Raw genomic sequence first — 57671 nt, forward strand, 5'->3', positions numbered from 1 at the left:
CGCTTATTATATTTTGGATGTGGTAAACGGGTAAAAGGTAAATCGAAAGAAGCGTCAATTTCAGCTTCAGTCATAGTCTCATAAGGCGGGTTTATTACCAACTTTGAATCTCCAACATCCTGAAAAATTCGATCTGCAAATAATTTATTAGACTCCTGCTCAATAACTTTAAAATTAGAAGCAAACAGTTTTTTATCTTTCAAACAAACTTCATGTGAATGAATTGAAACATCATTCCAATTTTTATTTTTAGGAATTTCTTCTTTATTTTTCAACAAAAAAGCAGTTTGTTTTACAGTTGTTAAGCTTGAAAACGGTACACCTTTTTGCAATAGACTTACAATTTCACGCAAAGGTTGTTCTCCCATTCCATATACTAATAAATCTGCTTTAGAATCTTTTAAAATTGTTGGTTTTAAAGTATCGCTCCAATAATCGTAATGTGTAACTCTTCGCAAAGAGGCTTCAATTCCACCAATTAAAACAGGTATATTGGGAAATTTTTCTTTTAAAATATTACTATATACTGTAGTTGCATAATCGGGTCTAAAACCTTTGTCTCCATTTGGTGTGTAAGCATCGTTATCTCTTTTTCTTTTACTAGCAGTGTAATTACTAACCATTGGATCCATACAACCACCTGTAACTGCAAAAAACATTTTAGGAGCTCCAAGCTTTGTAAAGTCCTGTAAGTTATCATGTACACTTGGTTGTGGAACAATTGCAACTCGCAAACCATAACTTTCTAAAATTCTACCAACTACAGCATGTCCAAACGCTGGGTGATCTACATAGGCATCTCCGCTAAAAAGAATTACATCTAATTCCTCCCAACCCCTAAGTTTCACCTCTTTATTAGTAGTAGGTAACCAATCTGAAAGTTTATTCATTATCATATTTTGCAAAAATACACTAAATAAAACAATTCTAAATAAGACTTTTTAAAGAACCTCATTTAACCTATTAAAGTTAATAAATGTTAATGAGTGTTAATATATTAAACCTTTCAATTTCAGTTTAGTCAAAGAGGTATAAAACAAAATAAAACATTTAATATTATGAAAAAATTAATAGGATTAACAGCTATAGTTATATTATTTTCTTTAACTATTTCTGCACAAGGACAAAATCAAAGACAAGGTAAAAGAGCTGACTTTACTCCAGATCAAATGGCAACACTGCAAACCAAAAAAATGGCATTGCATTTAGATTTAAATGAAAACCAGCAAAAAGCTATTTATAATTTAAATAAAAAAAATGCTGAAGAACGTGAAGTGCTTAGAGCTGAATTTCAAAAAAACAAAGAACAAGGAACCCCTTTAACAAGTGATGAACGTTTTGCACGAGAAAATATAAGATTGGGAAGACAACTTGCTCATAAAAATGAACTAAAAAAGATTCTTACAGATGAGCAATTTGAAAAATGGGAAGCAACTAATAATTTCAATAAAAAAAGAGGAAATAAAAAAATAGGAGACAGACAAGGCATTAAAAAAGGAGATGCTTCAAGAAAGCAATACAAAAACAGAAGTTAGTTTAGTTAATAGTTTTTTAATGAAGTCGTAATTTTATTTGTATCCTAAAAAACAAAAGGGTATTCTAATAAAATAACTTCACAAAAAAACACGAAGGTTTAAACCTTCGTGTTTTTTTTATATTTTATAATTTTTATTTTAAAATCTATAATAAAGATTTTACATAACGTCTATGCATTCTTTTAAAAAGAATTAACTCTTTTCTAAGCATTCTTACAAAATCCTTACCGTTTATTTTTGTATTTTCTAATTTTAGGCAATTAGCATACAAACTATCAATAAAAAATTGAAGTGATTTAGCGTATTTTAATTTTATTATTGGATTTTGTTGAATTTCTGTTTCAGCAATTTTTGGAACTAACCCTAGAGAGTCCATAACCAAACTATTTGCAAATCTGTCTGATTCTTTTTTAGATAAATACATAGATTGTATATCCTTTTCATTTGTTATATACGCAGCTATATGACGCGATAAATGAAAAATTTCAATTGATTTTTGATAAATCAAAGACTGTTTTAAATTATATTCAGTAGAATCAAACATTTGTTAAAAAAAATTCAATCAAATTTACTCTGTATTTTAAATTTTTATATTTAATTTCTAAAGTTATTTTTAATATTAAATTAAAATTTTAATATTTTTATAGCTTTAAACTTTAAAAATGAAATTAGATACTATAAATTGGAAAATACTAACTTGTTTACAACAAAATGCAAGGCAATCAAATACAGAAATTGCACGTAAAGTTGGTGTAACTTCACCCGCTGTTGCTGAACGTATTCGAAAAATGGAAGATGCTGGAGTAATTGAAGGGTACCATGCAAAAGTTTCTCATTCTGAAACTGAACATCAATTAAAAGCTATTATTACCTTAAGAGCGTTTATGGGAAGATTAAAACCCTTTCTAGAAACCGTTAAAAATTTTGATGAAGTAGTTAATTGCTATAGAATTACTGGAAACGAAAATATTGTAATGGAGGTTGTATTAAAAAACCAAAAACATTTAGAAAAATTTATTGATAAATTAATTACATATGGTGAAACTCGCACACATATTGTACTCTCAAATGTTGTTGAAAACAATCCGATTATTAAAAGATTACCTGCTTAAAACTTTAAAATTCATTTAATTTCTGGGAACTGAAATTTTACTACCTAAAAAAAGTGCATTATAAAACAACCTGTTTGTACCATACCAAGCACCTCTAAAATTAGGATTATCAGCAAACATAATAACACGTCCTTTGCCCAAGGAGCTTACAATTAAGGATGCTGAGGGTTTTAATTTTTCTTCTAAATTTTTGTTTGAAATATAACCATCAATATGTGGGTTTTTAGTGTATTTAGCAATTGTTGAATATGCATTTTTACTTGGCGCTAAATAAACAGAATTATTTTTATAAACCGATAATTTATTTGAATGGTAACCAAAACCTAAAGGATGTGTTATGTCTAGTTCAACTTCAAAAATTGCACCCCCTAAACGTTCTCTTCCAATATTTTCAGAAGCATCTACATAAGGTAATCTTTCCACTAAAATTTCATTTTCATTTGTTTTAGGCAATTTTGTAAGATTCTCTTTTACTAATTTTTTATCTATTGCCCATTTACTTGCACCAGCAATGGTTATTAAGGTATTTCCATTAGAAATCCACTGCTTTAACTTACCTATTTGAAGTGAATCTAAATTATTATAATTTCCGGAGACCATTACTATTGTTGTATATTTTTCTAGAGAGGCTCTATTAAAATTATTCATTCTAATTTTAGTTATTGGCATATGAATTCTTGTATCAAGTAAATGCCAAACTTCTCCTGCTTCAGAAGAACTTACGCCTTCTCCAATAAACATTGCTACTTTTGGCTTTTCAATTGCCATTTGATTTCTACTTCCTAAATCAATACCTACATTACTAAAACCAGAATTTACTGTATATACAGGAACATTATATTTTTCTTTAGCATTTTTAACAATTTCAAAAACGGCATCACTCGATTTTTTTTGTTTACTAACAGGAATCATAATAGTTCCGTAATTAAACTTTTTTAAACCTTCAGTTGTCTTAATACTAAAAGGTTTAAAAGCTGAAGTAACTTTAATTCCTTGAGATTGCATAAAATATAAAGCTGCAGCCGCATTATAATCGTCCCAATCTAATAGGTAAGCATAAGAAGTTTTACTGATTTTTGGTGTAATTACCATATTTTCAGTACTGGTAATTTCTTCGCCCAATTTTACATTTTTTAACTCTTTTGAAGGCATATTATAAAAATTAGCTAAACTCCATGCTGAAGCATCATAAAAAACACTATCTCTATATTTATTATACGTTTCAAAAACAGTTTGTACCATTCTTTTTTGTGGTTGATTTACAGGAACAATAAATTTAGCGTCATTTTTAAATACTTTAATTTTATGAATCAACAACTTATCTATAAAATATTTCGTTCTGGTTTTATCAAAACTATCACCAAATTCATAAGCTACAGTACTATTTTTAGGTAATTTTAATTGTGTTGATTTAAAGAAATTTTGTTGATATTTTCTAAGATATTCTTTGTTTACAACCGCTGCTTTTATGGTTGAAAAACTAGAAATATATTGATTTCTAATTGTAAATGGAAAGGTTATTTTACCAAATTCAGTATCTTGTATATGACCTCTTGAACTTGCTTGCTCAAATAATAAAGCGAGTCCGCCTTGCAAATCTGGATACGAAGACCCGTATCCTGGATACGTACCATCAAATGCCTCTTTTGTAAAATAAAAAGAACCAACACTATCTAATGCCGAAGCAAAAAAAGTAGCAAAAAGGTTATTTAAATCTTCATAATTTTCCTTTGGCATGATAGGATTTTTTGATCCTATTGGCTTCATAGGCTCAAAAAAATAAGTGCTATTTGTACCCATTTCGTGAAAATCTGTCACAACATTTGGATACCATTTATGATACCAATTTAATTTTCCGCTACTTTCAGGATTAACTGCCAATAACCAATCTCTATTTAAATCGAACCAAAAATGATTGGTTCTTCCTCTTGGCCAAGCCTCATTATGTTCCGCATCCAAAGGATCAGACACTAAAGTGTTTGCTCTAAGTTGATTTACCCAATTTGTATGACGATCTCTACCATCAGGATTAATTGTTGGATCAATAAAAACTACTGCATTTTTCAAATAGTTTAATACTTCGGTATTATTTGAAGCTACTAAAGTATAAGCAACCAACATTGCAGCTTCTGAACTTGAAGGTTCATTGCCATGCACACCATAACCTAGATTTATAAAAATTGGAATTTCATTATAATTATTAGGTGATAAATTAGGGTTTGAAAATTTTAAATGCGATTCTTGAAGACTGCCTATATTTTGTAAATTTTCAGAAGAACTTATAGTAAGCATTATCAATTTTCTATGTTCATGTGTTTGACCATATATTTCAATTGAAGCTCTATCTGATAATTCAGCTAATTTATTAAAGTAGGCAACTATTAAATCGTAGCGCGTATGTTGTGCTCCTATTGGGTATCCTAAAAATGCTTCTGGTGAAGGTATTTCAGGGTTAAATGGTGCTTTGCTTTTTAAAAAATAATCTTGAGAAGCAACAGAAAATATTGTAAATACTATTAATATTACCGAAAAATACAGTTTTTTATAACCCATGAAAATTTGATTGAAGATTGAACTTTAAAATTAACAATTAAATATACTAATAAACATTAAAATTCTATTTATTTTATTGCTAAGTAATTATTGTAACACTAACCTTCCCTATCAATAATTGTTAGTGCCAATCTAATTTTAAAATACTCAATTTCGGCATTTAAATGCTCAAAATAAGGTTTTAAAGCTTGCGGGCTTTCTAATGTTGCTTTCGCCAGTCTCACTTTCTCTACTTCTTCTCTGCTTACAAAATCATAAATTTCAATGGCTTTTCCTTCTGTATATAACAATGCTAAATGTGAAAAAATAGTGGTAGATTTTAAATTACGTTTTTCAGCAATTTCATCAATCGTTAAACCTTCTTTATATAAATCAAAAGTTATTTTATGAGTATCTCTCTTTTTACGCGTTTTTATTTTCTCGTTTGAAAAAGCAATAATTTCAGCAATAAAATCTTCTCCATAAACTTCTAATTTACGCTGTCCTACCCCACTTATATCTAAAAGGTCAGCTTCACTCATTGGTCGTGCACGCTCCATTTCTTTTAAAGTTGCATCATTAAAAACCAAATATGCAGGTATATTTTCTGCCAATGCAATTTCCTGACGTAAATTTCGTAAACGTTCAAATAAACTATCCTTCTTCGGTTTTTTAGTTTTAGTAGTTTTTTCAACAACTGGCTGCTCTTTATACTCAATAGGTTTAGTTAAATTAACAACTTCATTTTCAAACAATACTTTTTTAGAAAAATCAGTTAAGTGCAATGCATTATTTTTATGAAATGCAATTTCGCAATATCCTTGATTAATTAACTGAATAATATATTGTTGCCAATCTCTCCAGGAAATCTCTTTTCCAACTCCGTGAGATTTTAATTTATCATAACCTTTATCTAAAATAGTTGCATTTTGTGCTCCACGCAAAACATCAATTACAGTTCCAATAGCTTCACTTTCTTTTAAACGAGTGATTACAGAGAGTGCTTTTTGAGCAATAATGGTTCCGTTAAAAAGTTGAGGAGGATTTTTGCAAACATCACAATTACCGCAGTTTTCAGCTAATAATTCACCAAAATAACTTAATAATATTTTTCTTCGGCAAGTAGTGGCTTCAGAAAATTGTTTTATGCGTTCTAATTTAGCAACCTGAACTTCCTCGTTACTAGCTCCATTCATGAATTTTCGAAGTTGAATAACATCCGAATAACTATGAAATAACAATGCGTTTGCTTTTAAACCATCTCTTCCACAACGACCAATTTCCTGATAATAGCCTTCAATATTTTTAGGCATATTATAATGAATTACCCAGCGTACATTAGATTTATCTATGCCCATTCCAAAGGCAATAGTTGCACATACAACTTGCGTTTTATCGTAAATAAAATCTTCTTGTGTTTTAGTACGTTCTGCAAAATTTAATCCAGCGTGATAAGCTGCTGCCTTTATACCTTGCTGTTTTAATTTATTAGCAATTTGTTCCGTTCCTTTTCTACTTAAGCAATAAATAATACCCGATTCCTTGGGTTGTTTTTCAATAAATTTAATGATTTGAGAAATCCGATCATTAGCAGGCCGAACTTCTAATTCAATATTTTTTCTGTCAAATGAAGCAATAAATTGTGTTGCCTTTGGTATATTTAATTGCTCTATGATATCTGCTCTTGTAGCTTTATCTGCAGTGGCAGTTAAAGCAATAATTGGTGTATTTGGTAAAGTGTTTTTTAAAAATCCTAATTGCTGATATGAAGGTCTGAAATCGTGTCCCCAGGATGAAATACAATGCGCTTCATCAATTGCGATACAGCTAATATATGTTTCATTTAAAATATTTTGTAAAAATGATAAACTTTCTGGTGCTACATATAACATTTTCAACTCTTTGCTATAAATTTTATCAAAAATTTCATCTTGCTCAAACTTTTCCTGACTGCTATTGTAAAAATCTGCCAAAATACCATTTGCTTTTAAGCCATCAACCTGATCTTTCATTAAAGCAATTAAAGGTGAAATAACCAACGTTAAACCATTAAACAACAAAGCAGGTAATTGAAAACAAATAGACTTTCCTCCACCTGTTGGCATTATAACTAAATTATCATTTTTAGTAAGTACTGATTCTACTATTTGCTCTTGTTGATCCCGAAAACTGTCGTATCCAAAATATGTTTTTAAAGTAGGAAGTAATTTATCTTTTGTTTCTTTTAACAGCATTAATTAATTTTTTCACAAAAATACATTTTATTAACAAATTAGTAGAAATTGAAATTATTTGTACAATTTTTAGCTTTATTTCAAAATACATATCAGATACGCTAATACATTTAACATATAATAATTTTAAAGCATTAATCTTAATCAACAAAGGAGTTTTAACATCATAGCAACCAAAAAAATAGTGAATTCCAAGTAAATCTTTCGTATTTTTGCAAACTTGAAGTTTAACTTAGAAAACTAATTAATAAAGACATGAGTAAAATAATGACAGTAGACGTTTTGTCTAGTATTAAAGGAGCACAACCATCAGAGGCTGTGAACAAACTATTTGATGTAATTAAAAATGCGCATCCAACTGATAATTCCTTAAATAATGTCAATTATAATTGTGTGTCAGTAAATAATTTAAGAGAAGATGTTGTTGTAGAGAGTTCGGCTATGGAAAAACAAATAATTTTAGAAAACTTTCCGAACAAAAAAAACGGTTATTTAGTAGTTGCTAAAGTTATAGAAGATTAAAAATGGAATCTCAAATAAAAAAAATACACCAACAATTGGTGTCGAAACAAATTACTTGTACAACTTTAGTGCAAGAAAAATTAGACTTACTTAAACAAAACAAATACAATTCAGTAAACTCATTATTAGATACTTTAGCTTTAAATTTAGCTTCTAAAGTAGATGCTAAAATTGCTAACAATGAAGAAATAGGATTGCTGGAAGGAATTCCTTTTGGAATTAAAGATGTTTATATGTTACAAGGAACTTATACAACTGCAAGTTCTAAATTATTAAAAAATTACAAATCCGCTTATACTGCAAGTGCAATTCAAAAATTGTTAGATGCAGGTGCAATTCCTATAGTAAAAGAAAATTGTGATAGTTTTGGTCACGGATCTTCCAGTGAAAACACCATTTTTGGAGCTGTAAAAAATGCCATAAACCCTGAACTTGTTGCTGGGGGTTCAAGTGGAGGTTCTGCCGTTAATGTTGCTAAAGAGTACACAGTTTTTTCAATTGGTGGAGATACTGGAGGTTCTATTCGTCAACCTGCTGGCTACAATCATATTTATGGTTTAAAACCTACTTATGGAAGAATTTCTAGATACGGTTTAATGGCATATGCCTCAAGTACGGATTGTGTTGGTCCTTTAGCTAAATCTGTTGAAGATATTCGTATTTTGTTGAATGTAATGAGTGGAAAAGATCCTAAAGATCAAACTTCTATTACTTCAACTGAAATTAGTGAAAAAGCTATTTTAAATAACAATATAAAAACAATTGGATATTTTAAAAACTTTATTGAAAGTGAAGCTATTGATCCAAAAATAAAAGCTGATTTTTTAACAAGTATTGAAAAGATAAAAGCAACAGGAATTAAGGTAAAAGCATTGGATTTCTTTAAATCTGATATTTTAGTTTCAACATATTATACATTGGCAATGGCCGAAACAGCTTCAAATTTATCGCGTTTAGATGGTACTAATTATGGAAACAGGATTGAAGCAGAAAATTTAATTGAAACATACGCTGTAACACGTTCTGAAAACTTTTCAGAAGAAACAAAACGTAGAATTGTTGGTGGTAATCAGGTTTTATCACAAGGTTTTTCTGATGAAATTTATTTAAAGGGATTGGCGTTAAGAGATCAGATTTCTGAAAATTTCAAAAAAGATTTTGAAGAAGTTGATATCATTTTATCACCAGTTACACCAAGCACTCCACCTAAAATTGGTGAAAGTTTAAAGGATCCACACGCTATGTATTTATCCGATGCATATACCGTTGGATTTAGTTTAGGGCAATTACCTACGTTAACAGTACCTCAAGGAACTGCAACGGGCTTGCAAATTACAGCTGCAAAAAACAATGATGAACTTGTATTGAAGTTTGCTAACTTCTTAAAAGAAACAATATAATGGAATTGGAACAATTAAATGCGGCCATAAAAGCCCACGATTTAGAATTGGTAATTGGATTGGAAACACACGTTCGATTAAATACCAAAACCAAGTTGTTTTGTTCTTGTCCAAATCAAGAAATTGAAACACCAAACACAAATATATGCTCAGTTTGTACTGGGCAAATGGGGGTTTTACCAGCTATAAATAAAGAAGCAATTACAAAAGCTATTTATTTTGGTAAAGCAGTAGATTCTTCATTTGAAAATGAAGTAATATCTTGGGATAGAAAACATTACGAATATCCAGACAACCCTAAAAATATTCAAATTACCCAGTTTCATAACCCAATAATTCCTGACGGACACGTTTCTTGTTACCGTAATGATGGTTCTCAATTTACAGTGAATTTAACGCAGGTTCATATTGAAGAAGATGCTGCTAAATTAATGCACGAGAAAAAGATTTCTTTGGTTGATTTTAACAAAGCTGGAGTGCCATTAATTGAGATTGTTACAGAACCTTGTATTCGTAATATTGAAGATGCTTCAACTTACGCACAATACATTCAACGTATTGTTCAAAATTTAGGAATTTCAGAAGCAAACCTTGAAAAAGGCGAATTTAAATCGGATGTTTCGGTGTCTTTACGTAAAAAAAGAAGCTACGATTTAAATCCACGTACCGAAATAAAAAACTTAAATTCGTTTAAGTTTATGGTTGATGCTTTAAAGGAAGAAATTGAAAAACAATTCAATTATTATGTTGAACATAAAGAGTTTAGACCAGACCAAACCACCGTTTTGTGGGATGCCGATTTAAAGCAAACCAAAACAATGCGTAAAAAAGAATTTGAAGCAGATTACCGTTTCATTTCTGAACCAGATTTACCTTTTGTTAGCATTAAAAACGAAATTAAAGCTATAAATGTAGATTCTAGCGCTTTACCTTTTGCTGTTGAAACTATTTTAATTAAAGGAGGTGTTTTACCACAAGATGCAAAATTTTTTACTGCAGATGCTGTCCGCTCTAAAGTATTTATGGATATAAATAAGGTGTTAAAAGATCCTTCATTTGTTGCAAAAACGTTAGTAAATAATATAAAACCTGAAGATTATGCAGCTATTAATAGCATTGAAAGTTTAATCGAAATTTTTCAATTATTTAAAGCTGAAAAAATCACAGCTGTTTTGGCTCAAAATGGAATTACTGAATATTTAAAAGACAGAACTTTTGATTATAAGCAGTATTTTGAAGAACATACCATTTCTGAAGAGCAAATTACAGCAGCTATTCAAACTGTTATTTCAGAAAATGAGGCGATTGCTAATGATATTAAATCTGGAAATCAAGGAAAAGCGGGTATTTTAGTTGGTAAAGTAATCGGAATTATTGGCAAAGGAGCTTCTGGAAAGGTAATTAGACAAGGAATTCTAGAAATACTTTCAGCTAAAAGTCAAAAGTTGAACGCTGGGAGTAGTGAGCAGTTAAAAGCAACTAGCGAACAGCAAAAAACGAAAGTTGAAGACGAAACGCTTCCACAAATTCCTATTATAATAAAAGACACTTATAGAACTCATAAAGCTTCAGAAATTTCAGAAAAAAACATTTCAGAAAAAATAACGTTGGCAGGTTGGGTTTCTAGTGTTAGAGATCACGGTGAATTAATTTTTATTGATTTACGTGATTCTAGTCAAGAAATATTTCAAGTACGTTTAAGTAGAGAGTCATTTCCTAATTTAGACGAATTGGTAAAATTAAAACCAGAAACTGTAATATCAGTTACTGGAGTAGTTGTACAGCGTAATGAAGACGATTATAACGCTGGTTTAAGAACTGGAAAAATAGAGTTAGAAACTTCAGAATTAGATATTTTAAACCTTTCTAAAACATTACCTTTTGAAATAAAAAGAGCTACTAAAACAAGTGAAACCATTCGTTTTCAATACAAGTTTTTAGACCATAGAAATGATGCGGTTAGAAGAGCCATTGTAAATCGCCACAAGGTAATTAAACTATTACGTGATATTTTAGATGAAGAAGAATTTTTAGAAATTGAAACTCCAATTTTAACTGCTGGAACCGATGAAGGAGCACGTGAGTTTATAGTTCCTACACGTAAACAACCAGGTTCTTTTTACACTTTACCACAAGCACCTCAGCAGTTTAAACAAATGCTAATGGTTAGTGGTTACGAAAAATATTTCCAAATTGCACGTTGTTTTAGAGACGAGGATTCCAGGGGAGATCGTCAACCGGAATTTACACAATTAGATATTGAAATGGCGTACGCTAGTATGCAGCAAATTATTGATTTAAACACAAAAATGTTTAATGAAATAGTGAAAAAAATATATGGTAAAAAGTGGATTTTACGTCCGTTTGAAATTCTTACTTACAAAGAAGCTATGGATAATTATGGTTGTGACCGACCAGATTTACGCTATGGCTTAAAAATGCAAGACATTACACACATTGTAAAAGACACACAATTTCAAGTATTTAGCAAACCTATTGAACAAGGAGGAATTGTAAAATGTATTAAGGTTTCTGCAAAAGAACAAGGAAATAATCGTATGTCTAAAGGTCAAATTGAAAACCTTACAGCAATTGCACAACAAAATGGTTTAGGCGGATTGGCATATATAATTGTTAATGAAAATGATTTACAATCGCCAATAATTAAATTTTTAGGTGCTGAAATTGCTGCTGGAATTATTAATGAAACAAATGCAGAAGTTGGTGATATTGTATTTTTCTCTGCTGCAGATTACGAAACTGCAAACAAAGCTTTAGATGCTGTTCGCCAAGAAATGGGTAAAATTTTAGGATTGATAAATCCAAAAGAATTATGTCCGGCTTGGGTGGTAGATTTCCCAATGTTTGAAAAAACCGATGAAGGCAGGTGGACATTTACACATAACCCGTTCTCTATGCCTGCAATTTACGATTTAGAAAAGCACATAAATGGAAAAGAAGACGAAATAGGAAGTATTATTGCACAACAATACGATCTTATTTTAAATGGTTACGAAATTGGTGGAGGATCTGTACGTGCTCATAAAGCTGAAATTTTAGAAGCAACTTATAGAAATATGGGGTATTCTAAAAACGAAATGATAAAAAGTGTTGGCGCTATGTACAAAGCGTTTCAATACGGAGCACCACCACACGGAGGAATTGCCTGGGGAATTGACCGTTTAATGATGATTTTAGAGAAAAAAGCATCTATTAGAGAAGTTATGGCTTTCCCTAAAACAGGCACCAGTGATGATTTACTTTTTGGAGCTCCATCTAAATTATCTGATAAAAAAGTTGAAGAACAAAATGTGAGGGTGATTAAATAATAATATTTAAAAGGGGACTAATTAGTTCCCTTTTAAATATTTCAATAATAAGTTATGCAACAATTTACATTATTATTTGCCAGCATTTTAGGAGGCTTCGCTGTAATATTCGGTGCTTTTGGAGCACACGCTTTAAAAAAGATATTAAATGAAGATCAATTAAAAAGCTTTGAAACTGGAGTTAAATACCAAATGTATCATGCAATTGTTTTACTATTAATCGGGTTTAATTTTAATTTAGAAACTACATCAGAAAAATACATGGTTTACAGTTTTATGTTAGGTATTATTTTATTTTCCTTTAGTATTTATGGACTTGTAATTTCTTCCGCCAAAAACAAAAAGTTACAGTTTTTAGGTCCAATTACACCTCTTGGTGGTTTGTTGTTGGTTTGTGGCTGGTGTTTACTTTGCTACTCTATTTTAAATATGTAGGTTTAAAGAAACTCATTAAACAAAAAGAATTTCACAGTTGTACCACCTTTGCAATGACATCACAAACAATTATTATTGCCATATTTTTTTCGTAGTTTTACTTTTAAACTAATTTATCTTTAATGAAAAACTCCACCTTAAAAGCAATTACTATTATATTGCTACTATTCCTTGTTTTTAGTTGTAAAAAAAACAATCCTTCTGAAGTTGCTTCAACAGAAACAAACTATGTTCAAGAAAATTACGATAAAACAGAAGTAAATATAACAATGCGAGATGGTGTTAAATTATTTACTTCCATTTACACACCAAAAGATAAAAGTAAAACCTACCCTATTTTATTACAACGTACACCTTATAGCGTAAGACCGTATGGTGAAAATAAATACAAAACCCGCATTGCTCCAAATAAGCATTTAATGAAAGAAGGAAATATAATTGTTTATCAAGATGTTCGTGGGCGCTGGATGAGTGAAGGCACTTATGATAATATGCGTGCTTACATTCCGAACAAAAAAGATAGCACTTTTGTTGATGAAAGTTCTGATACCTATGATACCACAGATTGGTTGGTAAAAAATGTTGATAATAATAATGGAAACGTTGGTACTTGGGGAATTTCATATCCTGGATTTTATAGTACGTATTCTACTATTGATGCGCATCCTGCATTAAAAGCAGCTTCCCCACAAGCGTGTATTGGAGATTTCTTTTTTGATGATTTCCACCATAACGGCGCTTATTTATTAAGCTATTTTAGAGCAACTTCATTATTTGGAACACCTAAAGACCAGCCAACAGATACTTCGTGGTATAAAATACCCGACTTAAATACAAAAGACCAATACCAGTTTTTTTTAGATGCTGGTCCGCTTAGTAATTTAGATCACTTTTTTGAATATGAAAAATTAGACAATCCTGCGTTAAAAAATAGTGATGCTACTGGTGATTTCTTTTGGAAAGAGTTAAAGGAACACCCAAATTACGATGCCGTTTGGCAAAGCAAGGGCATTATACAGCATTTAAAAAATGTTAAACCACATGTGGCAACTATGGTTGTTGGTGGTGAATTTGATGCTGAAGATTTATACGGACCTTTAGAAACTTATAAAACTATTGAAAAATACAATCCAGATAATTACAATACCTTGGTTTTTGGACCTTGGAGTCACGGACAATGGGCGAGCACAAAACCAATAAATAGTGTTGGAAATTATTATTTTGGTGATTCAATTTCAATAAAATTTCAAGAACAAATTGAAACAAAATTCTTCAATCATTTCTTAAAAGGTACAGGCGATAAAAATTCAGGCTTACCAGAAGCTTACGTGTACGATTCCGGTAAAAAAGAATGGGATTCATTCGAAAACTGGCCTCCAAAAAATTCAGAAAAACAAACTTTTTATTTAGCTGATAATCAAGAATTAACTTCTGAAAAAGGAAAAGAAATTGGTATTACTTTTATTAGTGATATTAAAAAACCTGTTCCTTATTCTGAAGATGTAAAAACCGTTTTCACTCCAAGAAAATATATGACCGATGACCAGCGTTTTGCTGCCAGAAGAAGTGATGTATTAGTTTTTGAAACTCAAATTTTAGAGGACGACTTTACTTTAGCTGGAGATATTTTGGCTAAATTACAAGTTGCAACTACTGGAACTGATGCCGACTGGATTGTTAAAATTATTGATGTTCATCCATCAGATACAGAAGAAAATAATGATGAAATGCAAAACCATTTAAAAATGAGTAACTATCACTTAATGGTACGTAGCGAGGTAATGCGCGGAAAATTTAGAAATAGCTTTACATTTCCAGAGCCTTTTGTCCCAAATAAAAAAACTGCTGTAAATATTAAATTACAAGATGTTCATCACACGTTTAAAAAAGGACATAAATTACAAATTCAAGTGCAGAGCACTTGGTTTCCTTTAATTGATTTAAATCCGCAAACGTATGTTGGCAATATTTTTAAAGCTAAAAAAGAAGACTTTAAAACACAAACACATACCGTTTTTACATCTTCAAATATTGAATTTACAGTATTGAAATAAAAAATATGACTATACGTTTTGTATAATAAAGACTATTTTAAGTCATGCTGAATTTATTTCATCATCTCGTAATATTTAAGAGTTAATAATTTATAAATAAACCGCTAAAACAAGTTCAGGTGATGAACTTTTTATAATTAAAAATTAAACCAATGAAGAAATCCTATTTATTTTTTAGCATAATTATAATTTCGGTAATTTCAATTTCATGCAAAGAAAAATCAACAGAAAAAACAGCGCTTCAAACTTCAAATAACGCAGCAGTATCTTTTAAGGTTGATACTATTGTTAACGGATTGGATGTGCCCTGGAGCATGGCTTTTTTACCTGATAGTTCAATGCTAATTACTGAACAAAAAGGGGATTTAGTTCATTTTAAAAATGGTATTAAAACCATGATTAAAAATGTTCCTGAGGTTTATTTTAATGGACAAGGTGGTTTATTAGATATTGAATTAGACCCTAAATATACAGAAAATGGTTGGTTGTATTTATCATACTCTTCAAATATTGAAAATGATAACAATGGAGGAAATACAACAATTATGAGAGCAAAATTAGAAGATTCCAGTTTGGTTGAAACTAAAGTTTTATACAAAGCCACACCAAACACAAAACGCAGTGCACATTTTGGTTCACGTATTGAATTTGATAGAGAAGGCTATTTGTATTTTTCAGTTGGTGATCGTTTTGATCGTGATGTTAATCCACAGGATATTACTAAAGATTGTGGCAAAATATATAGAATTAATAGTGATGGAACAATTCCAACAGACAACCCATTTTACAATACCGAAAATGCAAAAAAAGCAATTTATTCATATGGACATAGAAATCCACAAGGAATGGTATTACACCCTGAAACTGGGAAAATTTGGACGCATGAACACGGACCCCAAGGTGGTGATGAAATAAACATACTTAAAGCTGGAAAAAACTACGGTTGGCCAAAAGCTTCATATGGTATAAACTATAACGACACTAAATTTACAGATGACACTTCACTTCCCGGAATGGAAGATCCAATACATTATTGGGTTCCTTCAATTGCACCAAGCGGAATGATGTTTGTTACAAGTGATAAATATCCTGAATGGAAAGGAAATTTATTAGTTGGTTCCTTAAAATTTCAATATTTAAATAGATGTGTTTTAGAAAATGACAAGGTAATTAAAGAAGAAAAATTATTAGAAAACATTGGCAGAGTGCGTTATGTTCGCCAAGCACCTGACGGCTTTATTTATGTTGCTGTACAAAATATTGGAATTGTTCGTTTAACACCAAGTAAATAACACTCTTAAAGTAATATAATTATTATTACAAAAAATAAAAAAACATACATTAAAACAGCTGCTTTCCAAAATACATGTGCTTTTTTTAATTCCATAAAATAAAATGAAACTCCTAAAAATTTAAGAATAGACAAGCTTAAAATAATTATTGCTGTAAATGAAATACTCAAAGTTAAATTAGCTACTAAAGCGACACTTACTGTTAGTACAATTAGTACAATCCAAACCTTTAATAATATTTTTTTTTTCATTTTAAAAAATTAAATAAACTACTGGAAAAAGAAGTAACCAAATTAAATCGCACATATGCCAAAAGGCAGCACTTGACTCAAAATCTTCAACTGAATTTGAAGATTTTTGTTGTTTAAAACCAATATAAATATTAAACAAAATAACCAAGCCTACAATTACATGAATTACATGAAATAATGTTAACATCCAGTAAAATGAGAAAAAAGTATTGTAGCCAATTGTATAACCGCTTTCAATTTTAAAATAATACTCAACACTTTTTAAAACCAAAAATAAAATTCCTCCAAACATTGTCAATCGTAAAAAGTAAGTCGTTTTTTTGATATTATTTTTCTTAAAACTTTTAACAGAAATTGCCATAAAAAAGCCACTTGTTAATAAAAACACTGTATTAACCGCACCAAAAGTTGAGTTTAACAACAATCTGGAATTATGAAAAACTTCAGGTTCATATTTACTATAAAAAACCATTGCAATTAATGCCATCCCAAAAGTAAATAGTTCTAAAAAAATAATTATCCATAATAATATCCCTCCAGGCGGATAGTATAATTTATTTTTATTTACAGTTATGGTTTCCATTTAACTTTGATGTTTTATTTTTTCATACAGTTGAACCATTGATTTTAAAAGTTCCACTGGAGTTGTTAATATTTGATAGTGATTTTGCCCAAACATTTGGGGCAAATAGTATTTGGCTTGTGCTTCAATTGCTAAAGCATACGAATTTATATTTCGTTCATTCAACTCTCTCAGTGCCTGTTTCACATCATTTATTCCATATTTTCCTTCGTACTTATCGTAATCATTTGGTTTTCCATCTGAGAGTAAAATAACCCACTTATTTTTAGTATTTCTTTTGTCTAACATAGCACCAGAATGACGCAAAGCTGCTCCAATTCTTGTATAACCACTTGGCTCAATAGCACCAACTTTAAATTTTGCTTTATTCCAATCTTCATCAAAATCTTTAATTGTCATGTATGAAGAGTGGTTTCTGGTTTTAGAATGAAAACAATCAATAGAAAAATCAATATTAAATTCATTTAAAATTTCACCAAATAAAATTGAAACTTGTTTTTCAACATCAATCACTCTGTTCCCTGCTGCATAACCATCACTTGACAAACTAACATCTAACAGTAATAAAATAGATAAATCTTTCTCCTTTTTTCTTTTTGATATATATATATTTTCTGAAGGTGTATGTCCGGAATGTAAATCAACAAACAAATCTGTAATGGCATCAATGTCAAACTCTTCACCTTGAGATTGTCTGCGCTGTTGTTGAAATTTATTGTTGACTGTGGTTAACATTTTACGTAAACCAATCAGCGTTGACCGATGATCCTTTAATGTTTTTTTGTAATAATTAACATCGTTTTTTAATAGCGTTTTTGGGTATACTTTACAAAAATCTTCCTTATACTTTCGTTTGGAAAAATCCCATTCATCGTATTTTATATGATAACCTTTATTATCAATTTCTGCACTTTCTGAAACTGTTGTATTTTCAATAAAATCTGCTTGATAAACAGAGTGTGCAGTATCATCAACCCGAACCGTATATTTCATATTAACATCATCCAATGCGTTGGAATGATCATCTAATTCATCTTCTCCATCAAAATCTTTAAAATTCCCGCCAAATTCTTCTGCTGTTTCTACTTTTTCAAATTGATGTTGCAAAACTGCATCTTCTTGTTGTTTAATATCTACTTGAACGGAAATTATTTCTTCAACAGCATTGGATTTTAAAATTGTTTTGGGTTTATCTTCTTCTACTTTTTTTACATTCTCTGTAAAATTCTGTAATTTTTCTTCTGAAGATTCTTCGGGATTATTTCGCATCCATTTTCCGTAAATGAATGAAAAATCTTTAGGGATGTTATTTTTTTGCTTTTCTGAATAAAATTTAACTAATTTATTATGGTATTTTTTTGAAATAGGAAATTGCTCAAATAATAATTCCAAAACTTGAAATGAATTTTCTTCACTCTTTTGTTGAGACTCTAATAAATCGTGCTCTAAATTATCATTCCAATTTAAATTTAAATTCTTTTGAACCGATAAGTATAAAATTCTAAATAAATAAAATGAAATATTCTCTTCTTGTGAAGGAAACTCTACAAAATGGGTTGGAAGAAAATAGTTGTTATTTTTATAACCACCTTCTCTTTCCGCTTCATAAATTTCAATAGAACTCCCAGTAATTGCTCTTGATAATATAGTTAATCGTGGTTTAATATCTATTAACGAAACCGAATGTAAAATACCTTCTTGCTTTTTTTTATTTCTCTTTTTAAAGAAATATGCAAGTTTGGTAAATATGTATTCATCTGGTTCGAACATTATTAATAGTTGTTGGTTGTTGGGTTTTAGTTGATGGTTACTTGTTGTAAATTAATCACTTTAACTTCGCTCAGTGACCAGTTAAATTTTGACTTGATTAGATTGTGAGACATACTTCGACAAGCTCAGCATGACATCTTTAGGATGCTAATTTTTATATCATTAGATTACATAAATCTTTTAAAGCTTCAACTACATCTAAATCATCAGTTAAAGGTTCAACAATTGCAACTTCAACAGATAAACGTTTAGGCAATCCACTATGAATTAATTTAGCGGCATCAACTAATAAACGTGTTGAAACAGTTTCTGCCAAACCTAACTCAGTAAGATTTCTAATTTTGGTAGCAATATTTACTAGTTTTTTAGCAATCTCAAGTTGAATTCCTGTTTCATTTACCAAAATATCTGCTTCAATTATAGCATCAGGATAGGCAAAAGCAGCTGCAATAAATCGCTGACGTGTTGAAGGCTTTAACTCTTTAAATCCTTTTTGATAACCTGGATTAAAGGATGCAACCAGCATAAAATCATTATGTGCTTTTACAGTTTCACCTAACTTATCAATAAACAATTCTCGTCTATGATCTGTTAACGAGTGAATTGCCACAATAACATCAGGTCTTGCCTCAGCAATTTCATCTAAATAAATAATTGCTCCTTGTTTTAAAGCAGTTGTTAATGGCCCATCAGACCAAATAGTTTCTGCTCCTTTTATAATATATCTACCAACTAAATCAGTTGAAGAAGTCTCTTCATGACAAGAAATAGTAATTAATTTTTTATTCAATTTATAGGCCATATACTCAATAAATCTTGATTTTCCAGTTCCTGTTGGCCCTTTTAATAAAAAAGGAATTTTGTTTTTATAAGCGTGTTCAAAAACTTCAACTTCCTTCCCTACTTGATGATAATATGGTGCTATATTTTCCATAAATATTATTTTGTATATTAAAAAAACCAGCGCAATAAGCTATTTATAAACAGTATGGAATGTTAACAAAAATTTATTTGCGCTGGAAATCAATCTAAAAAACTAATACTAATTTTATTTATTAATATTTAAAGCTTCATCAGTTGGTTTACCATGCTTGTAAAAATCAATAATATAAAGTACAATACCTGTTGTAAACAATGTTGCACATAATATTAAAACAACAAAATGAATGCTAATTTCTTTTTGAACTGCCATAAACTCCATTCCAAACTTACGCTCTAAATATACTTGAGCAACACCTGCAACACCAAAGGCAACAGTCATTCCAATCATTCCAATATTTGCCAACCAAAAAGCTGCTCTTCCACGTGTACTTTCATATAATTTTCTACCTGTTAAATTTGGCAAACTGTAACTTATAATAGCCAAAACAATCATTGCATAAGCTCCCCAAAAAGCTAAATGTCCGTGCATTGCAGTTACTAAAGTACCGTGTGTATACAAATTTGTTTGAGGTAATGTATGCGCAAATCCTAATAATCCAGCTCCAACAAACGACACAATCGCAGAACCTAAAGTCCAATATAATGCTAATTTATTTGGGTGTTTTTTCTCACCCTTTCTATACATATTTACTGCAAATAATGCCATTGCTAAAAATGCTAAAGGTTCTAATGCTGAAAATATTCCGCCAACAATTAACCAAATTTTATTAACTCCTATATAGTAATAATGATGTCCTGTTCCTAAAACTCCAGACAAAAAAGTTAAACCTACAATTACATACAACCATTTTTCAATTACTTCTCTATCTACACCTGTAAGTTTTATTAATAAGAAAGATAAAATACCCCCCATAATTAATTCCCAAACACCTTCTACCCATAAATGAACAACCCACCAACGGAAAAATGAATCTGTTACCTGACTGTCAAACTGTAACATTCCTGGTAAATACAATAAAGCAGCAAATAATAACCCCATTGAAAGTACCAATGCTGTTGTAGTTCTTCTTTTCCCTTTGAATAAAGTAGTTAAAATAATTCCTAAAAAAAGCAAAACATTAACAACAACTAAATAATCCAAAGGTCTTGGAATTTCTAAAAACTTTCTACCTTCCCAGTAGTTAAAATGGTATCCAACTACTGCAATTACACCAACTAAAGCTAAACTGATTAGTTGGACATATGCCAATTTTACACTTACTAATTCTTTTTGTGCCTCTTCAGGAATAATGTAATAAGCGGCTCCCATAAAACCAGATAATAACCAAACAACTAATAGATTTGTATGCACAGCTCTAGCTGTATTAAAAGGTATTAAATCGTGTAAATTATCAAATCCTATACGGGCAAACCCCATTATAAAACCATAAGTTATTTGTAATACTAATAATAGCATTGAAAGGGCAAAAAACCAATATGCTACTTTTTGTGATTTATATTTCATAATTCTTAGTTTAGTTGTTAATTTTATCTTTTGCTAAAGGTGATACTATACGATCAAATCCATTTAAATCAATTTCTCCAATCCATTTAAAAAAAGCAATTACATCCATAGCTTCTTGCTCAGACATACCATAAGCCACCATTTTTCTGCCATTAGGTTGCCATGGTGCCTTTGACATTAAAATACCTTTGATTATTTCTTCGCCATTTTCATTGTATTTTAAATTTAATCTATCAACAACTTTTGTTAATTCTGGAGCATAATAAGCTCCTTCACCTAATATGGTATGACATCCCATACAATTATTAGACTCCCAAATTTCTTTACCTCTAACCACTTCTGCAGTAAGGTTTATATGGTTAGTTTGATCTGTACTTTCTGATAAAGAGTACACGGTGAGTCCTATAAAAATAAGAAACGTCACTAATGTTCCTCCTAAAAAGAAAGCTCTTGCTTGTTTTTTAGATAACATGTTTTACGAATTTAATTGGTTAATTTTCATTTATAAATATATTAAGACCTTTTTATCTTTTATATAAATACAAATTTATATAATTATGCATATATTAATATGATAAATGTCAGTATTTTATAATTTTATTTAGGAATTTATTTCTGTAGAAATATCTTTAATAGTTAGTTTTCTCCCTTTTGAAACAATTTCTTGGGAAAATTCCATAATATTTTTATCTCTAAATTTTCCAAGTATACTATTTTTAAAAGGTTCAACAATAAAATGTACAGGACAAGGATTTGTACCATCACATTCAGACAACCCCAAAAAACATTCATTAATTCTGTTTAAACCATCAATATTTTCAATAATATCAAGGACATTTTTCTTCTGATTTTTTTTTGTTAAATAAAAGCCTCCATTTGGGCCTTTTGTTGAAGAAATAATTTTTCCTTTTACCAATTGTTGAAATAATTTTGCTAAAAAAGGGCTTGGAACATCTATACTTTCTGCAATTACTTTAACACTAATTTTTCTATTCTCACTTGCATGTTCAGCTAAATAAAGAGTAGATAAAATTGCATACTTACTTGCGCGTGATAACATCATAAAACTAATTTTTCAATTTCATTTTGGTGAAATTAATAAAAAAAGAGTAAAAAGTATTATATTTTTTCAAATTTAACTGTAAAGTGTCTCATAATAGGTGCTTCATCAACAATATTGTAACCCGATTTAGCTTCATTTCTTGAATCGTAAATATTTTTTAGCGAAGCTGCTACATAATCCATGTGATTATTTGTATATGTTCGTCTGGGAATTGCCAAACGAACCAATTCTAGTTCAGGATACCTGTTCTCTCTAGTAACAGGATCTCTATCTGCCAAAACCGTACCTATTTCAACACCTCTAATTCCACCTACAACATACAGTTCTATTGCTAAAGCTTGAGCACGGTACTCTTCTCTTGGAATTGTTGGAACAAATTTATTAGCATCCAAAAATATGGCATGTCCACCAAATGGTTGTTGAACAGGCACACCAAAATCAACTAATTTTTGTCCTAAATAAGCAACCTGTTCTACCCTACTCTCTAAATAATTAAATTCAGTTGATTCGTTTAACCCAACAGCTAAAGCACCCATATCACGTCCATTCATTCCTCCATAAGTAATAAAACCTTCAAACATAATATTAAATACAGTTGCCTGTTTAAAAACTTCCTTATTATTTAGTGCAATAAAACCACCCATATTTACCAAACCATCTTTTTTAGCACTCATCGTCATTCCATCACCATATGAAAAAACTTCTTTCACAATTTCTTTAATCGTTTTATTTTCATAACCCTTTTCTCTTTTTTTTATGAAATAAGCATTTTCAGAAAAACGAGCAGCATCAAAATAAAGTGGAACACCATATTTTTTACAGAGTTCTGAAACTTCTTTTGTATTTTTTATTGAAACCGGCTGACCACCAGCACTATTACAAGTAATTGTTAAAATAACAAATGGAATTTTCTCTTTTGGATATTTTTTAAAAACTGTTTCCAGTTTATTTAAATCAATATTTCCTTTAAAAGGATGAATTACTGAAGTATCAAAAGCTTCATCAATTGTACAATCAACAGCAGTTGCTTTTCTAAACTCTATATGTCCTTTCGTGGTGTCAAAATGTGAATTTCCAGGTACAATATTCCCTTCTTTTACCATTGCAGAAAACAATACATTCTCTGCTGCTCTACCTTGGTGGGTTGGTAAAAAGTACTTGAATCCGGTAATTTTTTTAACTGTTTTTTTTAATTTTTTGAAGGATAAAGAACCTGCATAACTTTCATCACCAATCATCATTTCTGCCCATTGCTGGTCGCTCATAGCGCCTGTTCCTGAATCTGTTAACATATCTATAAATACATTATCAGAAGCTAAATTAAACAGGTTGTAATGTGCTTTTTTAATCCAATTTAATCGTTGTTCTTTTGTAGAACGTTTTAATTGTTCTACCATTTTAATTTTATATGGTTCTGCATATGGTAAATCCATAATAATATGATGTTTTAAATTTAAAATAAAGGTTGAAAGTAATAACTAATAAGTAGGACCTATTTAATAAAGCATTCTGGACGCTTTATATTTAAATAGATATTATTAAAGAAAAAAATGTTCATTAAAATAGTTATATCAACAAAATTACGAATTTTTCATTTTTAACAGTCAAAAATCCAAAATATTTGAAGATTTTTTAATGACAATAGTCATTAATTGTAATAAAAGTTACACTTAACTTTGTACCTACAATTTTAATTGAATTAATAAATGAATTATAGCATCGCTATATGACATTTATCATTATTTTTGCACAAGATTTATTTTTAATAATAAAACCATTGAAATGAACAAAATTCTTTCACTTATTTATTCTACCCGATTAATGGCAATTTTATTTTTAGTTTTTGCCATGGCTATGGGTGTTGCAACCTTTATAGAGAACGATTACGGTACCGAAACAGCAAAAGCTTTAGTTTATAATGCTTGGTGGTTTGAAGCAATCATGATTTTGTTTGCCATAAACTTTTTTGGTAATATTTTAAAATACAAATTATATAGAAAAGAAAAATTAGTTGTACTTGCTTTTCACCTAGCTTTCCTTTTAATAATAATTGGAGCAGGAATTACAAGGTATATTAGTTTTGAAGGTATAATGCCAATTAAAGAAGGTGCTGTTAGTAATAATTTTCTTTCAGAAAAAAATTACATTAGCATTATCATTAATGATGGTAACGAGCAAAAAACACCTGTACATCATCCAATTTTACTCTCTGCTTTAGGAAGTAATAACTATAGCTATAATACAGATTTTAAAGGAACCGATGTTTCAATTAAATTAACAGATTATATTCCAAATGCTTCAAATGTTTTTGAAGAAGTTGAATCAGGAGATAATTATTTACTAATAGTTGAATCAGGTGGTGGCGGAAGACACAACCATTACATAAAGCAAGGTTCATCTGAAGTGGTTCATGGTGTTTTAGTTGGATTTGATTCACCTGCTAATAATGTAATTGATTTTAAATCTGTTGATGGTAATTTAAAAATTAAATCTGCAGTTGAAGGTCAATTTTTTAGAATGGCAGATAATTTTGAAGGTACCATTGCAAAAGATTCTTTGCAAAACTTTTCACTTTTAGCAGTTCATTCAGTTGCAGGATTGCAATTTGTTGTTCCAAAAGGACCAATTAAAGGGGCATACAAAACGGTTTCCGGTGATAAAGATCAAAATTCTTTAGCTCAATTAGAGTTTGATGTAACCACAAATGGAGAAACAAAACATGTAAAACTTAGTGGTGGTAAATTTGCAATTCAACCACCAACACAATTTTCTGTTGGTAATTTAAATTTTAGAATGAGTTATGGTGCTATGCAAATGAAACTTCCATTTAGCATAAAATTAAATGATTTTCAACTTGATAAATATCCTGGTTCCGAAAGTGCAATGTCTTATGCAAGTGAAGTAACTGTTATTGACCCGAGTGAAACTTTTGATTTTAGAATTTTTATGAATCACATTCTAAATTATAAAGGTTATAAATTTTTTCAATCAAGTTATAATATTACTTCTGAATATGAAGAAACCCACCTATCTGTTAATCATGATTTTTGGGGTTCAACTATAACATATATTGGATATTTCTTGTTGTATGCTGGTTTAATTTTAATCTTATTTATGAAAAATACAAGATTTGATTTCCTTAGAAAAGGGCTTCAAAAAATAAGAAAAAAGAAAGCAACATTAACAGTACTTGTATTATTTTTAATTTCAAGTGTGGCGTTTTCACAACAGCACAATCATTCATTATCTGAAAAACAAATAGATTCAGCATTAATAGCCAATAAAATTGATGTATCTCATTCCGATTTATTTAGTAAACTAATTATTCAAGATGCTGGTGGTAGAATGAAACCTATTCATACCTATGCTTCAGAATTATTACGTAAAGTTAGTAAACACGATACTTACAAAGATATGAACGCCACTCAAGTGTTCTTATCAATTCAGCAAAATCCTAGGTTGTGGTTTCAAATACCAATTATTTATGTTGAGAAAGGAAATACAAAATTAAGGGATATTATTGGTATTCCACACGATCAAAAATATGCAACACTTGCAGACTTTTTTGATACAAAAGGAATGTATAAAATTGCTGAGCACCAACAAAAAGCTCAAAAAACCAATATAAAAAGTAAGTTTGAAAAAGATGTAATTAATGTTGACAGAAGAGTTAATTTATTTTATTCAGCAATTACAGGTGATGTTCTTAGAATTTTTCCTATCCCAAATGATATTAATAATACTTGGATTTCACATAACGACTTAAATAAGGCTAGTTATAAAGGTCAGGATTCTATTTTTGTTCGTCAACTTTTACCTGTTTATATTAAAACTTTGTCTGAATCAACTTCAACAAATGATTTTACAACTGCGAATCAACTTCTTAGCGGAATAACGGATTTTCAAAAGAAATATGGTAGTGCCGTTTACCCTTCTGAAGATAAAATTAATTTAGAAATTGCTTATAATAAATATGATGTTTTTAGAACCATTTATAGCTATTATATGTACATAGGAACCTTGATGTTCTTATTTGTAATTTTTCAAATTTTCAATGCCAATAAAGCAATTAATTACTTAATTAAAGGTAGTATTGCTATTATTATAGGTTTATTTTTGATGCATACCGGAGGTTTAATTGCACGTTGGATTGTAAGCGGAAATGCACCTTGGAGTAATGCTTACGAATCTATGATTTATGTAGGTTGGGCAACTATGCTCTTTGGGTTAATTTTTGGAAGAAAATCATCTATGACCATAGCAGCAACAGCATTTTTAACTGCATTTATTTTAATGGTTGCGCATTGGAACTGGATGGATCCTGAAATTGCAAACCTTCAACCTGTATTAAATTCATACTGGTTAATGATTCACGTTTCAATAATTGTAGCAAGTTATGGTCCTTTTGCATTAGGTATGATTTTAGGTTTAATTTCATTAATTCTTATGATTTTAACATCTTCAAAAAACAAAAACAAAATTGGCTTAATGATTAAAGAATTGACAATTATAAACGAAATGTCTTTAACTGTTGGTTTAATAATGTTAACTATTGGAAACTTTTTAGGTGGACAATGGGCTAATGAAAGTTGGGGACGTTATTGGGGGTGGGATCCAAAAGAAACTTGGGCTTTAATTAGTATTATGATTTATGCATTTGTATTGCATTTAAGATTAGTTCCAGGTTTAAGAAGCCGATTTGCTTTTAATGTTTTTTCAATAGCTGCATTTGCTTCAATTTTAATGACTTATTTTGGAGTTAATTTCTACCTTTCTGGTTTACATTCTTACGCTAGTGGAGATAAAGCAATTACACCAACTTTTGTGTATTATGCAGTTGGTGTAGTTTCAGTACTTTCAATAATTGCGTATATTCAATATAAAAAACATTATAAAAAATAATTAAAATCGTTGCAAAAACGTAACTTTGCAACCTATTAAAAAAATTATCAATGTTTAATAAATATATAAAATTAGTAATTGCAGGAGGTATTTTAGTTTGGTCAATTTTTCAATTTGTTGATGGAAACATCATGAATGGAATTTCATTAGTATTATTGGCAGGTATTTTTGTACTGTTTTATTTTAAAAATGAGTTTATTTTATTGGCTTTTCTACAATTAAGAAAACAAAATTTTGCGGGAGCAAGTAAATGGTTGTCATATATTAAAAATCCTAGTAGTGCTTTAATTAAAAAACAAGAAGGCTATTATAATTTTTTACAAGGAATTATGGTTTCACAAACAAACTTAACTCAAGCAGAGAAATTCTTTAAAAAGGCTATTAGTTTAGGTTTAAATATGAAGCATGATATTGCAATGGCTAAATTACAATTAGGAGGAATTGCAATGTCTAAAAGACGTAAACGTGAAGCTACAATGTTAATTAATGAAGCTAAAAAATTAGATACGCAAGGAGTTTTAACTGATCAAATTAAAATGATGAAAGATCAGCTTAAAAAAATATAAGTTTTAGTAAAGCATAAAAAAAGCGCAACTATGTTGCGCTTTTTTTATGCTTAATATTTTTTATTCATTAATAATAACAGGGTTTAGTTCTTTATTATATTGAACTATGTAAACACCATTATTCTCAAAACTTCCAAATAATTTTTTATTATAATTAAAAGTTCCTGAAATTCTTGATGATTTACCTGCCTTTAAACCACCCTCTAAACTTTCATCACTTGCCAAACGCACTAAAGTATCATAGGTAATATCAAAACCCCTTATCGCATATTTTGAAGGATACGTGTAATTTTTAGCTCGAAAATTATTATAAAAACTTTTCACATTTACATCTTCAATTATGATAAAATCTGTTGTTGGAAAAACAAAATTTAATTGCCCCAAGAAACTGTTTTCTATATTATCAAAATTTCTCCCTTTACTAGAAGCAAATAACTGAATATTATACTCTTCAATAGTAGCTTTTAAATTATTTACTGCAGCTGCTGTAGTAACAATTTCTTCACTAATTAAAAGTACCCAGTTATTTGAATCTTCTTCTAATTTTTCAATAAATTTTTCATTATCAATAAAACCTTTATTAGATTTAATCACAGAAACATTTTGAATAGAATCAAACGACTTTATTTTATTTACTATACGCCATAATTTACTTTGTGAAGCTTCATCCCCATCATTAATTACAATAATATTTTCCCCTTTATAATTTTTCTTCATATAATCCAACAATTTTTCCTCTAAGAAATTAGGAGAATTAGAATCTGATTTTATCAAGTTTGCAGCAGATAACCCATCTTGATCTTTAGAATATAATGGGGCAATAATAGGTACATTAATATTTTTAGATAACCAATATGCTTTATTGTAAAACAGAGGTCCAATAACTACATCTGTATTAGAAAAATCATTTCTATCAACAATTGTCTGTAACTTATAATTTGAATTTTGAGTGTCGAAATACCTTACATTTATTATTACACCTTTTCTTTTTAAAGAGTCTATTGCCATTTCAGCCCCCATATGAAAATCTGTAGCAATATTAAAAATAGAATTCCCTTTTAAAAGTGTACTTTCAGGGATAGAATCCACATATTTATTTAGCTCATATGGCAACATAATCGCTATATTCAGGGTCTTTTCAAGGTTTAAATTTTCAATAAACAAACCCGTTTCAGTTAGCACTTCATCCTCTAATATTTCCGAAGTATTAATTGGTTTTATCTTTAAAATCATTCCTAATTTAAGGCCTTCAGATAAACTTGGGTTTAACTCAAATAAATCACTTTCTGTAACTTCATATTTCTTAGTTAAATTGTAAACCGTATCATCTTTAACAACAGTATGTAAAATAAAATTAGCAGCATCATTAACATTATTTTCAGTTGTGCTCGGAATTTTAAGCTGCATCCCAATTTTTAATCCGTATTCTAGTTCAGGATTTGCCTTTTTTAAGGCATCAATTGAAATGTTAAACTTTTTTGAAATACCAAATAAGGTTTCTTTCGGCTGAACTATATAAAAGTAGTTATCTATTTCATTACCTTCAGTAACATTTTTTCCATAATTTTTATTAGGAACGATTATTACTGTATTTGGTCTCGGTTTTCTCCCAATATCAGGATTTAATTTTAGTAAATCTCTAGTAGAAATTTTATAATCTTTAGCAATACTTTTCATATTTTCACCTTTTTTAACAGTGTATGAAACGTATTTTTTTTGTTGTGCAACCAAATTAATAGTACACATTAATAAAATTACAAGTAAAAACTTTATTCTTTTCATTGAGGAAATTTAATTAAGGTAGGATTTTATTCCCACTCTATTGTTGCTGGTGGTTTAGAACTAATATCATATACTACTCTATTAACGCCTTTTACACCATTTATTATTTTATTTGATGTTTTTTGTAAAAACTCGTAAGGTAAATTAACCCAATCTGCCGTCATTCCATCAGTAGATTCTACAGCTCTTAATACAACAGCTTTTTCATAGGTCCTTTCGTCTCCCATTACGCCTACTGAATTTACAGGTAGTAACATTGCTCCAGCTTGCCATACACTATCGTACAAACCGTCATCTTTTAATCCTTGAACAAAAATATGATCCACTTCTTGCAACATTCTAACTTTTTCAGCCGTTATATCTCCTAAAATTCTAATACCTAAACCTGGCCCAGGAAAAGGGTGACGTCCTAATAATTCATCATCTATTCCCATTGATCTTCCAACCCTACGAACCTCATCTTTAAAAAGTGTATTTAATGGCTCAACAATTTTTAATTTCATAAAATCTGGTAATCCACCAACATTATGGTGCGATTTAATAGTTGCAGAAGGTCCACCAGTTGCAGAAACCGATTCAATAACATCTGGATAAATAGTTCCTTGTGCTAACCAACTTACATCTTGAATCCGATGTGCTTCATCATCAAAAACTTCTATAAAAACACGTCCTATAATTTTACGTTTACCTTCAGGGTCTGATTCTCCAGCCAATTCTTTCAAAAAACGTGCCGAAGCATCTACACCTTTTACATTCAACCCCATGTGCTTGTATTGCTCTAACACATTTTCAAATTCATTTTTACGTAACAAACCGTTATTTACAAAAATACAGTACAGGTTTTTCCCGATTGCTTTGCTTATTAAAGTTGCAGCAACCGTTGAATCAACACCTCCTGAAAGTCCAAGTACAACTTTATCATTCCCTAACTTTTCTTTTAATTCTGCAACCGTAGTTTCAACAAAAGAATCAGGTGTCCAAGTTTGTTGCAGACCAGCAATATTTACTAAAAAATTTTTTAAAATTGTTAAGCCATCTTTTGAATGGTATACTTCAGGATGAAATTGAATTCCATAAGTAGCTTCTCCTTTAATTTTAAAAGCAGCATTTTTAACATCGTGCGTACTTCCTATAAGTTCAAAATTACTTGGTAAATTTACAATGGTGTCACTATGACTCATCCAAACTTGACTACCTTCACTTACATTTTCAAAAAATAAATCGTCTTTTTTTATATAGGATAAATTTGCTCTACCATACTCTCGTGTATTAGATGCTCCAACTTTACCCCCAAAATTATGTGCCATAAATTGCGCTCCATAACAAACGCCTAATAGTGGAAGTTTTCCTTTTATTGCTGATAAATCTGGATGTGGTGCATCTTCAGCTCTTACCGAAAACGGACTACCTGATAAAATTACAGCTTTGTAATCTTCAACTTTAAAACTTTTACTGTTGTAAGGAAAAATTTCACAAAAAATGTTTAATTCCCTAACTCTTCGAGCAATCAACTGCGTGTATTGCGAACCGAAATCTAAAATAAGTACTTGATGTTGCATCCGCAAAAATAATATTTAAATAAATATACACTAAAGCTTTGAGATTTTTTTTTACCATTTTTAAAAATTTTTGCCAATTCTTGAACTCAAATAAATTAGATTTAAGACATTTTTTTAGAGTATCAATAATTACAGCAATTAAAAATTGTCAAATATTTGGTTTAAAGCCAATTTTAGCCATTTTAAGAGACTTTCAGGAAATTAAAAATTGTTAATAACTTCACAATTGGCACTTTCCAAATTAAGTTTTTAAACAGGCTTGAATGCTTATATTTGTATGTTAATGAATTTATAGAAATCACATATATTTTAAATATGAGCGAAGAAATAAAAAAGAATAGTTATTCAGCCGACAGTATTCAGGCTTTAGAAGGAATGGAGCATGTTCGTATGCGTCCATCAATGTATATTGGAGATGTTGGAATAAGAGGTTTACACCATTTAGTTTATGAAGTTGTAGACAATTCTATTGATGAAGCAATGGCAGGCCATTGTGATACCATAAATGTAATTATAAATGAAAATAATTCAATATCTGTAAAAGATAATGGTCGTGGTATTCCTGTAGGAATGCACAAAAAAGAAGGCGTTTCTGCATTGGAAGTAGTAATGACTAAAATTGGTGCTGGAGGAAAATTTGATAAGGATTCTTATAAAGTATCTGGAGGTTTACACGGTGTTGGTGTTTCTGTAGTAAATGCACTCTCTGACCATTTAAGAGCAACCGTTTATATAGATGGTAAAATTTGGGAGCAAGAATACGAACGTGGTAAAGCCTTGTACCCTGCAAAAATTATTGGTGATACCACTGAAAAAGGAACCATGGTTACTTTTACACCTGATAAATCAATTTTTGCCCAAACAACAGAATACAATTATGAAACATTAGCTACAAGATTACGTGAGCTTTCATTTTTAAATAAAGGTTTAACAATTACTTTAATAGATAAAAGAGTAACTGATGAAGAGGGAAATCATCCTTTAGAAAAATTTTACAGTGATGAAGGATTACCTGAATTTGTAAGATATTTAGATGCTACTCGTGAGCAGTTAACTCAAGGAATTATTTCAATGGAAGGCGAAAAAAATGGTATTCCAGTTGAAGTAGCAATGGTTTATAACACATCTTATACCGAGAATTTACATTCTTACGTAAACAATATAAACACACATGAAGGCGGAACTCATTTATCTGGCTTTAGAAGAGGACTTACAAATACACTTAAAAAGTATGCAGAGTCTTCTGGAATGTTGGATAAATTAAAATTTGATATTGCCGGAGATGATTTTAGAGAAGGTTTAACAGCAATTATCTCTGTTAAAGTTGCTGAACCTCAATTTGAGGGGCAAACAAAAACAAAATTAGGTAACCGTGAAGTAACTTCTGCTGTTAGTCAAGCAGTATCAGAAATGTTACAAGATTATTTGGAGGAAAACCCAAATGATGCCAGAACTATTGTTCAAAAAGTAGTACTAGCAGCAACAGCAAGACATGCAGCGCGTAAAGCCCGAGAAATGGTGCAACGTAAAACAGTTATGTCAATTGGTGGTTTACCGGGTAAATTAAGTGATTGTTCTGAAACAGATCCAGAAAAATGTGAAATTTTCCTTGTAGAGGGAGATTCCGCAGGTGGAACAGCTAAACAAGGGCGTGATAGAGCTTTTCAAGCAATTTTACCATTAAGAGGTAAAATTTTAAATGTTGAAAAAGCCATGCAGCATAAAGTTTTTGAAAATGAAGAAATAAAAAATATGTATACTGCATTGGGTGTTTCTATAGGTACAGAAGATGACCCGAGAGCTTTAAACCTTGATAAATTACGTTATAATAAAATTGTTATTATGTGTGATGCCGATGTTGATGGTAGCCACATTGCTACATTAATTCTTACATTTTTCTTTAGATATATGAAAGAATTAATTGAAAACGGACATATTTTTATTGCTACTCCTCCTTTATATTTAGTTAAAAAAGGTCAAAAAAGAGAATATGCCTGGAATGATGATCAACGAGATTTAATAGCACGCAATTTAGGTGGTGGAGTAAATATTCAAAGATATAAAGGTCTTGGGGAAATGAATGCTAATCAGCTTTGGGATACTACAATGAACCCAGAATTTAGAACATTACGTCAGGTAACAATTGATAATCTTACAGAAGCAGATAGAGTATTTTCTATGCTAATGGGAGATGAAGTTCCTCCACGAAGAGCATTTATAGAAAAAAATGCAAAATATGCAAATATTGATGTTTAATTTGAATTAAAAATTATTACATAATTTATTAATAAAAAAAAATCGGAGTTAATTAAAACTCCGATTTTTTTTTATTTCAGATATGTTCTAAAAAACTAAAATCTACAAATACTTAATAATCATCTGAACTTTCATCAGGAATGTCTTCCATATCACCAGTATCAGTATCATCATAAACATCATCAAAATTATCTTCATCTGCATCATAATCTTCCATTGTTTCCTCAAGCTTTAGGCTGATTTTTACCAGATAAATGGTATCTTCAGTACGTACTTCAACAGCTCTTATGGTTTCATCTTTGGCGTTCTTAAAAGTTATAATATCTCTATAACCGTAACCGCTCGGAAATTTTTCAACTAATAAATCTAAAATATCACTAGTTAATTTACTATAGTCTACAATTACTCTTTTCATAAGCTACATGTCTAACAAATATGCAAAAATTAAAGGTGCAACAATTGTTGCATCTGACTCAATGATAAATTTAGGAGTATTAATATCTAATTTTCCCCAAGTTATTTTTTCATTTGGAACTGCACCTGAATAAGACCCATAACTTGTTGTTGAATCGGAAATCTGACAAAAATAACTCCAAAATGGTGTATCAGTTCTTTCCATATCTTGATACAACATTGGCACTACGCAAATTGGAAAATCTCCTGCTATTCCACCACCAATTTGGAAAAACCCAATTCCATCCTTCGAATTTTGAGTATACCAATCTGCTAAGAAAGTCATATATTCAATTCCAGATTTCATGGTGCTAGCTTTTAACTCACCTTTTAATACATATGAAGCAAAAATATTTCCCATAGTACTGTCTTCCCAACCTGGAACAACCATTGGTAAATTAGCCTCTGCAGCTGCAATCATCCAGCTATTTTTTGGATCAATTTCGTGGTACTGATCTAATACTCCTGAAAGTACTAATTTGTACATAAACTCGTGTGGAAAAAAGCGTTCCCCAGCAGCTTCAGCATCTTTCCAAATTTTAAAAATATGCTCTTGTAAGCGTCTAAAAGCCTCTTCTTCCGGAATACATGTATCAGTAACTCTATTTAATCCTTTCTCTAATAAATCCCATTCATCTTGAGGTGTTAAATCTCTATAATTTGGAACTCTTTTATAGTGAGAATGCGCTACTAAATTCATAATATCTTCTTCAAGATTTGCTCCTGTGCAAGAAATTATCTGTACTTTATCCTGTCTAATTATTTCTGCAAAAATTTTGCCTAATTCTGCTGTGCTCATAGCTCCTGCTAAAGAAACCAACATTTTAGACCCTTTTGCTAATTGATTTTCATACTCTTTTGCAGCATCTACAACTGTTGCTGAATTAAAATGCAAATAGTATTTTTCAATAAATTGTGAAATTGCTCCTTTAGTACTCATTATCGTCGTCATCAAATTTAGAGGATTTATTATTTGGCTCCTGGTAACCTTTCATATCATCATAATCTTCGTCATCAGCATTATCAAATTTATAACTTAACATTTTATAGTATAATTTTGCTGCAAGAAAATCGGATGATTTTTCTTGTTCGTTCGGACAAAGTTCAACTATGTCAAAACCAACAACATTTTTTTCTTTAAATATTTTATGCAAAAACTCTAGTGTTTCATACCAAAATAATCCACCAGGTTCTGGTGTGCCAGTTGATGGCATTATTGATGGATCAAAAGCATCTAAATCAATTGTTAAAAACACATTATCTGTCATTAAATCAATGGCGTTTTCCATCCAATAATCATCTTGAGCCATTTCATGAGCAAAAAACACTTTTTCTTCATCCATAACAGTTTTTTCAATGGCATCCATACTTCTAATTCCAACCTGAATTAAATTAGTTGTTTGACTAGCTTCATAAACTGCACAAGCATGGTTACATGATGAACCTTCATATTCTTTTCTTAAATCTGCATGGGCATCAATTTGCACTACAGTTAAGCTATTAAAACATTCATTAAATGCTCTAATAGAACCGATTGAAATTGAATGTTCGCCTCCAAAGAGTGTAACAAATTTATTTTTTTTAATATATGATTTTGTTATTTTATGAACTGCATCAACCATACTTTCTGGTGAAGCATTTTCTGTAACAGCCTCAGCTAAATAAATACCGTTTTTATAAACTTCAGTATTTGTTTCAATATCATAAAGTTCCATGTTTTCTGAAGCTTGCAGAAAAGCTTCTGGTCCTTTATCGGCCCCTTTTTGCCAAGTGCTTGTTCCATCATAAGGAACTGGAATTAAAACTACTTTTGAAGTTTCAATTTTACTGTTTTGTTCAGGAATTCCTGCGTAAGTTTTTTTATTCATAACCTAATATTTTTAAAAAATCGCTTGCTGTTTGTTTTTCTTTAAAAACTTTGTATTCTAATTTTCCTTCGTTATTTTTTGAAATAATAATATGTTTTGGTTGTGGAATTAAACAGTGTTGTAGCCCTCCATAACCGCCTATTGTTTCTTGGTATGCTCCCGTATTAAAAAACCCAATATACAATGGTTTTTCCTCTTTATAAACAGGCATATAAATAGCATTAATATGCTGTTCAGAATTGTAATAATCATCGCTATCACAAGTTAAACCTCCTAATAAAACTCGCTCATAATTATCATTCCACCTATTTAGAGGCAACATTACAAAACGTTTATTTATTGCCCAACTATCTGGTAATGTAGTTATAAATGATGAGTTTATCATGTTCCAACGCTCTCTGTCATTTTGCTTTTTTTGATATAAAACTTTATACAAAGCACCTCCACTTTCACCTACGGTATAGCTTCCAAATTCTGTAAAAATATGTGGTACTTGAACTTCAGCATCATCACAAGCAATTTTAATTTGAGAAATAATTTCATCAATCATATACTCGTAATCATAATCAAAACCTAATGAGTTTTTAATTGGAAAACCTCCTCCAATATTTAAACTGTCTAAGCTTGGACAAATACGTTTTAAATTTATGTAAACTTTTAAACATTTACTTAATTCGTTCCAATAATATGCATTGTCTTTAATACCTGTGTTGATAAAGAAATGCAACATTTTAAGGTTTACTTTTTTGTTCTCTTTTATATCGCGTCTATAGAATTCAACTATGTTTTTATAACCAATTCCTAAACGAGAGGTATAAAATTCAAATTTTGGTTCTTCTTCAGAAGCAATTCTAATTCCAATATTTATTTTTTTACGAATTCCATTGGTAAGTAAATCAATTTCTTCATAATTATCAATAATTGGGATACAGTTTTTATGTCCACCAGTTATTAAACCTTGTATATTTTTTATGTATTCATCTCTTTTAAAACCATTACATAAAATATAGGTTTTATCAGTAATTTTACCGTTTCTTTTTAAGTTTTCAACAATATCAATATCAACAGCAGAAGAAGTTTCTATATGAATATCGTTATTTAAAGCTTCATCTAGTACGTGTTTAAAATGTGAACTTTTTGTACAATAACAATAATTATATTTTCCTTTATATTTATGCTTTCGCATAGATGTTTTAAACCAAGATTTAGCCTTTTGAATATTTTCGCTAATTTTTGGTAAATAAGTAAATTTTAAAGGTGTGCCAAATTCTTCTGCAAGTTTCATAGTATCTATATCATGAAAGTGCAAGTTTTTCTTCGAATCTATTTTAAATTCTTCTTGTGGAAAATCAAATGTTTGATTTATTAAATCAATATATTTAGTATTCATTTTTAGTATGTAATTAATATTTAAAAGATAAGTCTAAATTTAGACTAATAGACATTGTAAGTCAAAAGTTTATTTATACTCTTAATATTAAATTTAAATGATTACTACTCACAACCAAAAACTGATTGCAAGTTTTAAAAACGAAGCTTATAGAAGTTTTTAAATCTCTTAATTTTTCGTTGTACTTCCCAAGCACATTACAACTTAAAAACTTCTTATTGAATAAGTTGCAATCGAAAAAACAAATATTTTTCATTGTCACTAAAAAATAACGGGGCAAACATATATAAAAAAACAATACAATTTTAAAAAAAATAAAATTATCTTGTAAAAACTAATTCATTTTCTGTTGAAAGGTTTAAATCGAATGCATAACCTTCTGAATTAAAACCTTTTAAACCTTCAGCAGTTTCAATATTATTATCAATAATATAACGTACCATTAAACCTCTTGCTTTTTTTGCAAAAAAGCTAATCATCTTTAATTTTCCATCTTTATAATCTTTAAAAACTGGTGTAATTACTGATGTTTTTAACAATTTTGGTTTAATTACTTTAAAGTATTCATTACTTGCTAAATTCACAAAAACTTCATTATTTTCTAATTCAGAATTTAGTGCTTCAGTTACTTTACTGTCCCAAAACTGATATAAATTGTCTTTTCTTCCAACTTTTAATTTAGTTCCCATTTCTAAACGATATGGTTGCATTAAATCCAATGGTTTTAAAATACCATATTGTCCGGAAAGAATTCTTAATTTATTTTGAAGTTGCTCTAGTTTTTCTATTGGAAGTGAATATACATCGAGTCCATTATATACTTCACCATTAAATGCATATACTGCTTGACGAGCGTTTTCTAAAGAAAAAGGTAACTGCCAATCCTGATTACGTTGCCAATTTAATTCACTTAATTTTGGAGAAATACTCATTAATTTTGATAGTGCTTTCGGGGATTTCGTTTTTAAAACTTTGCTTAATTTTTCAGCTTCATTTAAAAAGATTCCTTGTGTAAATTGAGTTGTTGGAACTTTTGTTTCAAAATCTAATGTTTTTGCCGGCGATATTACTATTTTCATTATTTTGTAATTTCTTATTCTTAAATAATATAGTAAATTTAGTATTTAAATATATAAAATCGCAAATAATTTAATTCATTCTTACTATTTTATAATAATAAAAAATTATACAAGTTTATTTATATATTGCTGCATATTTTCAATCAAAATTCCAACATGCAAACCATCCATTAACGCATGATGTACTTCCACAGAAAAAGGTATTTTTTTAACAGTATCTTCATTGTAGTACTTCCCAAATACAATTTTTGGAATACCCTTACTGCCTTCATCTCCATTTCTTGCATGTTTAATAGAAGTGAAAGAAAACCAAGGTAGTGTTGAACAATGTATAATAGCAAGTTCATTTTCCTGCGGATTAAACTTTACACCTTTTTTATGATCTTTAATTACTTTTTTACCAACTTTATCAAACTCTAAAATTGATGATTGATATGGAAAATCACAAAACGAAAATGTATTATCATCATTTAAAATAGTAGATCCTATGTTAACCCTATCAAACTGATAAACTTTATCATTTTTTAAGCGCAATTTAAATTCTGATATTTCATTTATACTTTTTATAGCAACAAACAAGCAAGCGAGTGAAAACGATAAATTATGCTTTTTGCAAAAAGTATATAGGTTTGTTACATTTAAATTAACAGTAACATTAAAAAAAGGATCCTTGTAGGCTTTAAAAAAATTATATTGAGACTTTCGAGCCCAATTTTCAATATCAAATTCTTTCATTAATATTCTTTTAAAAACTGATGGTAATTAAGATCCGCAATGAAAATCTTCAAGAGTTTTATTTTCAAGTATTTTTAGGGTGTTATCTCTTACCTGAACCATAAGTCTATTTAAACTACAATTTTCTTCATTAACGCAATCATCACACTTTTCATAATAGTTTAAACTTACACAAGGTAACATTGCAATAGGGCCTTCTAATACCCTAATTACTGTTGAAATTTTTATTTCATTTGGTTTTTTCAATAGATAATAGCCACCTCCTTTACCTTTCTTTGAGGCTAAGATTCCATTTTTTTTAAGTGTAAGTAAAATGCTTTCTAAAAATTTTTTTGAAATATTCTCTGATTCTGAAATTTCAGAAATTAAAACAGGTACGTTTATTTCTTGTTTTGCTAAATAACTTAGAGCTTTTAAACCGTATTTTGTCTTCATTGAAAGCATATATAAAAATACAAATTATATATGAATAATTAATTCTTAGGTAAAAAAACTTCCGCCATCATACAACGGGCACTTCCACCTCCACAAGCTTCAATAGTATCTAATGAACTGTGTAGTATTTTACAATACTTTTCAATTTTTTTAATTTGTTCATTAGTTAAACATTGATAAGCAGCACTGGACATTACTAAATATTTTTCATTATTACTACCTAGTACCTGTAACATATTTCCAGCAAAATTATTTAACTGTTTTTCGGTAATTGAAATAATTTCTAATCCATCTTCTTTCAAATGCTTTATTACATTTTTACGTTCTTTTTTATCATCTATACTATCTAAACAGATTACTGAAAAAGATTCTGCCAAACACATCATTACGTTTGTATGATATATTGGTAGCCTTTTACCTTCAACTGTTTGATATGCAATAAACGAAACTGGAGTATATTCAAAATCTTCGCAAAATTCAATTAATAAATCTTCATCAGCCCGTGGAGAAATAGCACAATAAGCTTTTTTGTGTTGCCTATCTAAAGCTAAACTCCCAGTTGCTTCTAAAAATAAACCTTCTTCCTCAGCTGAACTATAATCAATAATATTATTGATTTTAAATCCATTTTCTTCAAGAATATCAAAAATATCTTCTCTTCTTTCACTTCTCCTATTTTCGGCAAACATTGGGTAAATTCCAATATCTCCATTTTCGTGAAAGGAAATCCAGTTGTTTGGAAAAATAGAATCTGGTGTATCTGATTCTTTAGTATCATTTACAACAATTACATTTACACCAATTTCACGCAGTTTATTTACAAAGTTATCAAACTCTTGAAGTGCTTTAAATTGTAAAGTTTCAGGAGTTAAATTCTCTATTACTTTTTGGTAGTAATTATTTATCGCAGTTTGTTCATTCATTCTGAACGAAACTGGGCGAATCATTAAAATTGTATTTGTAATTTGTTTCATAAATTAATCTCTAATTAAAGGCATTGTTGAACATCTTAATAATCCTTCTTGTTTTGAAATTTCAGCATAAGGAATCTCTTCAACAATAAATTCGTGCTTACGCAACCAGTTATTTAGCCTAGTAAAACTTTTTTCTGAAACAACCACTTTATTGGATATTGAAAACACATTTGAAAACATTTGATACATTTCATCTTTTGAAATATGAAATAAATTTTCCATTCCAAACAAATTAACCAAATACAAATAATCTGTTTCATTTTTAAATCCTTCCTTATGTATAATCGCCATATTTTTTCCAACTGGTTGAAAACAACAATCTAAATGCAATGCATTTTCTTTTGCATTTGTATTTGATTTTACTAAGTCAAATTCTTTAACAATTTTATTTGGAAATAAAGATTTTATAAAATTTACACCTTTCATATTTGTACGAGCTGTAATTATATCCTTATAATCATCTCCTTTATAAGTTCCAATAAAAATGTGATTGTTCCAAAGCATAACGTCACCTCCTTCAAAATGAACATCTTCAGAAGCTCTTATAATTTTATTAGGCTCAATTTGATCAATTATGTATTGAATTGCATCAATTTCCTTTTCCCTGTCTGGTAAAATATTAGATATTATTAATTTATCGTCGACCACAAAGGCAATATCTCTTGTGAAAATCTGATTGTAATCTTTTATAGTTTTTGGCCTATATACTTTTACTTCGTATTTTTCAAAAACTTTATTTAAAGCGTCCATTTCTAATATCATATCTCTTTCAGAAGGATATGTGCCTGCTTTAATATGTTCAATTGATTTAGGGTCATAAGCATCTTCAATTTTAGGAGTTGGTCCATTACTTTCTGCGATTCCTAAAACAACCGCTCTAAGACGTGAAGTTTCATCTTGAACATTAAGTTTTATCATATTCTAAAAATTTTGCGGTAAAAATAGTAAAACCCCATAAATTAATATGAGGTTTTAACAATAATTTAAAATATTATATTTTTTTATCTTTTACTTTCTTCTACAAATGGTCTTAAAGTTTCTCCTATGTAAATTTGTCTTGGTCTACTTATAGGCTCATTTCTTGAACGCATTTCCTTCCATTGAGCAATCCAACCTGGTAAACGACCTAATGCAAACATTGCAGTAAACATTGGTACTGGTATACCAAGTGCTCTATAAATAATTCCTGAATAAAAATCTACATTTGGATATAAGTTACGAGATTTAAAGTATTCATCACTAAGAGCTACCTGAGCTAATCCCCTTGCAATATCTAAAACAGGATCATCAATACCCAAATCATTTAAAACTTCTTCTGCAGCAACTTTAATAATATTAGCTCTTGGATCAAAGTTTTTATAAACTCTATGACCAAATCCCATTAAACGGAACGGATCATTTTTATCTTTTGCCTTCTCAATATATTTTTGATAATCACCACCATCAGCCTTTATATCTTCAAGCATTTCTATTACTGCCTGATTAGCACCACCGTGTAATGGTCCCCAAAGAGCTGAAATACCAGCAGAAATTGAAGCAAATAAACCTGCATGTGATGAACCAACAACCCTAACAGTTGAGGTAGAACAGTTTTGCTCATGATCTGCATGTAAAATAAGTAGTTTATCTAACGCATCTAGTACAACAGGATTCATTACAAATTTTTCATTTGGTAATTCAAACATCATTTTAATGAAATTTTCTACGTATCCTAATGAATTATCGCCATAAGCTAACGGTAAACCTTCTTCTTTTCTATATGCCCAAGCAACCAATACAGGAAACTTTCCTAAAATTTTACAAATTGCATTGTACATATCCTGTTCCGATTTCACATCAACACTTTTTGGATTAAAAGCTGTAAGTGCACTTGTTAAAGCAGACAAAACACCCATTGGATGAGCAGTCTTAGGAAAACCATCTAAAATCTTTTTTACATCTTCATCTACTAAAGATTTACTTTGAATGTCCTTATGAAATTTACTTTTTTCTTCTTTTGTTGGAAGTTCTCCAAATATTAATAAATAAATAACTTCTAAAAAATCAGATTTATCTGCTAATTCTTCAATTGAATATCCTCTATAACGTAAAATTCCTTTTTCACCATCTAAGAATGTAATAGCACTCTCACAAGAACTTGTATTCTTAAATCCGGGATCTAGAGTTGTAACTCCACCTGTAACACTTCTTAATGTTTTTATATCAATGGAAACTTCATTTTCGGCTCCTACAATAACTGGAAATTCGTATTTAATACCATTTACTTCTAAAATCGCAATATCTGACATATTTTTATTAAATTATTTTCTATTAAAGGTATCAAAAATACAAAATTTTGTAATGTTATAAAAATTTCTTTTCAGTCTTATTTAAAGAAAAAACCTCATTATTTTAATTTAAAAATAATGAGGTTTTAAGTGCTTATTTTAAAGTTAATTTGTTTTTTATATTTCAACTAAATTTTCTGTATCAATACCAACCATTTTTTCTAACATTTCAGTTGTTACAGATTTTGGTCTTTCTAGTGAATAGCCCAATGCTCTATCCCAAATTATGTTAGACAATACTCCAAATGACCTTCCTATAGAAAATAAAACCGTATAAAAGTCATATTGAGTTACACCATAATGCCATTGAACCACACCAGATTGTGCATCTACGTTAGGCCAAGGGTTTTTAGCTTTGCCATGTTCTCTTAATATATCTGGAACAACTTCATATAACGCATCAACATATTTAAATAAATCATCTTCTGGTAAGTGTTTTAAACAAAACTCACGTTGAACTGAATATCTAGGATCTGTTTTACGCAAAACTGCATGACCATAACCTGGAATTACTTGTCCACTGTTTAAGGTATCCCAAACATATTTTTTAAGTTCTTCTTTAGATGGTAATTTTCCTCCCATTTTATTTCTTAAACCTTGTAACCATCGTAAAACTTCCTGATTTGCCAATCCGTGTAATGGTCCAGCTAAACCATTAATCATTGCTGAAGTTGCATAATAAACATCTGAAAGAGAACTAGCAACTAAATGTCCTGTATGGGCACTTACATTTCCACTCTCATGGTCTGCATGAATTATAAAATACATTCTAGTTACATCATCATATGGTTTATCTTTGCCCATCATATATGCAAAATTTGCACCTAAATCAAGTGTTGGATCACAAAAACGATGACCTTTTTCAGGATGATACAGTTTATTATAAATATAGGCTCCAATTAAAGGTATTTTAGCTAATAAATTAGTTGCATCTTCATAAGTTGCATCCCAGTAATCCATTTTACTCATACCTTTTTTGTATTTTATATTAAAAAGAGACTCTCTTTCTAAACTCATAACTGCAGCTGAAAGTATTGCCATTGGATGACTTTCACTTGGAAATGCATCAATCACATTCTTAACATACTGAGGAACTGTTCTCCTATTATTAAAGTCTATAATTACATCATCAACTTCTTCTTGAGTAGGAATTTCTCCTGTAAGTAATAAATAATACAAACCTTCAACATAAGGCATTTCTGCTCCTTTAGATTTCGGTAGTTTTTCTAATACTTCAGGCAATGTATAACCTCTATATCTTATTCCTTCTAACGGATCTAAATATGATATATCTGTTACTAAACTTTTTATCCCTCTCATACCTCCCAAAGCCTGAGATACAGTAACTTGATCTATTACTTTATCTCCATATTCTTTTATCAGTTTAGTTGTTCTAGGTCTATGTTCTTTAATTTTTTTGTACAATTTTTCTTTTAGAGTACTCATAATATTTTACCTTTTTAATTTATTTCACAATAAATTTACAACTCAAACCATCATATAAAAGTGATATTTATCATATTTGCTTTAAATGTAACAATCGTTACGATTCTTTAAATCAGGTATTTACACATTAGATCAAAAAAAAAGACTGCCTAAAATGGCAGTCTTTTTTTTTGATTTAATGTTGCTTTATTAGATCTTGAAAGCTTTATCTTGTGGATAATAAGCTACGCTTCCTAACTCTTCTTCAATTCTTAATAATTGGTTATACTTTGCCATTCTATCAGAACGAGATGCTGAACCTGTTTTAATTTGACCACAATTTAATGCAACTGCTAAATCTGCAATAGTAGTATCTTCAGTTTCTCCCGAACGGTGTGACATTACAGAGGTATAACCTGCATTGTGAGCCATATTTACAGCTGCAATAGTTTCTGTTAAAGTTCCAATTTGGTTAACTTTAATTAAAATTGAATTAGCAATACCGTTTTCAATACCTTTTGCTAAACGCTCAACATTTGTAACAAATAAATCGTCACCAACCAATTGAACTTTATCTCCAATTAATTCAGTAAGATATTTAGTACCATCCCAGTCATTTTCATCCATACCATCTTCAATAGAAATAATTGGATATTTAGCTGCTAATTCGGCTAAATATTCAGCTTGCTCTTTTGATGTTCTAATTACACCTTTATCGCCTTCAAATTTGGTATAATCGTATTTACCATCAACATAAAATTCAGCAGAAGCACAGTCTAAAGCTAACTTAACTTCAGTTCCTGGTTTATAACCTGCGTTTTCAATTGCTTTTAATACAGTTTCAATAGCATCTTCTGTTCCATCAAAAGTTGGAGCAAAACCACCTTCATCTCCAACAGCAGTACTTAAACCACGATCGTGAATTAAATTTTTAAGGTTATGGAAAATTTCACTTCCCATTTTTATTGCTTCAGTAAAATCTTTAGCAGCAATAGGCATAATCATAAACTCTTGAAATGCAATTGGAGCATCTGAGTGAGAACCACCGTTAATAATATTCATCATTGGAACTGGCAATGTGTTTGCACTAACACCACCAACATAACGATATAATGGCATTTCTAATTCATTAGCTGCTGCTTTTGCAACTGCTAATGAAACACCTAAAATAGCATTTGCTCCTAATTTAGATTTATTTTTAGTACCATCTAATTCAATCATCATTTGATCGATATAGTTTTGTTCAAATACAGAAGTTCCTAAAAGTTCTTCAGCAATTATTTCATTTACATTTTTTACTGCATTAAGAACTCCTTTACCCATGTAATCTTTACCACCATCTCTTAGTTCCATTGCTTCGTGTTCTCCTGTAGAAGCTCCTGATGGAACTGCTGCTCTACCTAATACACCATTTTCTGTAACTACATCAACTTCTACAGTTGGATTTCCTCTTGAATCAAATATTTGACGTGCATGAACACTTAAAATTATACTCATTTTTCTATTATTTTATTAAGTTATTTTCTACTCCAAAGTTACGAATTTAAGATTAAAACCTATTTTATTCTAATCCTTTTATACGATAACGTTTTCGTTTTAATACAATTAAAAATAGCCATTAACTTACTAGTTTAATGGCTATTATATTTTATTTTTTTACTGCTTTTATATTATCTATAAATTGATCAAATAAATAGGATGAATCATGTGGACCAGGACTAGCTTCAGGGTGATATTGTACAGAAAAACAATTTTTATTTGTCATTTTCATACCTGCCAAAGTAGCATCATTTAAATGAACATGTGTTATTTCAAAGTTTGGATGATTTTCAACATCTTCTTTACTTACAACAAATCCGTGATTCTGTGATGTTACTTCCCCTTTACCAGTTAACATATTTTTTACTGGATGATTTATACCTCTATGCCCATTATGCATTTTATATGTTGAAATTCCGTTTGCTAAAGCAATAATTTGATGTCCCAAACAAATTCCAAATAAAGGTAAATCTCTTTTAATAATTTCCTTTGCAATTTCCTGAGCACCGATAAGAGGAGTTGGATCTCCAGGTCCATTTGATAAAAAGAAACCATCAGGATTAAAACTATTCATTGTTTCAAAAGTTGTATTGTATGGAAATACTTTTATATAACAACCTCTTTTAGCTAAATTCCTTAAAATATTCTTTTTAATACCTAAGTCTAATGCAGAAATTTTAAATGGTGCATTCTCCTCACCAAAAAAATAAGGCTCTTTTGTAGAAACTTTAGATGCTAATTCCAAACCTTTCATATCCGGAACAGCGTTTAGTTGTTTTTTAAGAGATTCAAGATCTGTATCGGTTGAAATAACAGCATTCATAGCCCCTTTATCCCTAATATATCGTACAACTGCTCTTGTATCAATATCTGAAATAGCCATGAGGTTTTGCTTTTCAAAGTAATTTTTAAGAGAATCTTGTGAATTTTCTCTTGAATAATTGAAGCTAAAGTTTTTACAAACTAATCCAGATATTTTTATTGAATCGGACTCAACTTCATTTTCATTTATCCCATAATTCCCAATATGTGCATTGGTTGTTAACATTAATTGACCAAAGTAAGATGGATCGGTAAATACTTCCTGATATCCTGTCATACCAGTATTATAACAGATTTCTCCGAATGCTGTTCCATCTGTCCCTACAGATTTTCCTTCAAAAATAGTTCCGTCAGCTAATAATAATATAGCCTTTTTTCGTTGTGTGTATTTCATTAATTAAAACAAATTTACGTTTTATATACTAAAATTATTAAATAATTTTATTTGAATTTCTTAGAATATATTTAAATATTTCTTTAATATCATCTTCTTTTTTATAAGATAATTTCTGATCCTTAACAAAATCTTTGAATTTTTCTTGCTCCTTTTCACCCTCAATTAATTCAACAATGCTTCGTTTATTAAAATCAAACTTTTGAAAGTTACCCTTAGATTTAATTAAGTATTTATAAACGAGCGATGTGAAAGATTTTCCTTCTGAAAGATTTAGACGATTTATGGCCCCTTTGTTAACTTTAATATCGTGTTTTTTCAACAAATAAACATCCTCTTTTTCAAATAAAACCTCATAAAAAACATCACCAAATTTTTTAAATAAATGTTTATTAATTTCAACAGAATCTAAAGACGAATTTTTAAAAGAAAATAATTTTTCTCTATCAATTCTACTATCGAATACGTTCCTTGTAACGTTAAAATTAATATTTGAAAGAGTATATGATTTTTTATTTAAGTATAAAACACCTTCATTATCCCAATTATTTGACATATAAATATCTTCACTTCTTTTATCGTTTAGTTCACCAATAAATTCAACTCCTTGATGAGTAACTAATCTACTTTCAATTTTTTTTATAGTAATTTGTTGAGAATATCCATTTATATATACAAAAAAAATTAAAATAAATAGTTTTGCAATTTTTTTCATAAATTATTTAACTTTTATATTTAAAAAAAAGGATAAACTAACAATTAGTTTATCCTTTATTTTTTATTAACGAAATATCATTAATTATTTATTACTTTTCTTCAGCTGTTCCTTCAGTTTCTGTTACTGCTGATTCAACTGCATCAACTTTTTTAGACCTACCTCTACGAGTGGTTTTCTTAGCTTTTTTACTATTTGGATTGTATGTTGTATTATAATCAACTAACTCAACCATAGCCATTGGAGCATTATCTCCTTGACGGTTTCCTAATTTTATGATACGTACATATCCTCCTGGTCTGTCTGCTACTTTTACTGAAACTTCTTTAAATAATTCTGTAACAGCATATTTATTTCTTAAATAACTAAATACAACTCTACGATTATGCGTAGTATCTTCTTTAGATTTTGTAATTAAAGGTTCAACAAATTGACGTAAAGCTTTTGCTTTTGCCACTGTTGTATTAATACGCTTGTGTTCAATTAATGAACAAGCCATATTAGCAAACATAGCCTTTCTGTGAGCAGTTTGTCTTCCTAAGTGATTAAATTTCTTTCCGTGTCTCATCTCTATATCTTATCTTAATTAAAACCAAGGTTTTAACTTAATCTTTATCTAATTTATATTTACTTAAATCCATTCCAAAGCTTAAACCTTTATTATGAACTAATTCATCTAATTCTGTTAAAGATTTTTTACCAAAGTTTCTAAACTTCATTAAGTCATTTTTATTAAATGATACTAAGTCTCCTAAAGTATCAACTTCTGCCGCTTTTAAACAATTTAGTGCTCTAACAGATAAATCCATATCAACTAATTTTGTTTTTAATAACTGACGCATATGTAAAGATTCTTCATCATAAGTTTCAGTTTGTGCTATTTCATCAGCCTCTAAAGTAATACGCTCATCAGAGAAAAGCATAAAGTGGTGAATCAATATTTTTGCTGCTTCGGTTAAAGCATCTTTAGGTGCAATAGAACCATCTGTTGTAATATCAAATACTAATTTTTCATAATCAGTTTTTTGTTCAACACGGAAATTTTCCACAGCATATTTTACATTTTTTATAGGTGTAAAAATTGAATCTGTAAAAATAGTTCCTAAAGCAACTCCAGATTTTTTATTTTCTTCTGCTGGTACAAAACCTCTTCCTTTTTCAATTGTAATTTCGAAATCTAAAGAAACAGATTTTTCCATATTACAAATAACTAAATCATGATTTAACACTTGAAAACCAGAAATATATTTTTGTAAATCTCCAGCAGTTAACTGCTCTTGATTTGAAATAGAAATATTTACAGTTTCCCTGTCTGAATCTTCAATTTGTTTCTTAAAACGTACTTGTTTTAAGTTTAAAATAATTTCAGTTACATCTTCTACAACACCTTTAATTGTAGAAAACTCGTGTTCAATACCTTCAATGCGAAGTGATGTTATTGCAAAACCTTCTAACGAAGATAAAAGCACTCTTCTTAAAGCATTTCCAACAGTTAAACCAAAACCTGGCTCTAACGGTCTAAATTCGAATCTACCACTAAAATCGGTAGAATCAATCATTATTACTTTATCGGGCTTTTGAAAATTTAAAATTGCCATAATTGAATTGGTATCTTTAAAATTATTTAGAATATAACTCTACTATTAATTGTTCCTTGATATTCTCTGGAATTTGAATTCTTTCAGGAACACTTACAAAATTACCTTGTTTTGTGTCTGAATTCCAAGTTAACCACTCATAAACATCATTTCTATTTGCTAAAGCATCTTCAATAGTAACTAACGACTTTGATTTTTCTCTAACTGCTACAACATCACCTGCTTTTAAAGAATATGATGGAATACTAACTAACTCTCCGTTAACAGTTATGTGGCGGTGAGAAACTAATTGACGAGCACCACTACGACTAGGAGAAATTCCTAACCTATATACAACATTATCTAAACGTGACTCACAAAGTTGTAGTAAAATTTCACCGGTTACACCAGTTGAAGCAGATGCTTTTTTAAATAAGTTTGAAAATTGTCTTTCTAATATACCGTAAGTATATTTCGCTTTTTGCTTTTCAGCTAATTGAATAGCGTATTCAGATTTTTTCCCTCTACGTCTATTGTTTCCATGTTGTCCTGGAGGATAGTTTCTTTTTTCAAAAGATTTATCTTCTCCAAAGATTGCTTCGCCAAATTTACGAGCAATTTTAGTTTTTGGTCCTGTATATCTTGCCATTTTTTTTTATTAAATGATAGGGATTATGAATTAAGGCTTATCCTTCGATAATCTAAAATCCTATCGGTTAAAAATTAATTAATTATACTCTTCTTCTTTTTGGAGGTCTACAACCATTATGTGGTAATGGAGTAACATCAATAATCTCTGAAACTTCAATTCCAAGATTGTGAATTGATCTAATTGCAGATTCTCTTCCGTTACCAGGTCCTTTAACATACACTTTTACTTTTCTCATCCCTGCTTCATGTGCAACTCTTGCACAATCTTCAGCAGCTAATTGAGCAGCATAAGGTGTATTTTTTTTAGAACCTCTAAATCCCATTTTCCCAGCTGATGACCAAGAAATTACATCACCTCTTTTATTAGTAAGTGATATAATAATATTGTTGAATGAAGCTGTGATGTGTGCTTCACCAACTGCCTCAACAATAACTTTACGTTTTTTAGTACTTGCTTTCGCCATATTTTTTAGTTTTTAGTTGTTAGCTTTTAGTTGTTAGAATCCTAAACATTTCTATTTCGAACAGATTCATCTAACTTCTAATTACTACTTTCTAACGCCTTTTATTATTTAGTTGCTTTTTTCTTATTAGCTACAGTTTTACGCTTACCTTTTCTGGTTCTAGAATTATTTTTAGTTCTTTGACCTCTTAATGGTAATCCTGATCTATGACGAATACCTCTATAACATCCAATATCCATTAATCGCTTAATGTTTAATTGAATTTCAGAACGTAATTCCCCTTCAATTGTTAAAGTACCAACAGCCTCACGAATATCGTGAATCTCTTCATCAGTCCAATCTTGAACTTTTGTACCCTCATCAACTTTTGCCGTAGCTAAAATTTCTTTAGCTTTACTTTTACCAATCCCAAAAATATATGTTAATGCAATAACACCTCTTTTATTTTTTGGAATATCAATACCTGCTATTCTTGCCATAACTATCCTTGTCTTTGTTTAAATCTAGGATTCTTTTTATTGATTACATATAATCTGCCTTTTCTTCGCACAATCTTGCACTCGGCACTTCTCTTTTTTACTGATGTTCTAACTTTCATCGGTTTATATCCTTTAATATCTGTAAGTAATTCTTGCTTTTGTTAAATCATAAGGACTCATTTCTAACTTTACCTTATCTCCTGGTAATAATTTAATATAATGCATTCGCATTTTTCCAGAAATATGTGCAGTTACAATATGTCCATTTTCCAACTCTACGCGAAACATTGCATTAGACAATGCTTCAGTAATTGTTCCATCCTGTTGTATTGCTGGTTGTTTTGCCATTATGATACTGATTTTCTTTTAGTTCCCTTTTTCATTAAACCATCATAATGACGATTTAATAAATGAGAATTTATTTGCTGAATAGTATCAATTGCTACACCAACCATAATAAGTAGCGATGTTCCTCCGTAAAATAAGGCCCAAGACTGAGTTAAACCAAATTTAACAACAATTGCAGGTAAAATTGCAACAATAGCTAAAAATAATGAACCTGGAAATGTAATTAAAGATAAAACCCTATCTAACATTTCTGCAGTGTCTTTTCCTGGTCTAATTCCAGGAATAAAACCTCCACTTCTTTTTAAATCATCAGCCATTTTATTTGTAGGAATTGTAATTGCAGTATAAAAATAACTAAAAATTATAATTAAAAATGCAAACAACAAATTGTACCATAAACCAAACATATTCGAAAACTCAATACCAACAGCTTTAATTGTATCATTTTCAGAACCAGCCATTAGTGCAGGAGCAAACATTATTGCCTGTGCAAAAATAATTGGCATTACCCCAGATGAATTTAATTTCAAAGGTAAATAATCTCTTGCACCAGCAATATTTTTTATGTTTCCAGCTACAGTTTTTCTAGCATATTGAACAGCTATTCTTCTTACAGCAGTTACTAAATAAACACATACTAAAATAACTAAGAACCATAAAATTACTTCAATTAAAATCATTATCATACCTCCATTAGAAGCTGTAATTTTAGAAACTGCTTCTTGCATAAACGATCCTGGAAAACGAGCAATAATACCAATCATAATTAATAATGATATACCATTACCAATTCCTTTGTCTGTTATTTTTTCTCCAAGCCACATTGCAAAAATTGTACCTGCAGTTAAAATTACCATAGAAGATAACCAAAACATACTTCCGCTAATATAAAATGCTGAAGAAGGAATTAATTGATAAATATTAGTAATATATGCAGGCCCTTGAACCATAGTAATTGCAATAGTCAACCAACGTGTAATTTGATTGATTTTTTTTCTACCACTTTCACCATCTTTTTGAAGCTTTTGTAAATATGGAACCGCAATTCCCATTAACTGAACAACAATAGATGCAGAGATATAAGGCATAATACCCAATGCTACGATTGATGCTTGAGCAAATGCTCCACCTGTAAACATATCAAGTAATCCTAATATTCCACCACCACTGGTTTGATTTTGCAATGCTGCTTGAGCAACTGTAATATCAATTCCAGGAAGAGGTACTTGTGCTGCAAAACGATAAATAGCCATAAATCCAAGTGTTAGAAGAATCTTATTTCTAAGTTCTTCTATAGTCCAAATGTCTTTAATGGTTTGAATAAATTTTTTCATCTATATCTATTTATTATAACGTTTCAGCTTTTCCCCCGACATTTTCAATGGCTGCTTTTGCAGTTGCTGTAAATTTATGTACCGTTACATTTAATGTTGCTTTTAACTCACCATTTCCAAGTATTTTAACTAGGTCATTTTTTCGAGCCAATCTATTTTCAATTAAAATATCAAGTGTTACTACATCTTTAATTTTACCATTATCAACCAATTCTTGAAGTTTATGTAGATTCACACCTACATACTCCTTACGATTCATATTAGTAAAACCAAATTTAGGTACACGTCTTTGTAAAGGCATTTGACCACCTTCAAAACCAACTTTTCTAGAATATCCAGAACGGGATTTAGCCCCTTTATGACCTCTTGTAGCAGTACCACCTTTTCCAGATCCTTGACCTCTACCTACACGCTTTCCTTGCGTTTTAACCGATCCTGCAGCAGGTTTTAAGTTATTTAATGTCATCTATATAAATGTTATTTAACTTCCTCAACAGAAATTAAGTGTTTAACTGTATTTACCATTCCAAGGATTGTTGGAGTAGCCTCATGTTCAACTACTTGATCAATCTTACGTAAACCAAGCGCCTCAAGAGTTCTTTTCTGATTTTGAGGACGTCTAATTTTACTTTTAACTTGTGTTACTTTTATTTTTGCCATCGCTCCTTTTTTTATCCTTTAAATACTTTTTCTAAAGAAATTCCTCTCTCTTTTGCAATCATACTCGCACTACGCAATTGTAATAAAGCATCAAAAGTTGCTTTAACTACGTTGTGAGGATTTGACGAGCCCTGCGATTTTGAAAGTACATCATGTACTCCAACAGAATCAAGTACCGCACGAACCGCACCACCAGCGATAACTCCTGTACCGTGTGAAGCTGGTTTCAAAAATACTTTTGCTCCTCCAAATTTACCTTTTTGTTCGTGAGGTAAAGTTTGCTTTATAATAGGAATTCTTACTAAATTTTTCTTTGCATCTTCAATTGCCTTTGCAATTGCAGAAGCTACATCTTTAGATTTACCTAATCCGTGACCAACAACACCATTTCCATCTCCAACTACAACAATAGCTGAAAATCCGAATGCTCTACCCCCTTTTGTTACTTTAGTAACTCTTTGTACACCAACTAAATGATCTTGTAGTTCTAACCCGCTAGGTTTTACTCTTTCTACGTTTTTGTATTTATGATACATATTTACTAAAATTTTAAACCTGCTTCTCTTGCAGCGTCTGCTAGAGCTTTAACTCTACCGTGATACAAAAATCCATTTCTATCAAATGATACAGTTTCTACACCTGATTTTATTGCTTTTTCAGCGATACTTTTACCAACTGATTTTGCAACTTCAGTTTTTGAACCTGTAGCTTCAATTTCTTTATCTCTTGATGATACAGATACTAAAGTTGTACCCGCATTGTCATCTACTAATTGAGCATAAATTTCTTTGTTACTTCTAAAAACAGATAACCTTGGTTGGGTTGCTGTACCGAAAACAATTTTTCTAATTCTATGCTTAATTCTAATTCTTCTTTCAAGCTTTGATAATGCCATAATATTATAACTTATTATGCAGATTTACCTGCTTTTCTTCTTAATATTTCTCCTACAAATTTAACTCCTTTTCCTTTGTATGGTTCAGGTTTACGCATTGAACGAATCTTTGCTGCAACTGCACCTACTAATTGTTTATCGAATGAAGTTAATTTTATGATTGGATTTTTTCCTTTTTCTGAAACTGTTTCTACCTTAATCTCTGGAGCAACATCTAAAATTATATTGTGAGAAAAACCTAAAGCCAAATCCAAAACTTGACCTTGGTTACTTGCTCTATATCCAACTCCTACTAATTCTAGTTCTTTAGTCCATCCTTGTGAAACTCCAGTAATCATATTATTTAATAAAGCTCTGTATAAACCATGTTTTGCTTTATGGCTTTTACTATCAGAAGGACGTTCTACTATAATAGAACCTTCCTCAACTTTTACAGTAATATCGTCTTTAATCTCTTGAGTTAACTCTCCCAACTTACCTTTCACAGTAACTACATTATCCTTTATATCAAATGTTATACCTTCAGGTAAGGTTATCGGGTTATTTCCTATTCTTGACATCTTGTTTAGTTCTTTATTAATATACGTAACATAAAACTTCTCCTCCAACATGCTCTTCACGAGCTTGTTTATTAGTCATAACACCCTTAGATGTTGAAACTATAGCTATTCCTAACCCATTCAATACACGAGGCATATCATTTGCGCCTACATATTTACGTAGACCTGGAGTACTAATACGTTGTAATTTTTTTATAACAGAAGCTTTAGTAGCTTTGTCATATTTTAAAGCAATCTTTATTGTTCCCTGAAAACCAGCATCTTCAAATTTATAACTTAAAATATAACCTTGATCAAATAAAATCTTTGTTATTTCTTTAGTAATTTTTGAAGCCGGAATTTCAACGACTCTGTGATTTGCCATAATTGCATTTCTAACTCTTGTTAGATAATCTGCGATTGGATCTGTAATCATATTTATTAATTTACGATTTCGGTTTTCCTTGCACTCTGCAAAGAACCTAAAACCAATTATTTAATTTTTTACCAACTAGCTTTTCTAATACCTGGTATTAATCCTTGATTTGCCATTTCACGAAAAGTTACACGTGAAATACCAAACTGTCTCATATACCCTTTTGGTCTTCCTGTTAGTTTACATCTATTATGCAAACGTACTGGTGATGCATTTTTTGGTAGTTTTTGTAATGCATCATAATCTCCAGCTTCTTTTAAAGCTTTACGTTTATCAGCATATTTATCAACTAACTTTTGTCTCTTAACCTCACGGGCTTTCATTGATTCTTTAGCCATACCTTAATTCTTTTTAAATGGTAAACCTAGTTCACTTAATAATGATTTTGCTTCTTTATCAGTTTGAGCAGATGTTACAAATGTAATATCCATACCACTAATTCTATTTACTTTATCAATATCAATTTCTGGGAAAATGATTTGTTCAGTAATTCCTAAATTGTAGTTTCCTCTACCATCAAAACCATTTGCTTTGATTCCGTTAAAGTCTCTTACACGAGGTAAAGATGCTGTTACCAATCTATCCAAAAATTCATACATTTTCTCACCTCTTAAAGTAACTTTAGCTCCAATTGGAACACCTTTACGAAGTTTAAAAGCTGCAACATCCTTTTTAGATACAGTTGATATTGCTTTTTGACCAGATATTTTGGTCAATTCATCAACGGCATAATCTATTAATTTCTTATCAGCTACAGCAGCACCTACACCCTTACTAATTACAATTTTTTGTAATTTAGGAACCTGCATAATGTTTTTGTAACTAAATTCTTCAGTAAGAGCTTTAACAACTCTACTATTATACTCTTCTTTAAGTCTTGGTATATAAGCCATAACTAAATTGCTTTATCAGATTTTTTAGAGAACCTAACTTTTTTCTCACCTTCTATTCTATAACCAACTTTTGTTACATCATCTCCTTCTAGTAACATTAAATTAGAAATATGTATAGAAGCTTCCTTTTTCACAATACCTCCTTGCGGATTTTGTGCACTAGGTTTAGAATGTTTAGATATCATATTAACACCTTCAACAATCGCTCTGTTTTTATTTGGAAAAATTGTAACAACTTTCCCTTCTTCACCTTTATGATCTCCTGCCATTACTCTAACAGTATCTCCTGATTTTATCTTTAATTTCATCTCTTAAATAATTTATTAAAGCACTTCAGGTGCTAATGATACAATTTTCATAAATTGTTTTTCACGAAGCTCTCTTGCTACAGGACCGAATACACGAGTCCCTTTCATTTCACCAGAAGTTCCATCTAACAATACACAAGCATTGTCATCAAAACGAATGTATGATCCGTCTTTTCTTCTAATTTCTTTCTTCGTTCTAACAACTACTGCTTTAGAAACTTGACCCTTTTTAACAGATCCATTTGGTGTTGCATCTTTAATACTAACAACAATTTTATCTCCAATAGAAGCATAACGTTTTTTAGTTCCTCCTAAAACTCTGATTACTAAAACCTCTTTAGCTCCAGTATTATCTGCGACTCTTAATCTTGATTCTGTCTGTAACATAATTATTTAGCTCTTTCTAGGATTTCTACTAATCTCCAACGTTTAGATTTACTCATTGGACGTGTTTCCATTATTCTAACAGTATCTCCAATATTGCAATCATTTTTCTCATCGTGAGCAACATATTTCTTAGTGCTTAACACGAATTTTCCGTACATAGGGTGTTTCACTTTTTTAACTTCAGCAACAACAATAGATTTCTCCATTTTATTACTCGAAACTACACCTATTCTCTCTTTTCTAAGATTTCTTTTTTCCATCTTTTACTACTGAATACAATTATTGTAATTCTCTTTTAGTTAATTCCGTAGCCACACGTGCTACAGTTCTTCTAAGTGCTCTCAATTGCAATGGAGTTTCCAAAGGCGAAATTGAATGAGCCATTTTAAGATCTGTATAGTTTTTCTTTAAACTTCCAAGTTTCTCTTGTAACTCTTCTGTTGATAATTCTATAATTTCAGATTGTTTCATTTTCTTAATCGGTTATTAAGCGTTATCAAAATCTCTAGCTACCACAAACTTAGTTTTCACAGGAAGTTTTTGTGCTGCTAAACGTAAAGCTTCTTTTGCTATATGAGCAGGTACACCACCTACCTCAAACATTATTCTACCAGGTTTAACCACGGCAACAAAATATTCTGGAGCACCTTTACCTTTACCCATACGTACTTCTAATGGTTTTTTAGTAATCGGCTTATCTGGAAATATTTTAATCCATAATTGTCCTTCCCTTTTCATATGACGAGTAGCTGCAATACGAGCTGCTTCAATTTGACGAGATGTAAGTAAGTTTTGTTCCAAAGATTTAATCCCAAACATTCCATTTGAAAGTTGGTGTCCTCTTTGAGAATTTCCGGTCATATTCCCTTTTGCCTTCTGTACTTTACGATATTTAACTCTCTTTGGCTGTAACATTGTACCTTCTAAATTTTAAAAATTTATTTTCTTCTACGAGTTTGTGGTCTTTTTGAATTTCCTCTC

General features: G+C 30.1%; 61 protein-coding genes (2 of these 61 running past the window's edge). 11 read left to right on the plus strand and 50 right to left on the minus strand.

Annotation, left to right across the window (positions count from 1 at the left end; translation table 11 throughout):
* Positions 1–896: the 5' end (the start) of a YgiQ family radical SAM protein gene (locus tag BX611_RS09845; RefSeq protein ID WP_115880737.1), read on the minus strand. 1045 nt of this gene lie to the left of the window's left edge; only the first 896 of its 1941 coding nucleotides appear in the window; the start codon lies at positions 894–896; its stop codon lies beyond the left edge, outside the window.
* A 162-nt stretch (positions 897–1058) separates the two neighbouring features.
* On the opposite strand from BX611_RS09845, the gene BX611_RS09850 reads away from it, so the two are divergent.
* Positions 1059–1535 carry a hypothetical protein gene (locus BX611_RS09850; protein WP_115880739.1) on the plus strand — a complete coding sequence of 159 codons (477 nt, stop codon included), beginning with the start codon at positions 1059–1061 and terminating at the stop codon, positions 1533–1535.
* Between the two features lie 145 nt (positions 1536–1680).
* Here BX611_RS09850 and BX611_RS09855 read toward each other — a convergent pair whose 3' ends face one another.
* Positions 1681–2079, minus strand: coding sequence for a hypothetical protein (locus BX611_RS09855; RefSeq protein WP_115880741.1), 399 nt, complete (start codon positions 2077–2079; stop codon positions 1681–1683).
* A gap of 118 nt (positions 2080–2197) precedes the next feature.
* On the opposite strand from BX611_RS09855, the gene BX611_RS09860 reads away from it, so the two are divergent.
* Positions 2198–2647, plus strand: a complete 450-nt coding sequence (locus tag BX611_RS09860) for an Lrp/AsnC family transcriptional regulator (RefSeq protein ID WP_115880743.1) — start codon at positions 2198–2200, stop codon at positions 2645–2647.
* 15 nt (positions 2648–2662) lie between these two features.
* Here the strand turns inward: BX611_RS09860 and BX611_RS09865 are convergent, their stop codons facing one another.
* The gene (locus tag BX611_RS09865; protein WP_115880745.1) at positions 2663–5200 is read right to left on the minus strand and encodes a M14 metallopeptidase family protein; all 2538 of its coding nucleotides are present in this window, start codon (positions 5198–5200) and stop codon (positions 2663–2665) included.
* 98 nt (positions 5201–5298) lie between these two features.
* Positions 5299–7413: a DNA helicase RecQ gene (gene recQ, locus BX611_RS09870; protein WP_115880747.1), complete on the minus strand. Its 2115-nt coding sequence runs from the start codon at positions 7411–7413 to the stop codon at positions 5299–5301.
* A gap of 255 nt (positions 7414–7668) precedes the next feature.
* Here recQ and BX611_RS09875 point away from each other — a divergent pair, with 255 nt between their 5' ends.
* The 6 genes from BX611_RS09875 to BX611_RS09900 all read left to right on the plus strand — a co-directional run bounded on the left by BX611_RS09875 (position 7669) and on the right by BX611_RS09900 (position 16445).
* Positions 7669–7935, plus strand: coding sequence for an Asp-tRNA(Asn)/Glu-tRNA(Gln) amidotransferase subunit GatC (locus BX611_RS09875; protein ID WP_181897246.1), 267 nt, complete (start codon positions 7669–7671; stop codon positions 7933–7935).
* Positions 7936–7937: 2 nt separating this feature from the next.
* The gene (locus tag BX611_RS09880) at positions 7938–9335 is read left to right on the plus strand and encodes an amidase (RefSeq protein WP_115880751.1); all 1398 of its coding nucleotides are present in this window, start codon (positions 7938–7940) and stop codon (positions 9333–9335) included.
* Entirely contained in the window at positions 9335–12664 is a 3330-nt protein-coding gene (gene gatB/aspS / locus BX611_RS09885) for a bifunctional amidotransferase subunit GatB/aspartate--tRNA ligase AspS (RefSeq protein WP_115880753.1), read from the plus strand. Before BX611_RS09880 ends, gatB/aspS begins: the two co-directional genes overlap by 1 nt.
* A gap of 54 nt (positions 12665–12718) precedes the next feature.
* Positions 12719–13099, plus strand: a complete 381-nt coding sequence (locus BX611_RS09890) for a DUF423 domain-containing protein (RefSeq protein ID WP_115880755.1) — start codon at positions 12719–12721, stop codon at positions 13097–13099.
* A 122-nt stretch (positions 13100–13221) separates the two neighbouring features.
* On the plus strand, positions 13222–15153 hold the full coding sequence (locus BX611_RS09895) for a CocE/NonD family hydrolase (protein WP_115880757.1): 1932 nt from the start codon (positions 13222–13224) through the stop codon (positions 15151–15153).
* Positions 15154–15305: 152 nt separating this feature from the next.
* Entirely contained in the window at positions 15306–16445 is a 1140-nt protein-coding gene (locus BX611_RS09900; RefSeq protein ID WP_115880759.1) for a PQQ-dependent sugar dehydrogenase, read from the plus strand.
* Between the two features lie 5 nt (positions 16446–16450).
* Here the strand turns inward: BX611_RS09900 and BX611_RS09905 are convergent, their stop codons facing one another.
* The 8 genes from BX611_RS09905 to BX611_RS09940 form a co-directional block, all read right to left on the minus strand.
* On the minus strand, positions 16451–16696 hold the full coding sequence (locus BX611_RS09905; RefSeq protein ID WP_115880761.1) for a cytochrome C oxidase subunit IV family protein: 246 nt from the start codon (positions 16694–16696) through the stop codon (positions 16451–16453).
* 1 nt (position 16697) lies between these two features.
* Positions 16698–17279 (minus strand): cytochrome c oxidase subunit 3, encoded by a 582-nt coding sequence (locus BX611_RS09910; RefSeq protein WP_115880763.1) that lies wholly within the window; start codon positions 17277–17279, stop codon positions 16698–16700.
* Complete coding sequence (locus BX611_RS09915) at positions 17280–19049, minus strand: nitric oxide reductase activation protein NorD (RefSeq protein WP_205417117.1); 1770 nt, start codon at positions 19047–19049, stop codon at positions 17280–17282.
* A 154-nt stretch (positions 19050–19203) separates the two neighbouring features.
* A complete protein-coding gene (locus tag BX611_RS09920) occupies positions 19204–19983 on the minus strand; it encodes a CbbQ/NirQ/NorQ/GpvN family protein (protein ID WP_115880767.1) in 780 nt (259 codons plus the stop codon).
* Positions 19984–20097: 114 nt separating this feature from the next.
* On the minus strand, positions 20098–21435 hold the full coding sequence (locus tag BX611_RS09925) for a cbb3-type cytochrome c oxidase subunit I (protein ID WP_115880769.1): 1338 nt from the start codon (positions 21433–21435) through the stop codon (positions 20098–20100).
* Between the two features lie 10 nt (positions 21436–21445).
* Positions 21446–21907 carry a c-type cytochrome gene (locus BX611_RS09930; RefSeq protein ID WP_115880771.1) on the minus strand — a complete coding sequence of 154 codons (462 nt, stop codon included), beginning with the start codon at positions 21905–21907 and terminating at the stop codon, positions 21446–21448.
* A 129-nt stretch (positions 21908–22036) separates the two neighbouring features.
* On the minus strand, positions 22037–22498 hold the full coding sequence (locus BX611_RS09935) for an RrF2 family transcriptional regulator (protein WP_240324962.1): 462 nt from the start codon (positions 22496–22498) through the stop codon (positions 22037–22039).
* 56 nt (positions 22499–22554) lie between these two features.
* Positions 22555–23931, minus strand: coding sequence for a tryptophanase (locus BX611_RS09940; protein WP_115880773.1), 1377 nt, complete (start codon positions 23929–23931; stop codon positions 22555–22557).
* A gap of 349 nt (positions 23932–24280) precedes the next feature.
* Between BX611_RS09940 and ccsA the strand changes: the two genes are divergently transcribed.
* Positions 24281–27400: a cytochrome c biogenesis protein gene (gene ccsA / locus BX611_RS09945; protein WP_115880775.1), complete on the plus strand. Its 3120-nt coding sequence runs from the start codon at positions 24281–24283 to the stop codon at positions 27398–27400.
* Positions 27401–27450: 50 nt separating this feature from the next.
* The gene (locus BX611_RS09950) at positions 27451–27966 is read left to right on the plus strand and encodes a DUF2892 domain-containing protein (protein ID WP_115880777.1); all 516 of its coding nucleotides are present in this window, start codon (positions 27451–27453) and stop codon (positions 27964–27966) included.
* A 60-nt stretch (positions 27967–28026) separates the two neighbouring features.
* On the opposite strand, the gene BX611_RS09955 is transcribed toward BX611_RS09950, so the two are convergent.
* Both BX611_RS09955 and guaA read right to left on the minus strand, forming a co-directional pair.
* Positions 28027–29748: a PBP1 and LysM peptidoglycan-binding domain-containing protein gene (locus BX611_RS09955; protein ID WP_115880779.1), complete on the minus strand. Its 1722-nt coding sequence runs from the start codon at positions 29746–29748 to the stop codon at positions 28027–28029.
* Positions 29749–29774: 26 nt separating this feature from the next.
* Positions 29775–31307: a glutamine-hydrolyzing GMP synthase gene (gene guaA, locus BX611_RS09960; RefSeq protein WP_115880781.1), complete on the minus strand. Its 1533-nt coding sequence runs from the start codon at positions 31305–31307 to the stop codon at positions 29775–29777.
* 315 nt (positions 31308–31622) lie between these two features.
* Here guaA and gyrB point away from each other — a divergent pair, with 315 nt between their 5' ends.
* Complete coding sequence (gene gyrB / locus BX611_RS09965) at positions 31623–33563, plus strand: DNA topoisomerase (ATP-hydrolyzing) subunit B (RefSeq protein ID WP_115880783.1); 1941 nt, start codon at positions 31623–31625, stop codon at positions 33561–33563.
* Between the two features lie 112 nt (positions 33564–33675).
* Here the strand turns inward: gyrB and BX611_RS09970 are convergent, their stop codons facing one another.
* The 36 genes from BX611_RS09970 to rpsC all read right to left on the minus strand — a co-directional run.
* On the minus strand, positions 33676–33978 hold the full coding sequence (locus BX611_RS09970; protein ID WP_115880785.1) for a hypothetical protein: 303 nt from the start codon (positions 33976–33978) through the stop codon (positions 33676–33678).
* 3 nt (positions 33979–33981) lie between these two features.
* Positions 33982–34956, minus strand: a complete 975-nt coding sequence (locus BX611_RS09975; protein ID WP_115880787.1) for a deoxyhypusine synthase family protein — start codon at positions 34954–34956, stop codon at positions 33982–33984.
* A complete protein-coding gene (gene speB / locus BX611_RS09980; protein WP_115880789.1) occupies positions 34946–35884 on the minus strand; it encodes an agmatinase in 939 nt (312 codons plus the stop codon). Before speB ends, BX611_RS09975 begins: the two co-directional genes overlap by 11 nt.
* The gene (locus BX611_RS09985) at positions 35877–37274 is read right to left on the minus strand and encodes a type III PLP-dependent enzyme domain-containing protein (protein ID WP_115880791.1); all 1398 of its coding nucleotides are present in this window, start codon (positions 37272–37274) and stop codon (positions 35877–35879) included. Before BX611_RS09985 ends, speB begins: the two co-directional genes overlap by 8 nt.
* 320 nt (positions 37275–37594) lie before the next feature.
* On the minus strand, positions 37595–38353 hold the full coding sequence (gene yaaA, locus BX611_RS09990; RefSeq protein WP_115880793.1) for a peroxide stress protein YaaA: 759 nt from the start codon (positions 38351–38353) through the stop codon (positions 37595–37597).
* Positions 38354–38458: 105 nt separating this feature from the next.
* Positions 38459–39088 carry a CatA-like O-acetyltransferase gene (locus BX611_RS09995; RefSeq protein ID WP_115880795.1) on the minus strand — a complete coding sequence of 210 codons (630 nt, stop codon included), beginning with the start codon at positions 39086–39088 and terminating at the stop codon, positions 38459–38461.
* 27 nt (positions 39089–39115) lie between these two features.
* Positions 39116–39532, minus strand: coding sequence for an RrF2 family transcriptional regulator (locus tag BX611_RS10000; protein WP_115880797.1), 417 nt, complete (start codon positions 39530–39532; stop codon positions 39116–39118).
* A gap of 29 nt (positions 39533–39561) precedes the next feature.
* A complete protein-coding gene (gene ctlX / locus BX611_RS10005; protein WP_115880799.1) occupies positions 39562–40497 on the minus strand; it encodes a citrulline utilization hydrolase CtlX in 936 nt (311 codons plus the stop codon).
* Between the two features lie 3 nt (positions 40498–40500).
* Positions 40501–41415, minus strand: coding sequence for a dimethylarginine dimethylaminohydrolase family protein (locus BX611_RS10010; protein ID WP_115880801.1), 915 nt, complete (start codon positions 41413–41415; stop codon positions 40501–40503).
* 83 nt (positions 41416–41498) lie between these two features.
* Positions 41499–42785 (minus strand): citrate synthase, encoded by a 1287-nt coding sequence (locus BX611_RS10015; RefSeq protein WP_115880803.1) that lies wholly within the window; start codon positions 42783–42785, stop codon positions 41499–41501.
* Between the two features lie 156 nt (positions 42786–42941).
* Positions 42942–44270 (minus strand): citrate (Si)-synthase, encoded by a 1329-nt coding sequence (locus BX611_RS10020; RefSeq protein WP_115880805.1) that lies wholly within the window; start codon positions 44268–44270, stop codon positions 42942–42944.
* Between the two features lie 189 nt (positions 44271–44459).
* Positions 44460–45746, minus strand: coding sequence for a phosphopyruvate hydratase (eno, locus tag BX611_RS10025; protein ID WP_115880807.1), 1287 nt, complete (start codon positions 45744–45746; stop codon positions 44460–44462).
* Between the two features lie 151 nt (positions 45747–45897).
* Positions 45898–47004: a glutamine-hydrolyzing carbamoyl-phosphate synthase small subunit gene (carA, locus tag BX611_RS10030; protein ID WP_115880809.1), complete on the minus strand. Its 1107-nt coding sequence runs from the start codon at positions 47002–47004 to the stop codon at positions 45898–45900.
* Positions 47005–47041: 37 nt separating this feature from the next.
* Positions 47042–47719 carry a hypothetical protein gene (locus BX611_RS10035; RefSeq protein ID WP_115880811.1) on the minus strand — a complete coding sequence of 226 codons (678 nt, stop codon included), beginning with the start codon at positions 47717–47719 and terminating at the stop codon, positions 47042–47044.
* A 91-nt stretch (positions 47720–47810) separates the two neighbouring features.
* Positions 47811–48287 carry a 50S ribosomal protein L17 gene (rplQ, locus tag BX611_RS10040; protein WP_115880813.1) on the minus strand — a complete coding sequence of 159 codons (477 nt, stop codon included), beginning with the start codon at positions 48285–48287 and terminating at the stop codon, positions 47811–47813.
* A 37-nt stretch (positions 48288–48324) separates the two neighbouring features.
* Entirely contained in the window at positions 48325–49317 is a 993-nt protein-coding gene (locus BX611_RS10045; protein ID WP_115880815.1) for a DNA-directed RNA polymerase subunit alpha, read from the minus strand.
* Between the two features lie 22 nt (positions 49318–49339).
* Positions 49340–49945 carry a 30S ribosomal protein S4 gene (rpsD, locus tag BX611_RS10050; protein WP_115880817.1) on the minus strand — a complete coding sequence of 202 codons (606 nt, stop codon included), beginning with the start codon at positions 49943–49945 and terminating at the stop codon, positions 49340–49342.
* Positions 49946–50027: 82 nt separating this feature from the next.
* Positions 50028–50411, minus strand: coding sequence for a 30S ribosomal protein S11 (rpsK, locus tag BX611_RS10055; protein ID WP_115880819.1), 384 nt, complete (start codon positions 50409–50411; stop codon positions 50028–50030).
* Positions 50412–50515: 104 nt separating this feature from the next.
* On the minus strand, positions 50516–50890 hold the full coding sequence (gene rpsM, locus BX611_RS10060; RefSeq protein WP_115880821.1) for a 30S ribosomal protein S13: 375 nt from the start codon (positions 50888–50890) through the stop codon (positions 50516–50518).
* 2 nt (positions 50891–50892) lie between these two features.
* On the minus strand, positions 50893–51009 hold the full coding sequence (gene ykgO / locus BX611_RS10065) for a type B 50S ribosomal protein L36 (protein WP_081932050.1): 117 nt from the start codon (positions 51007–51009) through the stop codon (positions 50893–50895).
* 13 nt (positions 51010–51022) lie between these two features.
* Positions 51023–51238: a translation initiation factor IF-1 gene (gene infA, locus BX611_RS10070; protein ID WP_068206835.1), complete on the minus strand. Its 216-nt coding sequence runs from the start codon at positions 51236–51238 to the stop codon at positions 51023–51025.
* On the minus strand, positions 51238–52572 hold the full coding sequence (gene secY, locus BX611_RS10075) for a preprotein translocase subunit SecY (protein WP_115880823.1): 1335 nt from the start codon (positions 52570–52572) through the stop codon (positions 51238–51240). The genes infA and secY overlap by 1 nt, the downstream gene beginning before the upstream one ends.
* A 13-nt stretch (positions 52573–52585) precedes the next feature.
* Positions 52586–53038 carry a 50S ribosomal protein L15 gene (rplO, locus tag BX611_RS10080; RefSeq protein ID WP_115880825.1) on the minus strand — a complete coding sequence of 151 codons (453 nt, stop codon included), beginning with the start codon at positions 53036–53038 and terminating at the stop codon, positions 52586–52588.
* 11 nt (positions 53039–53049) lie between these two features.
* On the minus strand, positions 53050–53232 hold the full coding sequence (rpmD, locus tag BX611_RS10085; RefSeq protein WP_115880827.1) for a 50S ribosomal protein L30: 183 nt from the start codon (positions 53230–53232) through the stop codon (positions 53050–53052).
* An 11-nt stretch (positions 53233–53243) separates the two neighbouring features.
* Positions 53244–53768 (minus strand): 30S ribosomal protein S5, encoded by a 525-nt coding sequence (gene rpsE, locus BX611_RS10090; RefSeq protein WP_089380841.1) that lies wholly within the window; start codon positions 53766–53768, stop codon positions 53244–53246.
* 5 nt (positions 53769–53773) lie between these two features.
* Positions 53774–54127 carry a 50S ribosomal protein L18 gene (gene rplR / locus BX611_RS10095; RefSeq protein ID WP_115880829.1) on the minus strand — a complete coding sequence of 118 codons (354 nt, stop codon included), beginning with the start codon at positions 54125–54127 and terminating at the stop codon, positions 53774–53776.
* Between the two features lie 14 nt (positions 54128–54141).
* Positions 54142–54687, minus strand: a complete 546-nt coding sequence (gene rplF, locus BX611_RS10100; protein ID WP_115880831.1) for a 50S ribosomal protein L6 — start codon at positions 54685–54687, stop codon at positions 54142–54144.
* 16 nt (positions 54688–54703) lie between these two features.
* Complete coding sequence (gene rpsH, locus BX611_RS10105; protein WP_115880833.1) at positions 54704–55102, minus strand: 30S ribosomal protein S8; 399 nt, start codon at positions 55100–55102, stop codon at positions 54704–54706.
* A gap of 68 nt (positions 55103–55170) precedes the next feature.
* Positions 55171–55440: a 30S ribosomal protein S14 gene (gene rpsN, locus BX611_RS10110; RefSeq protein WP_115880835.1), complete on the minus strand. Its 270-nt coding sequence runs from the start codon at positions 55438–55440 to the stop codon at positions 55171–55173.
* Between the two features lie 3 nt (positions 55441–55443).
* Complete coding sequence (rplE, locus tag BX611_RS10115) at positions 55444–55995, minus strand: 50S ribosomal protein L5 (protein WP_115880837.1); 552 nt, start codon at positions 55993–55995, stop codon at positions 55444–55446.
* A gap of 2 nt (positions 55996–55997) precedes the next feature.
* Positions 55998–56303 (minus strand): 50S ribosomal protein L24, encoded by a 306-nt coding sequence (rplX, locus tag BX611_RS10120; RefSeq protein WP_115880839.1) that lies wholly within the window; start codon positions 56301–56303, stop codon positions 55998–56000.
* A gap of 15 nt (positions 56304–56318) precedes the next feature.
* Entirely contained in the window at positions 56319–56690 is a 372-nt protein-coding gene (gene rplN / locus BX611_RS10125) for a 50S ribosomal protein L14 (protein WP_089378506.1), read from the minus strand.
* Between the two features lie 2 nt (positions 56691–56692).
* Complete coding sequence (gene rpsQ, locus BX611_RS10130; RefSeq protein ID WP_115880843.1) at positions 56693–56950, minus strand: 30S ribosomal protein S17; 258 nt, start codon at positions 56948–56950, stop codon at positions 56693–56695.
* Between the two features lie 19 nt (positions 56951–56969).
* A complete protein-coding gene (gene rpmC / locus BX611_RS10135; RefSeq protein ID WP_115880845.1) occupies positions 56970–57161 on the minus strand; it encodes a 50S ribosomal protein L29 in 192 nt (63 codons plus the stop codon).
* A gap of 15 nt (positions 57162–57176) precedes the next feature.
* Entirely contained in the window at positions 57177–57605 is a 429-nt protein-coding gene (rplP, locus tag BX611_RS10140) for a 50S ribosomal protein L16 (protein ID WP_089378509.1), read from the minus strand.
* A 23-nt stretch (positions 57606–57628) separates the two neighbouring features.
* On the minus strand, positions 57629–57671 hold the 3' end of the coding sequence (gene rpsC, locus BX611_RS10145; RefSeq protein WP_115880847.1) for a 30S ribosomal protein S3. The gene runs 680 nt beyond the window's last position; 43 of the gene's 723 nt are visible here — the last part of the coding sequence; the start codon falls outside the window, past its right edge — the gene reads right to left on this strand; its stop codon occupies positions 57629–57631.

The sequence above is a fragment of the Lutibacter oceani genome, assembly GCF_003384935.1.
Lineage (GTDB): Bacteria > Bacteroidota > Bacteroidia > Flavobacteriales > Flavobacteriaceae > Lutibacter > Lutibacter oceani.

Coding starts and splice junctions, on each gene's coding strand:
- BX611_RS09850 (WP_115880739.1), top strand. CDS start 1,059: ATGAAAAAATTAATAGGATTAACAGCTATAGTTATATTATTTTCTTTA.
- BX611_RS09855 (WP_115880741.1), bottom strand. CDS start 2,079: ATGTTTGATTCTACTGAATATAATTTAAAACAGTCTTTGATTTATCAA.
- BX611_RS09860 (WP_115880743.1), top strand. CDS start 2,198: ATGAAATTAGATACTATAAATTGGAAAATACTAACTTGTTTACAACAA.
- BX611_RS09865 (WP_115880745.1), bottom strand. CDS start 5,200: ATGGGTTATAAAAAACTGTATTTTTCGGTAATATTAATAGTATTTACA.
- recQ (WP_115880747.1), bottom strand. CDS start 7,413: ATGCTGTTAAAAGAAACAAAAGATAAATTACTTCCTACTTTAAAAACA.
- BX611_RS09875 (WP_181897246.1), top strand. CDS start 7,669: ATGAGTAAAATAATGACAGTAGACGTTTTGTCTAGTATTAAAGGAGCA.
- BX611_RS09880 (WP_115880751.1), top strand. CDS start 7,938: ATGGAATCTCAAATAAAAAAAATACACCAACAATTGGTGTCGAAACAA.
- gatB/aspS (WP_115880753.1), top strand. CDS start 9,335: ATGGAATTGGAACAATTAAATGCGGCCATAAAAGCCCACGATTTAGAA.
- BX611_RS09890 (WP_115880755.1), top strand. CDS start 12,719: ATGCAACAATTTACATTATTATTTGCCAGCATTTTAGGAGGCTTCGCT.
- BX611_RS09895 (WP_115880757.1), top strand. CDS start 13,222: ATGAAAAACTCCACCTTAAAAGCAATTACTATTATATTGCTACTATTC.
- BX611_RS09900 (WP_115880759.1), top strand. CDS start 15,306: ATGAAGAAATCCTATTTATTTTTTAGCATAATTATAATTTCGGTAATT.
- BX611_RS09905 (WP_115880761.1), bottom strand. CDS start 16,696: ATGAAAAAAAAAATATTATTAAAGGTTTGGATTGTACTAATTGTACTA.
- BX611_RS09910 (WP_115880763.1), bottom strand. CDS start 17,279: ATGGAAACCATAACTGTAAATAAAAATAAATTATACTATCCGCCTGGA.
- BX611_RS09915 (WP_205417117.1), bottom strand. CDS start 19,049: ATGTTCGAACCAGATGAATACATATTTACCAAACTTGCATATTTCTTT.
- BX611_RS09920 (WP_115880767.1), bottom strand. CDS start 19,983: ATGGAAAATATAGCACCATATTATCATCAAGTAGGGAAGGAAGTTGAA.
- BX611_RS09925 (WP_115880769.1), bottom strand. CDS start 21,435: ATGAAATATAAATCACAAAAAGTAGCATATTGGTTTTTTGCCCTTTCA.
- BX611_RS09930 (WP_115880771.1), bottom strand. CDS start 21,907: ATGTTATCTAAAAAACAAGCAAGAGCTTTCTTTTTAGGAGGAACATTA.
- BX611_RS09935 (WP_240324962.1), bottom strand. CDS start 22,498: ATGATGTTATCACGCGCAAGTAAGTATGCAATTTTATCTACTCTTTAT.
- BX611_RS09940 (WP_115880773.1), bottom strand. CDS start 23,931: ATGGATTTACCATATGCAGAACCATATAAAATTAAAATGGTAGAACAA.
- ccsA (WP_115880775.1), top strand. CDS start 24,281: ATGAACAAAATTCTTTCACTTATTTATTCTACCCGATTAATGGCAATT.
- BX611_RS09950 (WP_115880777.1), top strand. CDS start 27,451: ATGTTTAATAAATATATAAAATTAGTAATTGCAGGAGGTATTTTAGTT.
- BX611_RS09955 (WP_115880779.1), bottom strand. CDS start 29,748: ATGAAAAGAATAAAGTTTTTACTTGTAATTTTATTAATGTGTACTATT.
- guaA (WP_115880781.1), bottom strand. CDS start 31,307: ATGCAACATCAAGTACTTATTTTAGATTTCGGTTCGCAATACACGCAG.
- gyrB (WP_115880783.1), top strand. CDS start 31,623: ATGAGCGAAGAAATAAAAAAGAATAGTTATTCAGCCGACAGTATTCAG.
- BX611_RS09970 (WP_115880785.1), bottom strand. CDS start 33,978: ATGAAAAGAGTAATTGTAGACTATAGTAAATTAACTAGTGATATTTTA.
- BX611_RS09975 (WP_115880787.1), bottom strand. CDS start 34,956: ATGAGTACTAAAGGAGCAATTTCACAATTTATTGAAAAATACTATTTG.
- speB (WP_115880789.1), bottom strand. CDS start 35,884: ATGAATAAAAAAACTTACGCAGGAATTCCTGAACAAAACAGTAAAATT.
- BX611_RS09985 (WP_115880791.1), bottom strand. CDS start 37,274: ATGAATACTAAATATATTGATTTAATAAATCAAACATTTGATTTTCCA.
- yaaA (WP_115880793.1), bottom strand. CDS start 38,353: ATGAAAATAGTAATATCGCCGGCAAAAACATTAGATTTTGAAACAAAA.
- BX611_RS09995 (WP_115880795.1), bottom strand. CDS start 39,088: ATGAAAGAATTTGATATTGAAAATTGGGCTCGAAAGTCTCAATATAAT.
- BX611_RS10000 (WP_115880797.1), bottom strand. CDS start 39,532: ATGCTTTCAATGAAGACAAAATACGGTTTAAAAGCTCTAAGTTATTTA.
- ctlX (WP_115880799.1), bottom strand. CDS start 40,497: ATGAAACAAATTACAAATACAATTTTAATGATTCGCCCAGTTTCGTTC.
- BX611_RS10010 (WP_115880801.1), bottom strand. CDS start 41,415: ATGATAAAACTTAATGTTCAAGATGAAACTTCACGTCTTAGAGCGGTT.
- BX611_RS10015 (WP_115880803.1), bottom strand. CDS start 42,785: ATGTCAGATATTGCGATTTTAGAAGTAAATGGTATTAAATACGAATTT.
- BX611_RS10020 (WP_115880805.1), bottom strand. CDS start 44,270: ATGAGTACTCTAAAAGAAAAATTGTACAAAAAAATTAAAGAACATAGA.
- eno (WP_115880807.1), bottom strand. CDS start 45,746: ATGAGTATAATTTTAAGTGTTCATGCACGTCAAATATTTGATTCAAGA.
- carA (WP_115880809.1), bottom strand. CDS start 47,004: ATGAAATACACACAACGAAAAAAGGCTATATTATTATTAGCTGACGGA.
- BX611_RS10035 (WP_115880811.1), bottom strand. CDS start 47,719: ATGAAAAAAATTGCAAAACTATTTATTTTAATTTTTTTTGTATATATA.
- rplQ (WP_115880813.1), bottom strand. CDS start 48,287: ATGAGACACGGAAAGAAATTTAATCACTTAGGAAGACAAACTGCTCAC.
- BX611_RS10045 (WP_115880815.1), bottom strand. CDS start 49,317: ATGGCAATTTTAAATTTTCAAAAGCCCGATAAAGTAATAATGATTGAT.
- rpsD (WP_115880817.1), bottom strand. CDS start 49,945: ATGGCAAGATATACAGGACCAAAAACTAAAATTGCTCGTAAATTTGGC.
- rpsK (WP_115880819.1), bottom strand. CDS start 50,411: ATGGCGAAAGCAAGTACTAAAAAACGTAAAGTTATTGTTGAGGCAGTT.
- rpsM (WP_115880821.1), bottom strand. CDS start 50,890: ATGGCAAGAATAGCAGGTATTGATATTCCAAAAAATAAAAGAGGTGTT.
- ykgO (WP_081932050.1), bottom strand. CDS start 51,009: ATGAAAGTTAGAACATCAGTAAAAAAGAGAAGTGCCGAGTGCAAGATT.
- infA (WP_068206835.1), bottom strand. CDS start 51,238: ATGGCAAAACAACCAGCAATACAACAGGATGGAACAATTACTGAAGCA.
- secY (WP_115880823.1), bottom strand. CDS start 52,572: ATGAAAAAATTTATTCAAACCATTAAAGACATTTGGACTATAGAAGAA.
- rplO (WP_115880825.1), bottom strand. CDS start 53,038: ATGACATTAAATAACTTAAAACCTGCTGCAGGATCGGTTAAAACGCAA.
- rpmD (WP_115880827.1), bottom strand. CDS start 53,232: ATGGCAAAAATAAAAGTAACACAAGTTAAAAGTAAAATTAGACGTCCT.
- rpsE (WP_089380841.1), bottom strand. CDS start 53,768: ATGTATCATAAATACAAAAACGTAGAAAGAGTAAAACCTAGCGGGTTA.
- rplR (WP_115880829.1), bottom strand. CDS start 54,127: ATGGCATTATCAAAGCTTGAAAGAAGAATTAGAATTAAGCATAGAATT.
- rplF (WP_115880831.1), bottom strand. CDS start 54,687: ATGTCAAGAATAGGAAATAACCCGATAACCTTACCTGAAGGTATAACA.
- rpsH (WP_115880833.1), bottom strand. CDS start 55,102: ATGATTACAGATCCAATCGCAGATTATCTAACAAGAGTTAGAAATGCA.
- rpsN (WP_115880835.1), bottom strand. CDS start 55,440: ATGGCTAAAGAATCAATGAAAGCCCGTGAGGTTAAGAGACAAAAGTTA.
- rplE (WP_115880837.1), bottom strand. CDS start 55,995: ATGGCTTATATACCAAGACTTAAAGAAGAGTATAATAGTAGAGTTGTT.
- rplX (WP_115880839.1), bottom strand. CDS start 56,303: ATGAAATTAAAGATAAAATCAGGAGATACTGTTAGAGTAATGGCAGGA.
- rplN (WP_089378506.1), bottom strand. CDS start 56,690: ATGTTACAGACAGAATCAAGATTAAGAGTCGCAGATAATACTGGAGCT.
- rpsQ (WP_115880843.1), bottom strand. CDS start 56,950: ATGGAAAAAAGAAATCTTAGAAAAGAGAGAATAGGTGTAGTTTCGAGT.
- rpmC (WP_115880845.1), bottom strand. CDS start 57,161: ATGAAACAATCTGAAATTATAGAATTATCAACAGAAGAGTTACAAGAG.
- rplP (WP_089378509.1), bottom strand. CDS start 57,605: ATGTTACAGCCAAAGAGAGTTAAATATCGTAAAGTACAGAAGGCAAAA.